56 protein-coding genes, 2 tRNA genes and 1 pseudogene are annotated in these 56,885 nt (G+C 46.2%); 27 read left to right on the top strand and 32 right to left on the bottom strand.

All coding sequences use genetic code 11. The annotated features are described in order from the left end of the window. The first annotated feature begins 259 nt into the window (after positions 1-259). Positions 260-1,981, top strand: coding sequence for a SulP family inorganic anion transporter (locus OGY13_RS05840; RefSeq protein ID WP_213752411.1), 1,722 nt, complete (start codon positions 260-262; stop codon positions 1,979-1,981). A gap of 198 nt (positions 1,982-2,179) precedes the next feature. Here the strand turns inward: OGY13_RS05840 and OGY13_RS05835 are convergent, their stop codons facing one another. Beyond that, positions 2,180-3,841, bottom strand: a complete 1,662-nt coding sequence (locus OGY13_RS05835) for a fatty acid--CoA ligase (protein WP_213752410.1) — start codon at positions 3,839-3,841, stop codon at positions 2,180-2,182. 754 nt (positions 3,842-4,595) lie between these two features. On the opposite strand from OGY13_RS05835, the gene OGY13_RS05830 reads away from it, so the two are divergent. From OGY13_RS05830 to OGY13_RS05800, 7 genes are all read left to right on the top strand, one after another. Beyond that, positions 4,596-5,456 (top strand): DUF6387 family protein, encoded by an 861-nt coding sequence (locus tag OGY13_RS05830; RefSeq protein WP_000158645.1) that lies wholly within the window; start codon positions 4,596-4,598, stop codon positions 5,454-5,456. Between the two features lie 215 nt (positions 5,457-5,671). Beyond that, a complete protein-coding gene (locus tag OGY13_RS05825; RefSeq protein ID WP_000616796.1) occupies positions 5,672-5,920 on the top strand; it encodes a helix-turn-helix transcriptional regulator in 249 nt (82 codons plus the stop codon). After that, a complete protein-coding gene (locus tag OGY13_RS05820) occupies positions 5,917-6,228 on the top strand; it encodes a hypothetical protein (RefSeq protein WP_000837631.1) in 312 nt (103 codons plus the stop codon). Before OGY13_RS05825 ends, OGY13_RS05820 begins: the two co-directional genes overlap by 4 nt. 14 nt (positions 6,229-6,242) lie before the next feature. Next, entirely contained in the window at positions 6,243-6,629 is a 387-nt protein-coding gene (locus OGY13_RS05815; protein ID WP_001545719.1) for a hypothetical protein, read from the top strand. Between the two features lie 16 nt (positions 6,630-6,645). Then, entirely contained in the window at positions 6,646-6,933 is a 288-nt protein-coding gene (locus OGY13_RS05810) for a hypothetical protein (protein WP_001291073.1), read from the top strand. A 94-nt stretch (positions 6,934-7,027) separates the two neighbouring features. After that, positions 7,028-7,318 carry a hypothetical protein gene (locus OGY13_RS05805; protein ID WP_000037622.1) on the top strand — a complete coding sequence of 97 codons (291 nt, stop codon included), beginning with the start codon at positions 7,028-7,030 and terminating at the stop codon, positions 7,316-7,318. 49 nt (positions 7,319-7,367) lie between these two features. Beyond that, positions 7,368-7,748 carry a hypothetical protein gene (locus OGY13_RS05800; RefSeq protein ID WP_000711006.1) on the top strand — a complete coding sequence of 127 codons (381 nt, stop codon included), beginning with the start codon at positions 7,368-7,370 and terminating at the stop codon, positions 7,746-7,748. Positions 7,749-8,663: 915 nt separating this feature from the next. On the opposite strand, the gene OGY13_RS05795 is transcribed toward OGY13_RS05800, so the two are convergent. The 3 genes from OGY13_RS05795 to OGY13_RS05785 form a co-directional block, all read right to left on the bottom strand. Beyond that, the gene (locus OGY13_RS05795; RefSeq protein ID WP_001287394.1) at positions 8,664-9,068 is read right to left on the bottom strand and encodes an H-NS family histone-like protein; all 405 of its coding nucleotides are present in this window, start codon (positions 9,066-9,068) and stop codon (positions 8,664-8,666) included. Positions 9,069-9,221: 153 nt separating this feature from the next. Continuing rightward, positions 9,222-9,689, bottom strand: a complete 468-nt coding sequence (locus OGY13_RS05790) for a DUF4756 family protein (protein WP_001233363.1) — start codon at positions 9,687-9,689, stop codon at positions 9,222-9,224. A gap of 101 nt (positions 9,690-9,790) precedes the next feature. Further along, positions 9,791-10,492 carry a hypothetical protein gene (locus OGY13_RS05785; protein WP_000020958.1) on the bottom strand — a complete coding sequence of 234 codons (702 nt, stop codon included), beginning with the start codon at positions 10,490-10,492 and terminating at the stop codon, positions 9,791-9,793. A gap of 881 nt (positions 10,493-11,373) precedes the next feature. On the opposite strand from OGY13_RS05785, the gene OGY13_RS05780 reads away from it, so the two are divergent. From OGY13_RS05780 to OGY13_RS05765, 4 genes are all read left to right on the top strand, one after another. After that, a complete protein-coding gene (locus OGY13_RS05780) occupies positions 11,374-11,565 on the top strand; it encodes a hypothetical protein (RefSeq protein ID WP_001059601.1) in 192 nt (63 codons plus the stop codon). A 646-nt stretch (positions 11,566-12,211) separates the two neighbouring features. Continuing rightward, entirely contained in the window at positions 12,212-12,778 is a 567-nt protein-coding gene (locus OGY13_RS05775) for a hypothetical protein (protein ID WP_001386505.1), read from the top strand. A gap of 15 nt (positions 12,779-12,793) precedes the next feature. Beyond that, entirely contained in the window at positions 12,794-13,345 is a 552-nt protein-coding gene (locus OGY13_RS05770; RefSeq protein WP_001224785.1) for an SEN1982 family lipoprotein, read from the top strand. A 10-nt stretch (positions 13,346-13,355) separates the two neighbouring features. Beyond that, positions 13,356-13,631: a membrane protein gene (locus tag OGY13_RS05765; protein ID WP_000430100.1), complete on the top strand. Its 276-nt coding sequence runs from the start codon at positions 13,356-13,358 to the stop codon at positions 13,629-13,631. Positions 13,632-13,675: 44 nt separating this feature from the next. Here the strand turns inward: OGY13_RS05765 and OGY13_RS05760 are convergent, their stop codons facing one another. Both OGY13_RS05760 and OGY13_RS05755 read right to left on the bottom strand, forming a co-directional pair. Further along, a complete protein-coding gene (locus tag OGY13_RS05760) occupies positions 13,676-14,095 on the bottom strand; it encodes a TIR domain-containing protein (protein WP_000208713.1) in 420 nt (139 codons plus the stop codon). A 1-nt stretch (position 14,096) separates the two neighbouring features. Next, the gene (locus OGY13_RS05755; RefSeq protein WP_000749528.1) at positions 14,097-15,362 is read right to left on the bottom strand and encodes a tetratricopeptide repeat protein; all 1,266 of its coding nucleotides are present in this window, start codon (positions 15,360-15,362) and stop codon (positions 14,097-14,099) included. A gap of 361 nt (positions 15,363-15,723) precedes the next feature. Here OGY13_RS05755 and OGY13_RS05750 point away from each other — a divergent pair. Further along, a pseudogene (locus OGY13_RS05750) lies at positions 15,724-15,963 on the top strand (hypothetical protein); the annotation flags it as partial. Positions 15,964-16,138: 175 nt separating this feature from the next. On the opposite strand, the gene OGY13_RS05745 reads toward OGY13_RS05750, so the two are convergent. After that, positions 16,139-16,354 carry a hypothetical protein gene (locus OGY13_RS05745; protein ID WP_000132147.1) on the bottom strand — a complete coding sequence of 72 codons (216 nt, stop codon included), beginning with the start codon at positions 16,352-16,354 and terminating at the stop codon, positions 16,139-16,141. Positions 16,355-16,447: 93 nt separating this feature from the next. Continuing rightward, positions 16,448-17,983, bottom strand: a complete 1,536-nt coding sequence (mobQ, locus tag OGY13_RS05740) for a MobQ family relaxase (RefSeq protein WP_000964086.1) — start codon at positions 17,981-17,983, stop codon at positions 16,448-16,450. A gap of 807 nt (positions 17,984-18,790) precedes the next feature. On the opposite strand from mobQ, the gene OGY13_RS05735 reads away from it, so the two are divergent. After that, positions 18,791-19,102 carry a conjugal transfer protein TraD gene (locus OGY13_RS05735; RefSeq protein ID WP_001278133.1) on the top strand — a complete coding sequence of 104 codons (312 nt, stop codon included), beginning with the start codon at positions 18,791-18,793 and terminating at the stop codon, positions 19,100-19,102. 128 nt (positions 19,103-19,230) lie between these two features. Here the strand turns inward: OGY13_RS05735 and OGY13_RS05730 are convergent, their stop codons facing one another. The 11 genes from OGY13_RS05730 to aspA form a co-directional block, all read right to left on the bottom strand. Further along, positions 19,231-20,202, bottom strand: coding sequence for a hypothetical protein (locus OGY13_RS05730; protein ID WP_001438070.1), 972 nt, complete (start codon positions 20,200-20,202; stop codon positions 19,231-19,233). Between the two features lies 1 nt (position 20,203). Beyond that, positions 20,204-21,373, bottom strand: a complete 1,170-nt coding sequence (locus OGY13_RS05725; protein WP_237426855.1) for an AAA family ATPase — start codon at positions 21,371-21,373, stop codon at positions 20,204-20,206. Beyond that, complete coding sequence (locus OGY13_RS05720) at positions 21,355-23,016, bottom strand: DUF262 domain-containing protein (protein ID WP_000395305.1); 1,662 nt, start codon at positions 23,014-23,016, stop codon at positions 21,355-21,357. Before OGY13_RS05720 ends, OGY13_RS05725 begins: the two co-directional genes overlap by 19 nt. A gap of 30 nt (positions 23,017-23,046) precedes the next feature. Next, positions 23,047-24,345, bottom strand: a complete 1,299-nt coding sequence (locus OGY13_RS05715; RefSeq protein WP_000676850.1) for a DNA cytosine methyltransferase — start codon at positions 24,343-24,345, stop codon at positions 23,047-23,049. Between the two features lie 156 nt (positions 24,346-24,501). Then, positions 24,502-25,752, bottom strand: coding sequence for a tyrosine-type recombinase/integrase (locus OGY13_RS05710; RefSeq protein WP_001219066.1), 1,251 nt, complete (start codon positions 25,750-25,752; stop codon positions 24,502-24,504). Positions 25,753-25,931: 179 nt separating this feature from the next. After that, a tRNA-Phe gene (locus tag OGY13_RS05705) sits at positions 25,932-26,007 on the bottom strand. Between the two features lie 152 nt (positions 26,008-26,159). Beyond that, positions 26,160-26,735: a transcriptional regulator gene (locus OGY13_RS05700; RefSeq protein WP_008785982.1), complete on the bottom strand. Its 576-nt coding sequence runs from the start codon at positions 26,733-26,735 to the stop codon at positions 26,160-26,162. Positions 26,736-26,771: 36 nt separating this feature from the next. Further along, the gene (locus OGY13_RS05695) at positions 26,772-28,481 is read right to left on the bottom strand and encodes a protein-disulfide reductase DsbD (protein WP_213752409.1); all 1,710 of its coding nucleotides are present in this window, start codon (positions 28,479-28,481) and stop codon (positions 26,772-26,774) included. Continuing rightward, entirely contained in the window at positions 28,457-28,804 is a 348-nt protein-coding gene (gene cutA, locus OGY13_RS05690) for a divalent cation tolerance protein CutA (RefSeq protein ID WP_003025447.1), read from the bottom strand. The genes OGY13_RS05695 and cutA overlap by 25 nt, the downstream gene beginning before the upstream one ends. 128 nt (positions 28,805-28,932) lie before the next feature. Continuing rightward, positions 28,933-30,234, bottom strand: coding sequence for an anaerobic C4-dicarboxylate transporter DcuA (dcuA, locus tag OGY13_RS05685; protein ID WP_003830670.1), 1,302 nt, complete (start codon positions 30,232-30,234; stop codon positions 28,933-28,935). Between the two features lie 115 nt (positions 30,235-30,349). Then, positions 30,350-31,786 carry an aspartate ammonia-lyase gene (gene aspA / locus OGY13_RS05680; RefSeq protein WP_003830668.1) on the bottom strand — a complete coding sequence of 479 codons (1,437 nt, stop codon included), beginning with the start codon at positions 31,784-31,786 and terminating at the stop codon, positions 30,350-30,352. 338 nt (positions 31,787-32,124) lie between these two features. Between aspA and OGY13_RS05675 the strand changes: the two genes are divergently transcribed. Then, complete coding sequence (locus tag OGY13_RS05675; RefSeq protein WP_003025457.1) at positions 32,125-32,601, top strand: FxsA family protein; 477 nt, start codon at positions 32,125-32,127, stop codon at positions 32,599-32,601. Positions 32,602-32,650: 49 nt separating this feature from the next. Here the strand turns inward: OGY13_RS05675 and yjeH are convergent, their stop codons facing one another. After that, on the bottom strand, positions 32,651-33,916 hold the full coding sequence (gene yjeH / locus OGY13_RS05670) for an L-methionine/branched-chain amino acid transporter (protein WP_213752407.1): 1,266 nt from the start codon (positions 33,914-33,916) through the stop codon (positions 32,651-32,653). A gap of 275 nt (positions 33,917-34,191) precedes the next feature. On the opposite strand from yjeH, the gene OGY13_RS05665 reads away from it, so the two are divergent. The 3 genes from OGY13_RS05665 to OGY13_RS05655 all read left to right on the top strand — a co-directional run bounded on the left by OGY13_RS05665 (position 34,192) and on the right by OGY13_RS05655 (position 36,778). Further along, complete coding sequence (locus tag OGY13_RS05665; RefSeq protein WP_000027827.1) at positions 34,192-34,485, top strand: co-chaperone GroES; 294 nt, start codon at positions 34,192-34,194, stop codon at positions 34,483-34,485. A 43-nt stretch (positions 34,486-34,528) separates the two neighbouring features. Next, positions 34,529-36,172: a chaperonin GroEL gene (gene groL, locus OGY13_RS05660; protein WP_003830576.1), complete on the top strand. Its 1,644-nt coding sequence runs from the start codon at positions 34,529-34,531 to the stop codon at positions 36,170-36,172. 252 nt (positions 36,173-36,424) lie between these two features. Continuing rightward, entirely contained in the window at positions 36,425-36,778 is a 354-nt protein-coding gene (locus OGY13_RS05655) for a DUF4156 domain-containing protein (RefSeq protein WP_003025468.1), read from the top strand. A gap of 88 nt (positions 36,779-36,866) precedes the next feature. Here the strand turns inward: OGY13_RS05655 and yjeJ are convergent, their stop codons facing one another. Both yjeJ and epmB read right to left on the bottom strand, forming a co-directional pair. Beyond that, positions 36,867-37,730 carry a YjeJ family protein gene (gene yjeJ, locus OGY13_RS05650; protein ID WP_213752406.1) on the bottom strand — a complete coding sequence of 288 codons (864 nt, stop codon included), beginning with the start codon at positions 37,728-37,730 and terminating at the stop codon, positions 36,867-36,869. A 183-nt stretch (positions 37,731-37,913) separates the two neighbouring features. After that, complete coding sequence (epmB, locus tag OGY13_RS05645) at positions 37,914-38,942, bottom strand: EF-P beta-lysylation protein EpmB (protein WP_213752405.1); 1,029 nt, start codon at positions 38,940-38,942, stop codon at positions 37,914-37,916. A 41-nt stretch (positions 38,943-38,983) separates the two neighbouring features. Here epmB and efp point away from each other — a divergent pair, with 41 nt between their 5' ends. The 3 genes from efp (at position 38,984) to ecnB (ending at position 39,996) form a co-directional block, all read left to right on the top strand. Further along, the gene (gene efp, locus OGY13_RS05640; protein WP_003025478.1) at positions 38,984-39,550 is read left to right on the top strand and encodes an elongation factor P; all 567 of its coding nucleotides are present in this window, start codon (positions 38,984-38,986) and stop codon (positions 39,548-39,550) included. Positions 39,551-39,607: 57 nt separating this feature from the next. Beyond that, positions 39,608-39,742, top strand: coding sequence for a lipoprotein antitoxin entericidin A (ecnA, locus tag OGY13_RS05635; protein WP_003830568.1), 135 nt, complete (start codon positions 39,608-39,610; stop codon positions 39,740-39,742). Positions 39,743-39,849: 107 nt separating this feature from the next. Continuing rightward, a complete protein-coding gene (ecnB, locus tag OGY13_RS05630) occupies positions 39,850-39,996 on the top strand; it encodes a lipoprotein toxin entericidin B (protein ID WP_003025482.1) in 147 nt (48 codons plus the stop codon). 36 nt (positions 39,997-40,032) lie between these two features. On the opposite strand, the gene OGY13_RS05625 is transcribed toward ecnB, so the two are convergent. After that, entirely contained in the window at positions 40,033-40,632 is a 600-nt protein-coding gene (locus OGY13_RS05625; RefSeq protein ID WP_048236298.1) for a LuxR C-terminal-related transcriptional regulator, read from the bottom strand. Positions 40,633-40,888: 256 nt separating this feature from the next. Between OGY13_RS05625 and sugE the strand changes: the two genes are divergently transcribed. Continuing rightward, positions 40,889-41,206: a quaternary ammonium compound efflux SMR transporter SugE gene (gene sugE, locus OGY13_RS05620; protein ID WP_000118520.1), complete on the top strand. Its 318-nt coding sequence runs from the start codon at positions 40,889-40,891 to the stop codon at positions 41,204-41,206. Here the strand turns inward: sugE and OGY13_RS05615 are convergent. Together OGY13_RS05615 and OGY13_RS05610 are read right to left on the bottom strand one after the other, a co-directional pair. Next, a complete protein-coding gene (locus tag OGY13_RS05615; RefSeq protein WP_001221666.1) occupies positions 41,203-41,736 on the bottom strand; it encodes a lipocalin family protein in 534 nt (177 codons plus the stop codon). The genes sugE and OGY13_RS05615 overlap by 4 nt on opposite strands. A gap of 93 nt (positions 41,737-41,829) precedes the next feature. Continuing rightward, on the bottom strand, positions 41,830-42,975 hold the full coding sequence (locus tag OGY13_RS05610; protein WP_063859844.1) for a class C beta-lactamase CMY-46: 1,146 nt from the start codon (positions 42,973-42,975) through the stop codon (positions 41,830-41,832). Between the two features lie 131 nt (positions 42,976-43,106). On the opposite strand from OGY13_RS05610, the gene ampR reads away from it, so the two are divergent. Next, positions 43,107-43,982, top strand: a complete 876-nt coding sequence (gene ampR, locus OGY13_RS05605) for a LysR family transcriptional regulator AmpR (RefSeq protein ID WP_032942161.1) — start codon at positions 43,107-43,109, stop codon at positions 43,980-43,982. Between the two features lie 41 nt (positions 43,983-44,023). Here the strand turns inward: ampR and frdD are convergent, their stop codons facing one another. From frdD to frdA, 4 genes are read right to left on the bottom strand one after another with little or no spacing between them, the layout of a single operon-like run. Further along, positions 44,024-44,380: a fumarate reductase subunit FrdD gene (gene frdD, locus OGY13_RS05600; RefSeq protein ID WP_003025535.1), complete on the bottom strand. Its 357-nt coding sequence runs from the start codon at positions 44,378-44,380 to the stop codon at positions 44,024-44,026. A gap of 10 nt (positions 44,381-44,390) precedes the next feature. Further along, positions 44,391-44,786, bottom strand: a complete 396-nt coding sequence (gene frdC / locus OGY13_RS05595) for a fumarate reductase subunit FrdC (RefSeq protein WP_003025537.1) — start codon at positions 44,784-44,786, stop codon at positions 44,391-44,393. Positions 44,787-44,796: 10 nt separating this feature from the next. Beyond that, positions 44,797-45,531, bottom strand: coding sequence for a fumarate reductase iron-sulfur protein (gene frdB / locus OGY13_RS05590; protein WP_003025540.1), 735 nt, complete (start codon positions 45,529-45,531; stop codon positions 44,797-44,799). Beyond that, positions 45,524-47,314 carry a fumarate reductase (quinol) flavoprotein subunit gene (frdA, locus tag OGY13_RS05585; RefSeq protein WP_003830519.1) on the bottom strand — a complete coding sequence of 597 codons (1,791 nt, stop codon included), beginning with the start codon at positions 47,312-47,314 and terminating at the stop codon, positions 45,524-45,526. Before frdA ends, frdB begins: the two co-directional genes overlap by 8 nt. A gap of 324 nt (positions 47,315-47,638) precedes the next feature. On the opposite strand from frdA, the gene epmA reads away from it, so the two are divergent. Together epmA and yjeM are read left to right on the top strand one after the other, a co-directional pair. Beyond that, positions 47,639-48,616 (top strand): elongation factor P--(R)-beta-lysine ligase, encoded by a 978-nt coding sequence (gene epmA, locus OGY13_RS05580; RefSeq protein ID WP_213752404.1) that lies wholly within the window; start codon positions 47,639-47,641, stop codon positions 48,614-48,616. Positions 48,617-48,829: 213 nt separating this feature from the next. Beyond that, positions 48,830-50,332, top strand: a complete 1,503-nt coding sequence (yjeM, locus tag OGY13_RS05575) for a glutamate/gamma-aminobutyrate family transporter YjeM (protein ID WP_008785995.1) — start codon at positions 48,830-48,832, stop codon at positions 50,330-50,332. A 181-nt stretch (positions 50,333-50,513) separates the two neighbouring features. Here the strand turns inward: yjeM and mscM are convergent, their stop codons facing one another. The 3 genes from mscM to rsgA all read right to left on the bottom strand — a co-directional run bounded on the left by mscM (position 50,514) and on the right by rsgA (position 55,959). Further along, positions 50,514-53,828, bottom strand: coding sequence for a miniconductance mechanosensitive channel MscM (gene mscM, locus OGY13_RS05570; RefSeq protein WP_286593710.1), 3,315 nt, complete (start codon positions 53,826-53,828; stop codon positions 50,514-50,516). Between the two features lie 17 nt (positions 53,829-53,845). Further along, positions 53,846-54,814 carry an archaetidylserine decarboxylase gene (gene asd / locus OGY13_RS05565; protein WP_008785997.1) on the bottom strand — a complete coding sequence of 323 codons (969 nt, stop codon included), beginning with the start codon at positions 54,812-54,814 and terminating at the stop codon, positions 53,846-53,848. 92 nt (positions 54,815-54,906) lie between these two features. Beyond that, positions 54,907-55,959: a small ribosomal subunit biogenesis GTPase RsgA gene (gene rsgA / locus OGY13_RS05560; protein WP_170974257.1), complete on the bottom strand. Its 1,053-nt coding sequence runs from the start codon at positions 55,957-55,959 to the stop codon at positions 54,907-54,909. 105 nt (positions 55,960-56,064) lie between these two features. Here rsgA and orn point away from each other — a divergent pair, with 105 nt between their 5' ends. Both orn and OGY13_RS05550 read left to right on the top strand, forming a co-directional pair. Continuing rightward, positions 56,065-56,610, top strand: coding sequence for an oligoribonuclease (orn, locus tag OGY13_RS05555; protein WP_020996267.1), 546 nt, complete (start codon positions 56,065-56,067; stop codon positions 56,608-56,610). Between the two features lie 196 nt (positions 56,611-56,806). Beyond that, positions 56,807-56,882 (top strand) — tRNA-Gly (locus OGY13_RS05550). Positions 56,883-56,885: the final 3 nt, after the last annotated feature.

The following is a 56,885-nucleotide window of genomic DNA, read 5'->3' as shown; positions in this document are numbered from 1 at the left end:
TGCGGCGTACCGCCTTATCCGGCCTACAGGGGCCGGGCTGAACGTATTTTGTAGGCCTGATAAGCGCAGCGCATCAGGCACATCGCAGTACCATCGGGAGCAAAGCAATATCCTGAGCCTCCATAACACAAGCCTTCCTGCGGTATATGCGGTAAACCCCCAATCTGAATTTTCTGTATTACCTCCCGAAAATATCAGGATCGCCTGCGATAGTTACGTGTACCTTTATCTATAAGTAAGGGTCTATCCGGAGAATAAAGTGTTCGGAAAAATGGTATTAAACTACATGCCGGGGCTAAAAAATTTATTAGCGTACGATAAAAGCTGGCTAAAACATGATGTTAAAGCCGGGTTATCCGTTGCTGCTGTTGCACTACCGGTTGCGATTGCTTACGCTGAGTTGGCGGGAGTCGGGGCTATCGTCGGGTTATATTCCTGCGTTTTGCCAATGCTAGCTTATGCGCTGTTTGGTTCTTCCCGCCAATTGATTGTTGGTCCTGATGCCACGACCTGCGCGGTGATTGCGGCCGTTGTGGTTCCTCTTTCTGCCGGAAACCCAGAACTTCACTGGCAGTTGACAATTGTCATGACTGTGATGATGGGGGGATGGTGCCTGCTTGCCAGTAAATTTCGCCTGGGCGCGCTTGCTGACTTGCTTTCGCACCCCATCCTAACGGGCTTGCTTAACGGGGTTGCCGTGACGATTATTGTCGGGCAACTCGGTAAGGTATTGGGGATTACGCTTGATGAAGAGCAAGTGATTGAGAAGATCATTGCCCTGCCTGGCCGACTCTCAGAAATTCATTTATTAACCTTAGGGATCTCCATCCTAACGTTAGCGATTTTAATAGCTATCAAGACGTTTCGTAGCCAATGGCCAGCACCGTTGATTGCTATTGTGATAACAACGGCGCTGGTATGGATTACATCTGCGCAGCAGTATGGGATTGCCACTATTGGGGGATCGGGCTTTCAGTCTGGTTTGCCTGTCGTTCACTGGGGATCGTTTCAGCCTGGTCTGGCGCGTGATTTATTGATCCCTGCGCTGAACCTGGCGTTAGTCAGTTTTGTTAGCCTGATGCTAACCGCTCGCAGTTTTGCCGCAAAAAACGGATACGAAATAAATGCTGATGCTGAGTTCAGGGCTTTGGGTGTCGCGAATCTAATGTCTGGCTTATCTCAGGGGTTTGCGATTAGCGGAGCCGATTCCCGGACTGCGGTAAATGATTCCTCTGGAGGGAAAAGCCAGCTTGTTTCCGTTGTTGCTGCCTTAATCATCGGAATCGTCGTGGTATTTTTCACGCAGCCATTACAATTTATTCCGGTATCTGCATTAGGCATTGTTCTAATTTATGCATCGTGGTCATTAATTGATTTACGCGGACTCTGGAACCTGAGGCGAAGAAATAAACCCGCATTTCGCCTGGCGTTCTTCACCTTTGGCTGTGTTCTGATTATTGGTGTTATTCAGGGGATTGGCCTTGCGGTATTGTTGGGTCTGTTGCAGTTCCTGCGCACAGTTTTCCGTCCTACTGAACACTTATTGGGAATTGACGAAAATGGGATGATTCACTCATTAGGTAATACAACCGATGTGAAAATGATCCCTGGCGTGTTGATGTACCGGTTTAACTCACCGCTGACCTATTTTAATGTGGCCTATTTTAAGCGCCGCGTTTTGAATTTAGTCGATGGTGCAGTACTACAACCTAAATGGGTGGTCATTGACGCCGTTTCTTGCTTTACCTATTCAGATATCAGCGTCCTGGCAACCATTAATGAGTTAAAACGGGACCTGAAAGGTCGACAGATTAAGTTAATTATTGCGGGCCGAAAAACGGAGTTAACACGCTGGTTTAAGGAGAGTCGACCGACAATGAAAGACGACGACATGATCCTGGCACCAGACCTTTATTTGGCGCTCCGGTTCATTCAAAGCAAAGAAAGCATGAGTGAGGGTGAATCTGGCGTTGTTGAATAATGCAGATTTAGGTAAGTGATCAGGCTGGATGGAAGGTCTGGGGGCGATGAACATGCCCAGGCACCCATTTTGCTAAAGGGCGATCAGCATCCGCGCGGGGACGGTGAGATCCCCGGCAGAGTATTGATACCGACATGCTACCTGAAATAGAGACAGCGTGACTGTTGTTAACCTTACGCTATGAATGCGACAAATCGCTTAAATGCTTTCCTTCCCATTGCTGGCTTCGAGCTCCCGAATCAGGCGCTTGTTGATCTTACCGACGCTGGTTTTGGGAATATCCGGGACTATCCTTATCTGTCGTGGGATCGCCCATTTAGTGATGTGGCCGCGGTCGACGAATCCTTGCAGATGTGCCGCTATGGCCTGCGGCTCCAGGTCTTCTCCTTCCTTGCAAACCACCAGAGCCAGGGGGCGTTCGCCCCACTGTTCATCAGGTATCCCGACGACGGCTACCGACCTGACCGCCGCGTGTGAGCTGATGAGGCTCTCCAGCTCCAGCGTGCTTATCCACTCACCGCCCGTCTTGATTACGTCTTTGATGCGATCCTTGATTTCCACTATCCCATGGGGATCGATGGAGGCAATGTCGCCGGTATGCAGCCAACTGCCATTCCATAGCTCAGCTCCTTTCTCGGGTTCCTTCAGGTAGCCCTGAGTCAGCCAAGGGGCTCGCACCACTATTTCACCCAGGGCTTCGCCGTCGTGCACTACCTCCCGACCTTCGCCATCGACGATACGCAGATCCACCAACGGAACAGGCAGGCCGGTCCGAATCCGCAGGGGTAGCTGCTCATCCATGGGAAGGGCCAGCTCGGCATCGCTTAAGTGGGTCATACAGAGCAGGGGACAGGTTTCAGACATACCATAGCCAGCGTGAATGCGTATGCCCTTATGATGGGCCTGTGTCGCCAGTCCAAGGGACAGTGAACTGCCACCCAGCAACATCTTCCATCCTGACAGATCGGTCCGTGTGCCTTCGTCGCACTCGAGGATCATTTGCAAGATGGTTGGCACACAGTGCGAGAAGGTTACACCCTCATCGTGATAGAACCGCACCAGCTTGTTGGGTTCGTAACGACCGGGGTAGACCTGCTTCACACCCAGCATTGTTGCGACATAGGGAGCGCCCCAGGCGTGCACGTGAAACATAGGAGTGATCGGCATATAGACATCGTTCGATCGTAGCAGCGACTGTCCCTCGTGGGCTGCCAGGAGGCCCAGCTCATTGAGCGTGTGCAGGACCAGCTGACGATGGCTGAAGTAGACCCCCTTGGGATTGCCCGTGGTTCCAGTGGTGTAGAACAAGGTCGCTACCGAGTTTTCATCGAAGTCGGGGAAGTCAAAGCGATTTCCCGCGGCGGCCAGAAGGGTCTCATATTCCCCCAGCACCGGCAGGCTGGTTGCCTTCGATTCTTCGTCGCTAAGCTGGATGTATCCCCGGACAGTGGTCAGTGTCTCTGCCAGTGACTCGACAACCGGCAAGAAGTCGTCGTGCACCAGTACCAGGTTGTCCTCGGCATGATTCATGGTGTAAGCGATTTGGTCCGCCGAGAAGCGGACGTTCACCGTGTGTAGCACGGCACCAATCATAGGCACCGCGAAGAAGCACTCGAGGGCGCGATGGCTGTCCCAATCTAGCAGGGCGACGGTGTCTCCAGGCATGACACCGGCCGCTGTCAGCATGTTTGCCAGGCGATGGATGCGCTGTTTGAGGGTGCGATAGTCGTAACGCAGCTTGTCGGCGTAGACGATTTCTCGCTCGGGATGAGAACGCCCACCCGACAGCAGCAAGCTCTTGATCAGCAGCGGATAGGCATGGGCTCCCTGCGCTGACTGTATGACTCTTGTTTTCACCATCCAGGTTCCTCGTTGACTCATTATTTGCTCGGTATGATGGCAATTGTAGATGAAGGTTGGTATTTACTCCCTGGCGTTTGCTTCAGATGTCGAGGCGGCGCACCAACTCCAGCCCCTGGGGATGAATGTGCGTACCCTACAACGCCATCTGGAAGAGGGGGGTGACCTTCAGCGAGCTTATCAATGAAGTGCGGCGCGACCTGGCGCTCCCGCAACAGTATTGTGCCCAAGGTTGTTCAGATAAATTACTCAAATCTGGCCTATGGATAAGCACGCCAGACAAAGAGGTGTGCCTGATACCGCTATATTTTTTGCAGTACCATCGTGGTTCCAGTGAAAGGTTTAAGTGTCGTGATGAGGTGGGGTAGGAGTTGCTGTGGTCAGAACGATAAGAAATCTCGCGGAGCCCTGAAAGCAAAAAACCCGCCATAGGCGGGTTCTTCTAAATAGTGGTGCCCGGACTCGGAATCGTAGTTTGTGTTAACTATATGAAATAAAGGTATAATAACCATAATAACCTTAACTGTACCAACAAATGTACCATCAATTTATAAGCGTGAATGCAAATAAAGTCAATTATATTCAATTGGTTATGACAACATGCCCTGCCAAACCTCACTGAACAATCTTCAAGTCTGGACTGATTGTTCCGCTGCTTTTCCCTGCTCTATTCAATAGATTACCGTCACCAAATCGGATATGTTTACTCATAACATATCAAAGCGATAAGTAAAGCCAGAAGGATAGATACCTCATGACCAAAGCGGAGATCGCCAGCGCTGTTAATGAGTGGTTCAACATTGAAAATTACAGCGTCCTGCAAAATTTGACAGTGGAACAGCTTTTCCAAGAGATAGAGAACAGGATTGTCGCGTATCGTATGGAACAAAACCGGGCTGAGTTGTCTCCCGAAAACCTTAGTAGGCATCAGAAATATTACGAAGAGTTGATTGAAGGTAAAGTCGTCTTTGGTGATGTTTTCGGTGGACCAGAGAAAAGACTATCTTCCAGCTATGCCATCAAGCCTGTAACACACCAAGGGCTATGGGAGGTGGCGGGTTATGTTGCTGCTTTCGATAAATACGTAAACCCGGAGGGAAAACCCCTGCCTCATATGGAAGTCTCGCACTATCTGAAGGAAGCCGAGGTAAACAACGAAGGGCTGATGCTGGTTCAAATTAATCTGGCAGAAACATCACCCGAAGAAATCATCAATCACCTGAAAGTCATGGTTCCTGAGTGGAAACAGCAGCTACAGGCTCCTGAGCCTCCAGCGAGAGATTTTCGCTTTGGGGTCAGCAACCTTAAAAAAATACTCGATTACAACATTATCCCCATCATGGACCTGCTGTACTGGGCGCAGGATGAAGAGGTCAGGATTGGTATGCCACAACTGACCAGCTTTTTATACCCTGATGAGTTTAAAGACGGTATCCGTGATGTAGATAAGGTGAAGTCAACAGATCATCCTCTGGCAGTTAAGTATCTGACAAACCTTGCTCACTATCGCTCTTTTGTCGATTTTACATATAGATACGACGACAGAAGACACTGGAATATTCAGGATCTAATCAGAGCGGAACTTGGTAAGGATGAGCAATCCGATCAGGACTGATCTTCCAAAAGGCGGTGTTTTGCGCAATGTAAATATCGCCTATATTCACTAAGGCTGAACATACCCTATTTTTCCCACTCCAAAAATCTGCGTAAAAAGCTTATCCCTGAACGTCCCTCCTAAATCACAAGAAAAATCCATACAATTATCTCATCGAACAACACACCATAAAACAAAAAAACATAGGTATTACGGGAAAAATAATGGAGGTAAATATGATTCAAACCAATAAAGAAAAACACCCGAAACTTATCCGGTTGCCGGAAGTAATAAGAAAAACTGGATTTGGCAGGACATGGATTTATGAGCTTATAAAGGCTGGAAGATTTCCAAAGCAAGTAAAGATAAGTGAAAGGTCTATTGCTTTTATTGAAAGTGAGATTGATGAGTGGATTGAAAAAATGATTGCGAAATCTCGCTGCGTATCTGAATGCAAACATTTTAAACAAAAGGGGAATATATGAAAAGTAAAAACGTACTGCCTTGTGTGGTGACTGTTACGAATGATGAGACAGAAGTATTTATGGAAATGGCAATAAATAACTTTAGAAAACATCTTCAGGTCATGATTGATTGTATGGGGAATGATTATGAGCGCCATTTTAAAAACAGACGTTATATTGAAGAAGTGATTGCTAAAGTGATTGAGCGAACAAAACAAGAGTTTGCTGAATCAATGAAAGATAATAAAGGAGAAGAATATTATCTGTTCTTGGATGAGGTGAGAAGGAATCTGAGAGTTATTTATTCTGCGTATCGTACTAACTATTAATGAGAGAGGTGAATATGAACGAAAAATGTTTAGGCTGGAATGAAATACCAGTAAAAATAACCGCGAGTAATCCTGAGACAGCAAACTTTACTACTGATGTTATAAATACCTATAACGAGTTAATACATTACTTATACTTTAATCTAAGTGAAGATGTATTTCTGAAGAAATTGATGGATGGGTTTTACAGGGAGATATTCATAATGGATATTATTAATCTCAAGCTACATGAATGGCTTGAAAGTTCTGAAGAGATAAAGATTAAATACATATCAGTCCCAGAGGTTAAAACAATACTAAGTAGCTATCATGAGTTTTTGATTAAATGCTTTAATGGTGATGGTTATGTTCGTTATTACAAAAAAGTAGAAATCAGCGCAAATAAACAGTCTGTGATGTGATATAAGAGGTAATGAGATGAGTGAAAAACTGATAAAAGAATCAAGAAAAGTATTCCTGCACCTTGCTGAGTTATTTTATGAAATGAGAATAAATACGCTGAAGGAAACACGGCCTAATGAAGCAGAGATGTTAATGGTAGATGATGCCTTCATGGAAGGTATTTATAAAGAGTGCATTAAAAATGCAAGTGCTACTTTTAAAAAAGCAGCCAGAGCTGAGTATTATGAGCAAGGGCATTCAGTAAAAATGGTTGATAAGGAGGTGGTATTGATAACACTGCGTGTTAATCATAAAAGAAGATGAGCATATAAGTTTCAAAAATATAGTCCTGTTTAGCCCCACGTATGGGGCTGGAAATAATAAATCAATAAATATCATTTTAAAATGAGGAATCATTATGTCTAAAAAGATTGAAATTAAAAATACATCTACTGAGCTGTTCTATGATCTGGCAAAGCGTTCTTTCGAAGCAAGCTGGAAAACAATGCAAAATATGTGTAGTGACAGCATTTCGCACCTTGTTGATGACGCTGATTTTATGAGCGCATTTATACGACTCACTATTAATCATATTTGTCATAACTTTGAGAAGTTTACTACACAAGAAGGAAATCAAGGAAACCTTACAGAGGTCAACTTTGAAGAGGTTGCAGAACGGCTTGTGCGTAATGCTTGGGTGTTTTGTTAATACTAACTGTTTTTTTATTGAATACTAAAAATCAAAAAAGAGGATATAGATGAAGAAAGATAATCTGAGTAAAAAAGATGAAACAATGATATTCGCCATTTCAGCAACGCTAATGTTGTATGTGGACAGGATATACAGCATGGCAAGCGTAAACAAAGATGATGCAATGATTTATGTTAATGATGAAGATGTTGTTGAGTTTGCACTACGAATCCACATGAAGGAAGTATTAACTGAGTTTGAGTATTACAAGGCTGCTTTTGGTACAGGAAAGGAAAAATATGAATATATAAATATAACAGAGCTATTAAAGAGGGTGATGTTTTTTCATGATTTATATATCAAGGATATGTTGACAAGAAATATAGAGTCAGGACGATCTTTTGATGACTATAGTGTGTTGGACTGGGATATGGACATAAATAGATAATATCATTAATGTTATTCAGAGGGATACATGAGTATATCTAAAATGTGTTGCCGGGATGGATTCCGGTAATACGTACTCTGACTATGTGAGGTGAAACTAGTTTCTGATGAAGTGACCTATTAGCGAATAAGCAAGTGAATTTTCGGAACACACTTAAAAGTTAATAGCCAGTTGATAAATTTTTTAATATTAAAAACCACTTGCATCGAAATTTTTGAAAGCTATTATCGATTTTTAACTTAATTGACATATTAATGAACAATGTTATATGTAAATAATAAAGTCTGATAAAAAATAAATGAGGTTCATATAAAAAAGACTTACTCTTTTTAGTAGAAGACTGAAGGGCGCTTATGAGAGGTTTTCAATTAGTAACTATATAAGAAAGGAGGTTTCAATGAAAAAAAGAACAGTAAGATTCTTGTCATCACTCAAAGATAATAAATTATATCGATACTTTGATGAACATTTTAACGTTATTACATGCATTAGTGTCATATTTGTCATTGTATGGAACATCTACTTTTATGCTTAAAACCTCCCTTGAGGGAGGTAGACTATTATTTAATAGTGTTATACTGAACATCACTGACTGGGTTTTTACTCTTGGAATAATCTACTACAGAAATACCAACCAGAATAAAGTAAATGACTCCAGCAACAATAAGAAAGAAAACTAGTGGTTTTTTGAGAGCATCATTTTCACCTTTTCTGTTTGGGTGCTTTTTGTTCCAACCCCATAGGATTAAATTTACTACTATGAAAAACAGAAAAAATTGCAGGTTTTGGGTGATCTGAATAGATTATATCGAATAGGTCAGTCATATCTTTCTCATATTCGTATCGTAAGAATTAAAGTGAAAAGCATAGCCGACAATATTACATTGGCGGCTTTTAATAAAAAATGTAATGAGATTAAATCTGGAAATCTTCCAGTGTTTTACCTGCCTCAATAGCAGCCACTATTGCTTTCGGAGTACGGCCCTGACCAGTCCAAGTCTGCTCATTACCGTTATCATCTGTATATTTATATTTAGCAGGGCGTGGAGTGCGTGTCGATTTGGTTTTAGGCTTAGTGGAACCTACCGCTGAAAGTAGCTCCGCAGGATCGATACCATCTTCTAACAGTTTCCGGCGGAAGGCTTCAAGCTTAGCCTGACGTTGTTCTTGTTCCTTAAGTACTGCATGTTCTTCCTCACGGCGCTCATCCACGATAACAGAGAGTTTTTCCAGCATCTCTTCCAGCGTTTCCAGATCAGTTTCACGAGCCTGTGCGCGAAGTATACGAATATTGTTCAGTACCTTTAATGCTTCACTCATACTATGCCATCCTGTGTTTGAAATGGGGGATCGAAGGGTGTCCAGTATTGTCTGATGATCGATTTAAAACACACCAACATATTAATAATATAGTAAATATTAGCATTAGAGCAATCTATTAGAACCATTTCAAACGAAAAGCGGAGGACTGATTTATAGGGCCATTTTTCGTCGTAGTTGACTTGATCGTTCGAACTCTGACGATATGTTAGAAAGTTGCTCAAGACTCTGTTCAACAGAACGTTGGAACTCAAGAGCAGCTTCTGTACGCTGTTTTATGACGAGAGCGAAGAGTTCATCAGGTGTTTTTCCCAATAAAGTTTTTCTGTAGAGTATGGATTCCTGAACCTTCTCAAGGCTCTTGGATGCAAGGGCTGATGCGTGACTGACAGGGTTGAGTTCTTCAATAAATTTTTCGAGTAGTGATTTTCTCTTCCTGTCTAATCTCAGAAGTTCGGTATGCGCCGATTTAAATTTCTTGGCTTCACTCAACGGTGAACCATCGGTTCTTAGCCTGCGATATTCCTCTTTGTATTCAGACATCGTTGGATATTGTTTTAATGTATTAATGGTGTTCAGATACTGAATTAAATCGTCGTTATTTAACTTTACTTTCCTCATATATACCTCGTAAATAAAATAGTGGATATATTTATATTACGAGATATAGTGTAAGTGTCAAATATAACCGGGAAATAAGAATGATAATATTCAGATGAAAACTATATTCTTTCTTCTTGATCAACATCTTCAGGATAATCAACAAAAATGTCATCTTCTGAAACAGAGTCCCAGTCAATATCTTCGTCGGGAGTAGAAAGTAAAGGTTTATCATCTCCTTTATCGATGGGTTTTTCTGCGCTGTTTGTAAGTACCGTATCTTTATAAACGGTGACGAATACGTCTTCTATGCCTTCACTGGTCGTTCTCAGCGACTTCTTAACATATTCTTTCCTTGTGGCATTTAATGTTCTGTACTGGCCTTTTAGGAAGAGATTTGCGTTTATCATGGTATGCTTCCCTTCTTTGACCAGAATGCCTTTATTTATTAGCTTGTTCCAGCATTTACACACGTTAGATTTGCTCATATTAAGCTCTTCTGCGAGTGCCGACTGAGATATACTGGCAATCAGGTTTCCATGCTGCATGAGTTTACATAAGCGGATCATTATTGTGTATTCTGCACCAGACATATTTTTTCCTAGTTTTTCCAGATTATCAAGGAAAGCATGAACATAGGCTATTCCCGGTTGTATATCAGAACTTCGCTCTTTTTTTACATTTACGGTTATTTTATCTTTTCTGTTTCTGTTGTAAAAACTGTAAATCTCCAGTTTCTGCTTGTCTGTAAAATGATTTCTGTTTATATATTCTTCCACTTCTTCACTGCTGGAGGTCATTATTGTATTGTAATCAATGCTCATCGGTTATCCTTTTATTGTTATTATGTTTATTCTATATAATGCAGGATATACTTTTGTCAAAAATAAATATGAAAAAAGGAAAAATAATACACTTTTGCGAAATAGTGTTCACTTCTTTCCGGGTGTTTTAACTATAAAAAAGTTTCCACAGAAGAAATTTTGGTTTCCGTACAGGAAACTTCGGTTTCCACAGAAGAAACTTAAATTTCCGTACAGGAAACTTTTTCCGTGAAATCTCTTTTAAATATAATGGCTTGCACCTCCTTAATACTATAATATGTTTAATAACCTTAACGGGGAGTGTGCCGGTTAAATGGCACCGTCTATTTTTCTACTTTGTTTTTACTTGATGTTATGGACAGCAAGTGATTGTTTTATACAATCACGAAGCGCTGCTGATTTTTTAGTAAATATACAATTGTTTTTCCTCTACGTTATAGCGGCTACGCCGCAATTCTTTATGGATAAATCCATCATTAACAGGGATGAACCCTGTTTCAGCAGTGTGATTGTCTTGAGCAATCACTAAGTGCTGCTTCTATGAATATAGTTTTCCTATGCGTTTAAGAGCAAATACTATATCTTTTAGTGCTAATGCTGTTATGAAATATAGGATCGAAAATATTTAATCATGAATAAAAGAATAGATGTTGATCCTTTTGGCTTTACCCTAAAACATAGCAAGGACCATTGTTAAATCGTTAAATATATTTTACAGAGTTAGGGCGTAGCCGTGCGTCAGCACATGAGCTTTAGCTCATAAGAGATATATCTTTTCAAAAGAATAAGAAAAAACAGGTAAAACGTTTATTAAATGAGTTAAATTTGATTTTTACCGATTCGATATGGTATTAAATAATAAAAAAGAAGGAAAATAAAGAATGAACAACATTAAGATTATTACGCTCTTTCATACAAATAAAAAAATACCATTTATGACTTGTATTGTTAAAGATGTTGAAGAGAATGAACAAGTAATAAAACTCACTTTGCAAAATGGTGATAATATTCATGTCAAAGATTATGACTATTTCTTCTTATCAGAATCAGCACATGAGTGTGATCAGGAATGAATGATTAATACATATAGAAGATTGATTTCTGAACTGAGCCAAGTTAGCGAAGAAACAATAGAGTCCTTAGTTCCGAAGATATCAAATAATATGAAAACCAATTTCCCGGCAAGCGGTGTGAGTGCTTTGGAAGATGATTGAAAAATCTGAATGGTAGCAACCATTCCATATGAAACAGCATATTAAAACATGCGTTGCATACAGGTTTTTGCAACACCATATCGGAAGATAGCTACGTTACCTGAGATCTAACAATCCCTGTCTGCGTAATGGTCGACAGGGTATTACCTGTTCTGACCTATACCTTTCTATCTCCATCAATGTGCAAACAGCTACTGACATGGCTCTTCGTGCACATTACACCACTTATCGATCGATATAAAAGATCAATAAATTGCTTTTGATAGGTTTAAGCTATTGAATGGGTGTCAATTGATCGGTGCTTTAATTGTTTGTATCGATCGATTGCGTATTTATGATAGTTTAAAGCTATCAAATGATTTGAATTCGATCGATACAAACGATATGACGAACAGAAAAATAAATTGAATCCTATCAATTGATTAATGCTTTTTTTCAGCCCAGAGAGACCAACCTATGGGTAGGGCTGTCTTTGACATAAAGTTTCCACACATTGGGGATAGATATGAAATTACGGATAGTGATGCCACTGGTACTGTCTGCTGCCGCACTAACAGGTTGCCAGCAGCTCAACGATGGCGTGAATACAGTTAATGGAGCAATCAGTTCTTCGTTGTCTTCAGTAGGTAAAGCGCTGGGGGGAACTGCCACCACTCAAAGCCTTGGCCCGGTATCGTCTGTATCTGGCCTTGGTGCTGTCTGCAAAGACTATGAAGAAAACGCAATGGCAGCAGAGAAAAAATGGACGGGAAAACGGATCTCAATCGCAAATGCGACTGTTCTTGAAGTTACGAAAGGCAGAAGTGCCAGCGATATGATGACGGGGATGCCTAAATCAGCCCCTAACTATTATCTGCTCTTTAAAACAACCGATACCAGCTACTGCGGCGGGATGGTCTGGCTGGATTACTACTCTGGTATTGATGATGCCGTTCTTACTTACAAGAAAGGCCAGAAAGTCAGCGTTACCGGAACGATAAACAATTTCGAAGTCCGTGGGTTCGCTACCGTCAACAACGCCGATATGCCAGTTCGTCTTGTTGTTCTGAGAAACGGCACAATCAACCATTAACTCTGGGATAACACTATGCGTAAATTTTTACTCGTGGCGGGTCTTGCTGCTCTTGTATCGGGATGCGGTGAAAAAGGGGATTTTGAGAAAGCGATCAACGCAAAAATATCACAATCAAAGCTGTGCTACTCCCTGCAGGACAACGACATTGTATTTAATAAAGGTTTTCCGATTAAGGTTAACCGTGGCTACCGTTCAGCGGGGTATAGTGCCAGTGATGAAATATTGAAAGGTCTGGCTAATCAGGGGCTGCTTGATGTTTCTCAACAAGCTAATGGTTTCAGTAGTGTCGATGTTCTGGAAGTAACAGACAAAGGCCAAGCGGTTGAGTTTTGGGATCGTAAAGATGGTGCCTGTGTTGGTCATCGTGCGGTTGCTGAGATAAAGGAATGGACTGAACCGGGAAACGGTAATCAGAAAATTGTTCGCGTGTCTTATACATGGACGTTGGCGGATGTTCCTGCATGGGTGGACAAAAAAGCGTTCTCCAGCGTCAAGGGTATGAATGAACCTGAAGAGAGCATGATTAATCTTGTTAAAACCAGCAATGGCTGGAAAGCGATCTAAGGGGTCTATCATGGAAAACAATACAATCCAGTGTCCGTTTTGCCTGAAAGAGAGCCAGCGCGGTGTGCATGTTTGTACTGGCTGCATGGCGACGGTTCTGTATGGAACCTTCCCCGGCTGGTATGCTTTCATTGTTATAGTATTGACCTTCGGCCTGTCTATTCTGATCGGAATGTCTACAGGCATGGCGGGAGCTACTATCAGCCTACCAATAATTGCGGCTGTAGGGTTTGTCGCAGGTAAGGCAATTTTCTCTGATAATGTTGTGTTTAGGCGAAGGATGTAGTGACAGTAGTTGGTTTGGGGCCAAAGGCCCCAAACTATAATAAGTTAAACTGAACTATTTTCAATTGCGGAGATAATATTATTTACAATTGAATTTGAGTTCCAGCCTACAATAACATCAGCATTCTCTTGAATTATTACAGGGATGCGTTCTGCCCCCCTAGGTTTCACAGCGATTACAGGAATGTTATTCTTTTTAGCTGTTTCAATTTCCCACTTCATCCAATCACTGTATGACGTATACATTCCAGCCATAACCAGAAAAACATCGGAAGAAATAATTCTTTTCTTCAGGACGCCTCGGATATAATCTCTTTGCTCTGAATTAATGCGATTATCTACAGTAACTTCAGAGTAATCGATAGTAATTGTACTATTTTTTTCAATGAGACTTTTCAAATTTTTCAATTGCTTATCATAATCCCATGAGTGACTAACAAATGCGGTGTAGTTTTTCGTTGTCATATTATTGTTTCCTTAATTTGTTTTTACAGAAGGTTTCAATATCCCATGAATTGTCACAGAATGCTTTAAATCTATCAAAGTAGGTTGAGGATTTATCTGAATCTCCAATATAGTTGGCGGCTTGACATGCTGATGCGAAGACCCATTTTTGGTCACTTCGCTCATCAAAATAATTGGAGTTAATTATTTCCTCTGTTATACCAAGCACTGAGTTGAAAATCATTTCAGCACTTACTTCGTGGTATGCAATTTCCTTGTTTAAATTAGCAGATGTTGCATTTAAGTTTTTGAGGTATTCCATCTTTTCATGATGGCAAATCGCAAGGTTCTCACCATTATAATAATCTTTTTTAATCGTATAACCACGTTCATATAAAAGAATGGCTTTATCTAAAAAAGAAATATCTTTGATTTCTCGCCAAATATTTTTGCTAATAGCTCCAGCTAAACCAGTAGTTTCAGGATCGTTACTGGTATCAGGAGAAAGAGCAGAAAGAATGGACATAGCATCGAAGCAAGCCATAACGGGGCTGATATTATCCGATACGTCCTTATAAGTACAAAGGGTCAGTCGTTGCAAGAGGTAATCATCATTTGGTCTTAATTCGATAGCCTGACTATAATATTTTTTTGCCTCAGTGAAATTACCTTCCTTTAAAAGTTTTTCTGCATTATTGAAAACATCAACCCACTCTTTTTCTGATTCATTCGATTCTTCAACAATTTCTTCTATTTCTTTTTCACTGAATGTTGGTGTTTTTAAATCAGGTAGAAATGTATAAATTGGGCTGTCCGTTTTGCTTTCTTGTAAAGCAGTAGATATCAATTTTTGTAGCTCTGACCTTTTCTTTCTTGCCTCAGAACAACCAATATCATCGCCTAAATGTTCATATATTAGGGTTGCGGTATGATTGAGATCGAAATGAAGAACCCCACTTTTTTCAGACATTATAATGGTTGTTCCCTTCTTGAGGGCATGTCGTACGCCAAGTTCATAGAGTGCATTTGCATTGTTGGTAGATATGTCGGCAATTACAACATCTGCAAGAAGCAATTTCCTGTACATCTCCCTGTCAATAGAACCAGAATGACAAACCTCATCGGCTCTTATGCACTCTATACCACACTCTTCTGCAGCTGGCTTAATAATTTCATAATAAGTTGCGTCTAAATTTAAGGTTTTACCTGATTTGTAATCTGTTTTTTTTCCAAATCCCATAATGACGAAGCATAATTTCTTTTTGGCTGAGGAAGGGGACTTTTTCATTTAATATCCGTGTCATTAAACGTTAAAGCGATAAATTTATCATATAGTAAGTTATTTCACAATGTTTTTTATATGGATCATTGGAGTGTATCATTTTTTGGCAGTTTAGCGTGTTCATTGACAATAATTTGGTGTTTTAATTCGTTTACTTGATTTAACCAAATCTAATCAGGAACGGCCAGAGTCATAGTCAGCCTACCAAATATGATGGTTTGGTTAAAGATAATATTTTGCATGATTTCTCGTTTAGGTGAGTTACATAAGACGAATGTTATGCATTTGTCCTAACGCCATTGTTTGTAACTTTGCATTTATTTGACATTGAGTCTTATTTTGTTAATTAATGATAAAAGGAGAAAATATGAAAGTATTAATTAAATTGAGTAATGACTGGCCTGAACATGTGAGTGGCAATCCAGTCCTTGATAAGTGGGTTCACAAGATTCCTTGGTCCGGCATCGAATGCTTTTTATTATGTGAAGATGGTAATGTTTATCAGTCATATATAAAAATGCCTTTTTCTGTAGAGATAAAAGAATTTCAACTTTTCAGGCATACACACATAGATGAAACTTCATTTATGATTGAAGAAATCAATGAATGGCCTGAAGGCGTTAACACAAGAAAAGGTTTTATATCAAAAATAGATAAAAGACATCCATATAATAAAAAAGAAAATGGCTGCTGGTATGTATCACCTGAAGGGAATGATGCAGTAATTATTTTTGATGCCCCTGAAATTCAGGAGCATAAAAATAGATATAAAGAGATGCCAATTATCTCATGCGAGGTCTTAAAGTAGACTTTAATTTTTCTTCAAGCTCGGCCTTTTTTAGCTGGGCTTCTTCTAAAGAACCATAAATCCCAACAATTTCCTGAGAAATAATATCGAACACGATATAAAGAGGGATTTCCTGAGTGATTTCCTCTCCTTCCCCGATTCTGTAAGTAAGTGTGGTGCTATGTGGAGTAATCAAGAAACGGTCTGTCATTTTTAAACCCTCTGATTTTATAAGACAAGGATTATGTCAGGGGGCATCTGTTTTTCAAGTTCAATGAACGAGGTCAGTGCGGTAAAAACCATCTTATTTTGGGGGGAACCCCGGCGGTCTTAATTTTGTCCCATTGCGCTTACCAGATGAGAGTGTAGGTATGTAGTCTGGTGTGTTACTGGGTTGTTCAGATTTTTTCACACGACTTGGGAAACGATAAATTTCACCTGCCGCTGGTTTCGTGGCGCAGATCTCAGTTTGTTTTTGTTTTTCATCATTATTGAATTTAGCACGTTGTTCATATTCATTACGTGAAACATGACGGCCTAATACCTCATCAAAGACATAGTTTTCAGCAATACGTTTATCATGTTCTTCACTGATAAGATCATTTTGGGATTTGTTTGCTTTAGCCCATACAAACTTCTGCTTGAAAAAATCAATTACAAGAGTTGTGAAGCGTTTAAAAATATTATCCTGACGTGGAATAGCCTGTTTTCTCTTAACACGTTCAGGGGCGCTTCTGGATGCCCTGTTTAGGGCTTGAGAGGAGGATGTTTTCAGAATAGTATTTTTTCCAGAATCAGAAATACTGACTGATGGTTTCTTACCAGCAACAACCTTACTGACTTTGGATTTATCACGATAGGATTTAACACGATAGGATTTAACACCTCGCATACGAGTATTAGGTGCCGGGACTACCAGTACAGGTCTTTGCGTTTCTTTGGTAGAAGAATCGGAACGCGTTTTTGCTAATACAATATCTTCTGGTTCAGCAAGATGTGTTATCGTAAAGCTTCTGATATCAACGACAATTTCAAGATCAAGTTCGCTGAATGTTTTGTAGACTTCAACGGCTTCTTGCTTGGTAGCATCACGAACAGCCTGTTCTGCGGCTCTTTGCTCTTGAGCTGCTTTACTACGCCATTTGGCACTGTGGATACGCTTCATTGGAGGACGGTTTGTTTCAGCGGCTTTAGCAAGCCATAGCGCTTTTTCTTCATTATCTAAAGCTACCGCCGCTTTTTCTAATGCCTCTTCATGCTGGGCCTGAAGAGAACGATGGTCAATACGTTCTGACGAGCCAGCGGCAGCAAGGTAGCTGTTAGCCATAGATGCCCATGATTCACGCCACAACACAGACATTTTTCTGTCATTCCAGCTTCTTTCTTTTTTACCAAACCCTTCCGGGCCAATGGTTTTTAACGTCAACATAACGTGAGCATGTGGGTTGTCGCTATCGAGATCATGGAAAGCGATATCGGCAATCATACCTTTATCAACGAAATTTTTCTGACAATACTCAAGGACAAGTTTTTTCTTGTCGTCATTGTTTAACTCGGTAGGAATGGAAACATCGAAATAACGGGCTGTTTGACCATTTTGCTGGCGCTCGACCCTTTCAACTTCATTCCACAATGCTGTAGAGTCTTTTACAATATGTTGAGGAGCATTAACGGGTGCTAATATGAAATGTCCGTATAAATCGGTACGGCGGCTATAATCATACGTATCGCCTGTTCTTTCATCTGTTATCCTTGTACGAGCATGATAAGCAGCTTTCGCAACGGAAGATTTGCCCTCACTTCGTTTCACAATTTTAAAATCAAGATGAAAAATAGCCATACAATAAAAAGAACCTCAATATAATTTTAAATAACAAACCAAAATATAAATCTCCAATGCGACTATGCTGGTTTTAGTTTTTCGCAAGAAAAACTTTGATGTTGACGTTGACCTTGTTTCCGAAGGAAACGGTGTTAGCCTGCGGCAGGCAACCGTCGGTAGACCCCACACACTGCGTAGCAGTGTATAGGTGGGCATTGCTTTATTTTTATATCTCCTAAAGGAGCTAAAAATAACGACAATGTAAAAAGTTTTCTTACTCTTAAATAATAACGCTAGTTTCAATGTCTGTGAAATTAACTGGGCTAGAATCGGATAAACGGTTGAGGTAGAGTAATAATATTGAATATTTGGGTTTTAGATAGCGCCTGTAAGGGCAAAAGTAGTTAAATTAGTCTCCCGCCGTAAGGCGGGAAAGTGAAATTTAGATAAAACAGTGAAAATAACAGATGCTTTTATGTGTTGCACATTTCACAGGTTAAGATAAAAAAACAGAATCAAAAGATAACAAATGAAATTGTTTTCATTGATTTAATAAAATAAGTAACGGGGAGAGTATTAGGTATTTTATGTTAGTGGTTGCACTCATTTGTGTTGCATGATTTTATTTTTAGCTTACTGACATTTCATTTTTAAAACCAAAATGCCATTTTTTCGGGATAAATCCCATCATTAACAGGGCAAACCTCTTCAGCAAATGATTGTCTGGAACAATCATCTAGCGCTGATCAACCTTCTGCCTATGATTTGACTTTTTCCTTTTTTAATTGTATTTCATGTTTTTAAGAACTAAAAGGAGGTGTAATTATGAGCGATGCTGATAACAGTAGAAAACCACGAACAGAAAAAACAATTAAGCAAAAAATAGCTTCGGCACAGATGCGTTTGAATAGTCTCAAGACCAAAGAGAAATATTTATCCAAAAGGGCTGAAACACGCCTGAAGATTATTCTTGGGGCAGAAGTGGCTAAAGCAATTGGCTGTAGAGTAGAAGATGTTGATAAAGAATTTATATTAGGACTGGTATTACAATCTTCAAATATTAATGCGAATGATAAAGCAAGACTTAAACTTCGTGGCAAAAGGTTTCTGGCTGATATAGTGGGTAGGCAACAATAGTCCCTATATCACGTCACTTTAATTACTAATTATAAAAATGAATGCATTAACGAAAGAAATAAAAGACCAAATAAAAAAAGAGCCAATCATCAACAAACACAGGGCTTTAATTAAAGCCCTGTGGCATTTTAATGCTTTGTTAATTTAGGACCAAAATAAACAACATCGATAACTTTATCACTATTTTTTATCGGGTAATTAAAATGCATTCTAAATACTCTAAAACTAATTTTACCATGCCATGAACATAGAACCTTAGTTCCATCGATAGTAAACGTCATATCACTTTTGAAAACATCTTTATTTGTTGATGATTCATCAGTGAACAATGCCCTACTCCCAGAAAAGTAATTCTTTAATATAACATTTGTCCTTTCCGAGTATGTTCCATCAGCATTTCTACTTTCTACAAATTCGTTAAGTATAGATGTCAAAAATATCCCTCTTTCACAAGCGACATTATTAAATTGCTGTTTATTCAAAATCTCTATTGCATTAGTTGAAAATCTAACGAATGGAAATTTCTCTGTGACATATTTCAGGAAACCATCCCAAGAATCTGGATAAACAAATGATTCCTGCTCATACTTTTCTGCTATTTTTTCTAAATCATTTACATCCCAGATATTTTCGACTTCCACACTATTTATTATGTCATTATAATAATATTGCATTATAAGTGGTGAATATGAGAAATCTGGTTCTGAAGCATCAAAACTATACACACTAACAGTATCTCTGAAATGTGTTAACTCAGTGACCGTAGCTAATGAAGTTCCAGTTATGTCCATACCATTCATTTCATGAATAAATGGATGTTCGGGATCTATATTTTCCGAATCGACAAATGGCCCATGGCGATCGAGCCAAAGAATCACTTTACGAACAAAATTTTTATCCCGAGTAGCTACAACTGCATCTCGGAATGATGATTCACCAGATACTTTTGCTTCAGGAAGCCCTCTTGGACAATAGAAATTCTTAAAGAAATTTGAATATTTATCTTTGATTGAAAGTATTTTTTTTAAATGCTCAATGAATAGCTCAGGTGAATTGAATTGTCCTGATAGTGATAATTCATTCAAATAACATTTCATCATATTACCATCCAATTAACTTACCTAAATCTTTATCGGATTGGTCAAAAAATCCGTCAGGCCATTCACTTAAATTACCGTGGCTGTCAATTTGCGGTGAAACAATTCTTGTTTTATTATCACTGTTATTCTTTTCGAAGAAATGTATCCCTACTTTGTCAGAGCTAATCACGCGATTATTTACAGATAACCTAACACCATTTAATATATGATCACTGTGAGTTTCAATGATTACTTTCACTCCCGAGTTTGCCATTTTAGATAAAAACTCACCAATCCTTGACTGTCCCAATGGATGCAAATGAGCTTCTGGGCTATCGATGACTAATATTTGACCTTCTTTAGCCAATAGTCCCGCTATTATTATAGGAAATACATAAGTAAGCCCATAACCAATATTTGCAGGTCTTCTCCACTCGCTGATGCCGTCATTCCTAAAAAATAACTGCACTAATGAAGCTTTATCTATATTTCTAGTATCTGCTTCTGCATTAGGTAAGATATATTTTAACCATGCATTTACTTGTCGTCTTAGTGTTAATGCAGAATCAGAGTCATGGCATCGAGATACTAAAATATCTTCGTCCTTATTCTGCTCCATTAACCATGCAGCATATTCACCTTGTACTCCTACGTTAGTATCAGAATATTTGAAATCTGAAGGTATTGGATAAATTTCAACTGCACCTAATCGGCAAGCACTAATGTAGACAAGACTATCAAACTCTTTTACTTTCTCTTTTATCTCTTCCGGAAGTAGTTTTTTTGCATCACCAATATTTATTATTTTATTTTCTATATCATTATATGATATTTCAGATAATACCAGAACCGGATAATTCTTTTTTTTTGGATATTTGAAATCCCATGCAACTTTAAAATCATCAAACTCAAAAGAAAAAGATATTTTAGCATCTTCTTCTTTGTCATTTTTTGATTGATGAAATACATCAGATGGCAATCCTAAATTAACAAGAGGACCATTCAATAATATTTCAGGAGCATTATTTCCATATTTTATTGCCTGCGCCATTAATAAAATAGATTGGATAAGAGATGACTTACCTGCAGCATTAAACCCCGTCAATAACGTTAAGTTGGATAGGGACAAAAATACTTCATCAAAACATTTGAAGCCATTTATTTTTATATAATTCATTTTTCCAACCCCCATAATATTTCATTCGCTAACTGAAAGCGCGTATTAACTTTACTTCTACTATTCGTACCAATAGTAACGGCATCATCAAAGGAAGAATCAGATAATAACTCTGTAAATTTATTTACCAAAATATTTTTATTTTCAACGACAAATTGCTCATCTAAGCCTGCCAAAATCACAGAAAAAACGTCAAATAAAGATATATTAATTACCGATCGGTTTACCGCTAGGCCTTTATTTGCTAACGATTTTCTAAAGGCGTGTTGTTGGAACAATGTATAGTTATTTTTTAATGTTTTAAAAAACACTTCTTTCAGTTCATTTAATTCAACAACATCCATTTTATTCATTATTAATAATGCTTTAGCTAGGAAATCATCCATATCACCATTATACGACTCATATCCCAGAAGATAAAAAGCATAAAATCTGTTAATAACTTCTCGATCACGCATTGTTTTCGAATCTAGCCCCTTCCCTGTTACTCGGATAAAATCCTCACTAGCAGCAATTTTTTTCAGCAGAATCGTTCCGGGCCCACTAAAAAGACAATTTCTCATTTGCTGACGACTTATAGGCTCGCCGCCATTAACCCGTTCAAAAATATCTAGTTTTGCCCGTTCAGGGGCTTTCTCATCTAGGATATAAAAAATTAGCTGAGTATCTTCAATTCGCTCTTGCAATTTAATAGGTAATTCACTGAATTTTTTACCTAAAAATGTTGCATGTTCATTAAGCCCATTTGAGTTTGAATAGCTTAAAGAAAACTTATCACTTAAATAGTTTTTGAAAGTTGTGAGCCTCTGCAAACCATCAACGACGATGATTTTCCCATCTTTATCCTCAGCAACATAAAAAACAGGCAGAGGAATCCGCATCAAGCATGACTCAATCAGTTTGGACTGTTTTTCCTCTGACCATATAAAATCCCTTTGAAAATCAGGATCCAATTTATATCTATTATTTTCAATACGTTTAATGACTTCTGCAATTGTTCTTATTTCGTTCCTAACCAAAACTGTATTTAAAGGGTAGTCTTCACCCCAGCCAACGCTTTTAGAGTTATCTCTGCTTTCATCGTCATATCCCTCCACAACATCATGTGATTCCTGATCAAAGAGATAAAGCAATTCAGGAGCATTTCTGACTACATCTAGCCTAAAATTGGGATATAACTCTAAAATCGCAGTAATTAAGGCACCTGTATTTTCCCTGTACCCTTCATGAACAAGTTGGACTGAGTTATTTCTTGAGCTATTAAGTCCAATAACTGGATAATTACTAAATTTTTTATATTGTTCCGGGCTATCTTCTAAAAATTTAAATTTATCATAGCTCTCCGGAAATACAGATAAAACCCTGAGCGTTAAGATACATTCCGACTGAAAATCATACCAGCCATCCAGCGCTTCAAGTTTTGCGATTGCCCTAATTCCCTTAACCCAAGTTGTCGCAATTCCTTTGTTGTTATCAGAGCCAAGATAAATAAAACAATATAAACTGATATTATTCTTGAATGAGGTAAAGATCTTCTCTTCAACTTGTTTGCATTTGAAGAAAAAAGAAAATGGTTGTTCTAACCCATTTTTTATGCTATCCAATTTTTTTATATCAGAAACACTATCTTTTCCAAGTCTGATAACTAAAAATTCCATCTCTAACTCCAGTTAATATTTGATCCACTCTTAAGCAACACTTTTCTTTTTACTTAGTTTCAAAAGAGCTTCATGTAATGGAGGGAATAACTTACGATTCTGACTGTCTACTCTACGCAATATACCCTCAGCGGCGTTTGCGCTAATAAAATATTTATCATCCACGCTCACCTTCTCAATTACTGAAATCAATTTTTCCAGCTTAGGCTTAGAGGGTGCATCAGGCACTTTGAAATCATAACAAATATTTCCGAAAGCAATTCCACCTGAAAGCCAGCGAAGTTTTTTGTTTTTGTCCAAAGTGTCAAAATGTAATTCTGATAGCGCTTGCTTTCTTCCATTCTCTACTTTTATATCAGGATGATTATTCATTACATTTTCAATGCTTTCGGATCTAGCCACTTCATTTTCGACAATATCGTTATTCTTCAATGCAGTGAATAGCCTTTTAGCTATCCACTCAACAACGGGAACTGCTACTGCATTACCTAATGCGTGATATCTTTCGCTATCAATATCTTCAGACTTGCTTGTAGAATATAAAGGTAGAGTCCAGTTGATAGGGAAACCTTGGACGCCTTCACACTCCTTTGGAGTCATCCTTCTCACAGAGGATTCATAGGATATATAAGTTCTACTCCAGTCAGTTCCTGTATGTCTACCAGATGTAGCAGCAAGGCAATATGCTACATCAGCGACTCTGGCACCGCTTACTTCACAGGCACTTATATTCAGGAAACCTTCTCTAATATTTTTTAAGTGTTTGCCTTTATCTTTTTCATATAAAGAACTAATCGCGACTGAACTATTGTTCAAGGCCGCACAAATAAAAACCCTTGGACGAGATTGTGGTGCACCAAAAAATCGACTATTCATCACCCGCCAACTGACTACATAGCCTAATGATGTTAGTCGCTCCAAAATAACACGAAAATCTTGCCCATTATGCGACGACAACAACCCCGTAACATTTTCTAGCAGAACAACTTGTGGCCTTTTAGCTTCAATCAGATTGATAAATGGGAAAAACAGTCCAGAGTTTTTCCCCTTGAGACCCAATCGCCCCTTTGAGCCTCTTGCGACGGATACATCTTGGCATGGAAAACCACCACACCAAACTGAGGCATCTGGTATATCCTTTGCATCAAGTGACTGGATATCACCGTAGCGAGGAACATCTGGCCAATGCTCTTCGAGTATGCGCACACAGAATTTATTCAACTCACACTGAAAATTGGTAGTAAAACCGGCATTTTCAAACGCTAAATCAAATCCTCCAATCCCTGCAAAGAAGGAGTTCATTGTAAACTTTTTGTTTTTACCTTTCATTTTCAGTGCCATTGCTTACTGATGCCTACTTTAAACTAGTCAAATGTTTTAGATGATACCATCGTTACGATTGCGTAGCTACAAACTGTATATAAAAACAGTATCGGTATCATTTAGAAGATGTGAAATCGATGGTCTGTTAGGAGGCATTCAACTTCACTGCCCATTTTTATATTCAAATGGTTTGATGCTTTTAATGATGTTTTGCTCTAAGAAATCAGCCCACCACTGAAGCATTAGCCTCCGCTCATCAAGATGCTCAGCAAGATGGATGTAAGCAGCGCGGACGTTGTTACGCTCCTGATGGCTCATTTGTCGCTCAACAGCATCCCTTGACCATAAGCCGGATTCGATTAAGGCACTACAGGCCATAGAGCGGAAACCATGCCCACAAACTTCTGTTTTGGTGTCATAGCCCATTTTACGAAGCGCGTTGTTGATGGTGTTTTCACTCATTGGTTTATAAGCATAGTGATCACCAATGAAGATGATTTCCTGATCTCCACTGAGCTTCTGAATTTCTCTCAGGGTTGCTATTGCCTGCTTGCTTAATGGGACAAGGTGAGGGGTTTTCATCTTAGAGCCACGGCTGGAGTGTTTCACTCCTTGTAGTTCTTCACGTTCTGCAGGTATCGTCCAGAGCGCATTTTTGAAATCAATTTCAGACCAACGGGCAAAACGCATCTCACTTGAACGAACAAAAGTTAGTAAAGTGAGTCGCACAGCGAGGCGGGTTAGCTGTCTTCCTCTATAGCTCTCAATACGGCTGAGAAGCTCTGTAATGCGTTCAAATGGAAGAGCCGGGCGATGGACTCGTTTTGCTGTTGCAATGGCACCTGCTAAGTCCTGTGCAGGATTACTATCGATAATACTGTTATGGACAGCATATCGCATGATAGCGGTGATACGTTGCTGGAGACGAGCAGCAATCTCAAGATGCCCGGACTTTTCAGCCGCCTTAATTGGTTGGAGTAGGTCACGGGTTTTGAGGTCGGTAATGTTTCGTTTACCAATAACAGGGAACACATGATTGGTCAGGCTGTTCATTACCCTTTCAGCATGTGTTTCTGACCATTTGATGTTGCTTGCATGCCAGTCTCTGGCAACGGACTCAAAAGCAAGAGCGCCGCTTTGCTCTACCTTTTCTGCTTTTTTCTTTTCGGAGGGGTCGATACCAGCAGCAATTAATCTTCTGGCATCATCTCTACGGTTACGGGCATCAGCAAGAGAGACTGCAGGGTAGACCCCAAGAGCCAGTAGCTTTTGTTTTCCTGCAAAGCGGTATTGTAGACGCCAGTATTTGGAGCCATTGGGATGAATAAGAAGATGCATGCCGTTGCCGTCAGTGAGCTTTACAGGCTTGTCGGCGGGCTTGGCATTTCTTACCTTGACATCAGTGAGAGCCATCGTTTACCCCTCCCTGTGATGGTACAAAACGTATCGAACTAACAATACCAACAGATATACCATCAAGGCAATGTGGATGTTGATGAATGTTAGTGAACGTCAGTGAGGGGGATAAAGTAGATAGTTTGTTGACTTTAAAAAGAAAAACGGACGTCAATGGACGTCCGTGTATGAATAAGTGGTGCCCGGACTCGGAATCGAACCAAGGACACGGGGATTTTCAATCCCCTGCTCTACCGACTGAGCTATCCGGGCAACGGGGCGCATTAAACCGTATTCACGTCTGTCAGTCAATCAAATTTCTGGAAACATTGTTCAACCGCTTAATATTGCGGCAATTCGCATGGTTATGCCTGAAGTTTGCACAAATATTTCCGACAGAGGCGACGAAAACAGATAATGCTCGCTTAGGTCAGCGCACCGCCCATTCGACACTGGGCAAAGCGCAGGATATCTTCAGCCAGGCGGTGTGCCGTTTCGACATCTGCATGGCTACGATTAACCAGCATGCGGCTCAGGCAGCCTTCCAGCACCAGTTCCATCTGTTTGGCGACCATTGCCGGGTCGTCAACTTCCAGCGTCGTCAGCAGCTCATGGGTGAAGTCATGTGCCGCCTTTTTTTGCTGATCGGCTAACTGATGGATCGGATGCCCGGGATCGGGGTAAAACGTACAGGCGGCGATGAACAGACAGCCGGGATAGCGATTATTGCTCACGCATTCGGAGAGCGCGGTGTAGCGCGCCAGTAATTTCTGCTCAGCGCTCAGTGTGTCATCCAGCAAAAGCTGACGCCTCCAGATATCCACCCGCTGGCTGAGGTAACGTAGCGCATCGTACAGAATGGCCTCTTTATCGGGCCAAAAGCGCTGCAGTTCATCCAGAGGATAATCGATGCGTTCGGCCACCATTTCCAGCGTGGTATTGGCTATCCCTTGCACCTCAAGTAATTTCAGGGCTTCTCCCAGGACATCTTCACGTTGCACGGTATTCTCCTCCGTATTTCCTGTTGCAAGTGTCGCTCACGGTTGGCGATCGCGCAAATGTGCGCTGAAGGTCGCGGCATCCATAAAGCCCGTAACACGAGCTTCCGGGTGCTCTTTCCCCTCGGCATCAAAGAACAAGATAGTCGGCAAACCTAAAATCTGTAGATGTTTCAGGAGAGCGACATCCTGGGCATTGTTTGCTGTCACATCCGCCTGCAATAGCACCGTGTTGCCTAGCGCTTGCTGAACCTGCGGATTACTGAACGTGTACTTTTCAAATTCCTTACAGGCTACACACCAGTCGGCATACAGATCCAGCATGACTGGCCTGCCTTTAGCTTGCGCCAGTGCTTGATTTAACGCATCTATCGATGCCACCGGCGTGAAGTTAAGATGTGCCTGGGTTTGAGCATGTGGCGCGCCGAACGCCCAGTCTTGCAATGGACGTACGCTTACCAGTGCTGCGGCTAACAGGACAATCTGCACGATACGCATCCAGGCGTGCTTTGCCTGTAGGCTGGTGATGAACGCCCAGCCAAAGAACGCGACGCCTAGCAGTGACCATAAGCGAACGCCCCACTCGTCGCCAACGATACGTTCGAGTAAGAAGACGGGAAGCGCCAGAATGACAAAGCCAAAAGCGGTTTTGACATGCTCCATCCATGGGCCACTTTTAGGCAGTAGGCGGTTGCCAAATACGGTAATCAGCATCAGGGGTAATCCCATCCCCAACGCATACAGATACAGTGTGCCGCCTCCCAGCCACATGTTCCCGCTCTGAGCGATATACAGCAAAATCGCGCTTAGCGGGGCCGTTGTGCAAGGAGAACAGATGAGGCCAGCAATCGCCCCCATCGCAAAGACGCTGCCGGGAGATCCGCCTTGCTGGCGGTTACTCATTAGCGTGAGGCGCGTTTGCAGCGATGAGGGCAGTTGCAGCGTGAACAGGCCAAACATCGACAGAGCCAGCAGCGTAAAGATGACGGCAAGGCCAATCAGGACGTAGGGATGCTGAAGCGCAGCCTGGAACTGCAAACCGGCGGCTGCAACAACCAAACCCAGCGCGGTATAGGTGAGCGCCATCCCTTGAACGTAGATAAACGTCAGCAGCAGTGCCCGTCCGGTTGATAAGCGTTGCTTGCCACCCAGTACGATACCGGAAATCAACGGATACATCGGCAGTACGCAAGGCGTAAACGCGATACCAATTCCGATCAGCAATGCCCACAGTGCGGAGAAGGGGAGTTGGGCCGTGGGCTGCGGTTTCTCTTGCGGATCTGCAGTGGCTGGGGCTGGCGCAGAGGCGGCCGCGGAACCAGCAGACACTTCACTTAATGGCACCGTTTTTGTTTCTGGCGGATAGCAAAATCCAGCGTCGGCGCAGCCCTGATATGTGACCGTTAATGTTGCGCCAGACTTAGCCTGATTGACCGTGATCGGGACAGTCAGCTGTTTACGGTAAATCTCACTTTTGCCGTAAAACTCATCTTCATGCCAGACGCCTGGCGGCAATTTTACCTCAGCAATATCGGCCTGAGATGGCGTAATGCTTATCTGTTTGCGATACAGATAGTAGCCATCTTTAACCTGCCATGTGAGGTTCAGATCGTGTTGGTTTTGCTGAAAATCAAAAACAAACGCCCGATCGGCAGGAACAAACTGCGAGCGGCCAGGCGCGTCAAATAATCCGGCAAAGGTAGATGTGCTGCACAGCAGCAGGATCAGCGTAAGGATGCGTTGAGCCATGAGCGGTAATCAAAGTCTCCGTGAGTGACGGGTAAAACCAGAAGTTCAGGCGTTTGATATGGATGATGTGACTTCAGGCAATCGAGAAGGGCTTGCTGGTGTGTGACGGTGGTTTTTAAAATCATTTGGACTTCATATTCCTGTTCCAGTTTGCCTTCCCAATAGTAGAGGGAGGTCGCACCGGGTAGCAGGGTCACGCAAGCAGCCAGCTTTTCCGCCAGCACTTTGGCGGCGAGATCCTGGGCGGTTGCTTCATCTGGGGCGGTACAGAGCACCACAACGGTATCGGGGATGGAAATATCCTGACTCTTTACATCAAGCATAAACACCTCGAAAGAACAGAGTAACCAGCAAAAGAGTGGTCACTATACAACGGACGAGGGAAGGATGTTAGTTAAAGCGGGGTGGGGAGGAGGAACTGCAGGGCGCCCAGGCACCCTGCAGGAAAAACTTACAGCATGAAGCTGCCCAGCAAGAAGCCGAAGCAGACAGCCAGAACCACACCCAGAGTACCCGGGATGAAGAACGGATGGTTAAAGACGAATTTACCGATGCGAGTTGTACCGGTGTCATCCATCTGAACTGCCGCAACCAGAGTTGGGTAGGTTGGCAGAATGAACAGGCCAGAAACCGCGGCGAAAGACGCAACAGCAGTCAGTGGGGAAACGTTCAGAGCCAGAGCCATCGGCATCAGTGCTTTAGCGGTTGCAGCCTGAGAGTACAGCAGTGCAGAAGCAAAGAAGAAGATGACAGCCAGCAGCCACGGATGACCCTGAATTACGCTACCTGCAGTATCTTTGATCCAGTCAATGTTGTGAGATACGAAGGTATCACCCAGCCATGCAACACCCAGGATACAAATACAGGCGCTCATACCGGCTTTGAAAGTGCTGGAGTTCAGGATGGAGTCAGTTTCAACGCGGCAGATGATCGTGGTCAGCGTCGCGATGCTCAGCATGATGATCAGGATTGCGTTGGTGGTGTTCATCAGCGGCTTAGCGACCAGACCAAGGCTTGGGCTGTTGACGATCGCATATACGACGACACAAACCACGCCCAGCAGGAACAACCAAACAGAAGTTTTTGCGCCCGCTTTGATTTCAACTTGTCTTTCACCACGCAGTTCAACCAGGCCTTCTTCCAGACGCTTACGATAAATCGGATCGTCAGACAGTTTGGAGTTGAACAGTGCAGTTACCAGGAAGGACATGACCAGAACAGCCAGCAGGGTGGATGGAATGACCACGGACAGCAGGTGAATGTAGCTGATGCCATGACCTTCCATTACGGAAGACATGTAAACCACGGCTGCGGAGATTGGAGACGCCGTAATCGCAATCTGTGCAGAAACCACTGCAGTAGAGAGCGGACGGCAAGGTTTGATCCCTTGTTCTTTCGCAACTTCAGCGATAACTGGCAGCGTTGCCAGAGAGATGTTGCCGGTACCTGCGAAGATAGTCAGGAAATAGGTCACGATAGGTGCAAGGATCGTGATGTATTTCGGGTTTTTACGCAGCAGTTTTTCAGTTTGATGAACCAGATAGTCCAGACCACCTGCAATCTGCATAGCTGAAATGGCAGCGATAACCGCCATGATGATGGAAATAACATCGAACGGGATATTACCGGGTTTTACGCCGATAGCGGCGAGAACCAGAACACCCAGCCCACCTGCAAATCCAATACCGATACCCCCAAGTCTGGCACCTAAAAAGATTGCCAGCAAAACGATGATAAGTTCTAAAACTATCATATTAGCCTTCCTTGTTGTTTAACAAGTTGATATTAAATTGTTGTTTTTAAGTAACTTCGAGTAAGAAAAAAGGCACGTCATCATGACGTGCCTTCTCCGGTACTACCCTACACGATTACTGTTCGCTTTCATCAGTATAACGTTTTGCTTTATAAGCAGGGTGCATCAGGTTCTGTGCAGAGAAGATATCGTCCAGTTCAGACTCGGTCAACAGACCGCGCTCCAGGACAACTTCACGTACGCTCTTACCGGTTTCGGCACAAATTTTACCGACGATGTCGCCGTTGTGGTGACCAATGAACGGGTTGAGGTAAGTAACGATGCCGATGGAGTTGAATACAAACGCTTCACAGACTTCTTTGTTAGCAGTGATACCACTAACGCATTTTTCCAGCAGGTTGTAGCAAGCATTGCTCAGAATGTGAATGGATTCAAACATTGCCTGACCAATGACCGGCTCCATTACGTTCAGCTGCAGCTGACCAGCTTCAGATGCCATGGTTACAGTGATGTCGTTACCGATGACTTTGAAGCACACCTGGTTTACGACTTCCGGAACAACGGGGTTCACTTTAGCTGGCATGATAGAAGAACCAGCCTGCAGTTCCGGCAGGTTGATCTCGTTCAGACCCGCACGCGGACCAGAGGAGAGCAAACGCAGGTCGTTACAGATTTTGGACATCTTCACAGCCAGACGTTTCAGTGCGCCGTGCACCATAACGTATGCGCCACAGTCAGAAGTTGCTTCAATCAGGTCTTCTGCCGGAACACAGGCGAAGCCGGTGACTTCAGCCAGTTTCTGTACTGCCAGCGGAGAGTACTCTTTCGGCGTGTTCAGACCAGTACCGATTGCTGTCGCGCCGAGGTTAACTTCCAGCAGCAGCTCAGCGGTACGGCTAATGTTTTTCACTTCTTCTTTCAACAGTACGCTAAAAGCATGGAATTCCTGACCGAGGGTCATCGGTACAGCATCCTGCAGCTGGGTACGACCCATTTTCAGGATGTCCTGGAATTCAACAGCTTTTTTCTCGAAGCCTTCGCGCAGCTGGTTCAGTGCATCAACCAGTTTGATGATGGATGCGTATACAGCGATACGGAAGCCAGTTGGGTATGCGTCGTTGGTAGACTGACATTTGTTAACGTGGTCGTTCGGGTTCAGGTACTGATATTCACCTTTCTGGTGACCCATCAGTTCCAGACCGATATTGGCCAGAACTTCGTTGGTGTTCATGTTGACGGAGGTACCCGCACCACCCTGGTAAACGTCTACCGGGAACTGATCCATGCATTTTCCGTTATTCAGGACTTCATCACACGCCGCGATGATGGCATTTGCCACACTCTTAGGAATGGTTTGCAGCTCTTTGTTGGCCATAGCCGCTGCCTTTTTAACCATTACCATACCGCGAACAAATTCAGGAATATCGCTGATTTTGTTGTTGCTAATGTAGAAGTTTTCAATCGCTCTCAGAGTATGGACACCGTAGTAGGCGTCCGCTGGAACTTCCCTGGTACCCAACAAGTCTTCTTCGATACGAATGTTGTTTAACATGTGAACCTTCTTTTTCAAGCTGCCAATGATTTGACTAAACACACAGGATATATGTGATTTCGATTGTTTCTCGACCGACGATTATCCCCTGCATCGGTCTGATACCCGAGATCATATGCTGGTTCAGGATTTCTACCGTAATCTGGATCACTTAAAGCGTGGAATTTACCCCTTATTTATTATTCTGTGAAATGGATCACCCCTTTGTGATTAACCCCAAATATTAGTGTACAAGCCACTTGAAATTTTGCTAACCACCACAATATCAAATCGATGCGATTAACATAATTTTTCGAACAGAAGTTGAACAAAACGGCTGTTATTAACAGGAGATCCCTTTGCGCTGGATACCATTACTTGCCATTTTTCTCTATGTTTACATAGAGATATCTATCTTTATTCAGGTTGCCCATGTGATGGGCGTCCTGATGACGCTGATTTTGGTTATTTTTACATCGGTTATCGGTATGTCTCTGGTTCGTAATCAGGGATTTAAGAACTTTTTACTGATGCAACAGAAAATGGCGGCAGGTGAAAGTCCGGCTGCAGAAATGATCAAAAGCGTATCGCTGATTATTGCCGGTCTGCTGTTGGTGCTGCCCGGATTTTTCACCGATTTCCTCGGTCTTCTTCTTTTATTACCCCCGGTGCAAAAACATCTGACGATGAAACTGCTGCCACATTTGCGTTTTTCGCGTATGCCTGGCGGTGGTTTTAGCGCCGGAACGGGTGGCGGTGAGACTTTTGATGGTGAATTTCAGCGCAAGGATGACAAGCGCGACAGCATCGAACATAAAGACGATCGTCGGGATTAAGCATCAGTATGTAGGCCGGATAAGCGTCAGCGTCATCCGGCAAAAGTGTTTATAGGCCGGATGGTGGCGTCAACGTTGCCTTATCCGGCCTGCGGGGTAAAAACAGCCACAGTCCTGCCAGCATAATCAACGCGTACAGACTCTTCCAGCCGACCATCGCCAGTAGCAGTAGGCACAGCAGACCGCCAATGACCGCCAGTGCGCGATAATGCCCTTTCAGTAATCGACACCCCGCCAACATGCACAGCAAGTAAATCATAATAAAGATGCCGTTGGCGTAGACGATTAACGCATCGAGATTGATTTGTAGCATATAGATGCACAGAGTACTGATTACGCAGCAGCCCAATACGGCGTTTAGCGCATTGCGCGGAAGGTGTCGGGGGGACAGACGAGCCAGATAACTCTCCGGCTTATACTGCGCTTGCGACCAGACCAGCCGGGCGAAGCTTTGTATATAAATGTTGAGGCTGGCAAAACAGGCCAGATAACCAATGATGCAGGCGACCCACAGAGCTTGTACGCCAAACAGTTGCACGACGATCTCTGGCAGCGACGCTGCGGCCGCCATTTGCTCGCCGTAGGCACCAAAATGGAGAACGACAACGGTGCATGCCCAATAAACAGACCCTGCCAGCAGCAGGCCGATCATCAGTGCGCGTGGGAAGTCTCGCTCCGGATTTTTGAATTCAGACGCCAGGTGAGCAAACGCTTCAAGGCCGACAAAGCACCAGAACATGACCGACAACGCGGCGAACAGGCCGGGAAGCTCAATATCGGTAATCGCAGGGAAGGGGATTTCGCCAGGTGTCAGATCGCCCGCCCACCAGATAGCAACAATCAGGGCAACAATCAGTCCTGCAATGACCGTTTGTAGATTCGCGCTGGAGCTTGCGCCGCGAGAGCCGATGTACCAAACCAATGCCAGCGTACCGAGCTCAGCCAGCAAAAGCTGCTCGTCATGCCAGCCAAACATCGCCTGACCGAATCCGGCGGCGATATGCAATGCCGCAGGCAAACCGACAGGAATGACCGACAAAAATAGCCATCCGGTGACGCGCTCCAGGCGTGAACCAAAGGCCATGCCGACAAAATGCGCCACACCGCCTGCGCTGGGAAAATGACGACCCAGTACGGCGAAGACAATCGCCACAGGAAAGACCAAAACAATCAGCACCGGCCATGCCCACAGGCTGTTGTTGCCCGCAACCAGTGCGGCCAGCGCGGGGACGGCAAAAACGCCTGTACCTAACAATGATGTCGACAACAGGCCAACGCCCTGAGCCAGTCCCAGCTCTTGTTTCAGTCCGCTCATAAGTTGTTATCCGGTTATGCCCATTGACCGGGCTACAGCGCAGATTTTTGATGGTATCACAATCAGATTTGCTTATGACGACGTGACTGAAATCGTTATGAAATGTGAGGTGCGTCGGCGTTTTGACGGGATTTTCTGCTGATAAAAATTTTTTTTCGCTTGCCCCCTTGAAGGCACAAAACCCCATCCCCATCTCTCTGGTCACTAGCCGGGAAACCGTTTACGGGCCGGCGTCACCCATAACTGATAAAGACTTTCTCAAAGGAGAGCTATCAATGAGTATTCGTCCGTTACATGATCGTGTGATCGTCAAACGTAAAGAAGTTGAATCCAAATCTGCTGGCGGCATCGTACTGACTGGTTCTGCAGCAGGTAAATCAACTCGTGGCGAAATCATCGCTGTCGGTAAGGGTCGCATCCTGGACAACGGTACCGTACAGCCGCTGGACGTGAAAGTCGGCGATATCGTTATTTTCAACGATGGCTACGGTGTTAAATCTGAGAAGATCGACAATGAAGAAGTGTTGATCATGTCTGAAAGCGACATCCTGGCGATTGTTGAAGCCTAATCCGCGAACGACACTGAACATACGAATTTAAGGGAAAGAGAAAATGGCAGCTAAAGACGTAAAATTCGGTAACGACGCTCGTGTGAAAATGCTGCGCGGCGTAAACGTACTGGCAGATGCAGTGAAAGTTACCCTCGGTCCAAAAGGCCGTAACGTAGTTCTGGATAAATCTTTCGGTGCACCGACCATCACTAAAGATGGTGTTTCCGTAGCACGTGAAATCGAACTGGAAGACAAGTTCGAAAACATGGGTGCGCAGATGGTGAAAGAAGTTGCCTCTAAAGCGAACGACGCTGCAGGTGACGGTACCACCACCGCAACCGTACTGGCTCAGTCCATCATCACTGAAGGTCTGAAAGCCGTTGCTGCGGGCATGAACCCGATGGATCTGAAACGTGGTATCGACAAAGCTGTCGCTGCTGCTGTTGAAGAACTGAAAGCACTGTCCGTACCGTGCTCCGACTCTAAAGCTATTGCTCAGGTTGGTACCATCTCCGCTAACTCCGACGAAACCGTAGGTAAACTGATCGCTGAAGCGATGGACAAAGTCGGTAAAGAAGGCGTGATCACCGTTGAAGACGGTACTGGTCTGCAGGACGAACTGGACGTGGTTGAAGGTATGCAGTTCGACCGTGGCTACCTGTCTCCTTACTTCATCAACAAGCCGGAAACTGGCGCAGTAGAGCTGGAAAGCCCGTTCATCCTGCTGGCTGACAAGAAAATCTCCAACATCCGCGAAATGCTGCCGGTTCTGGAAGCTGTAGCGAAAGCAGGCAAACCGCTGCTGATCATCGCTGAAGATGTTGAAGGCGAAGCGCTGGCAACTCTGGTTGTTAACACCATGCGCGGTATCGTGAAAGTCGCTGCGGTTAAAGCACCTGGCTTCGGCGATCGTCGTAAAGCAATGCTGCAGGATATCGCTACCCTGACCGGTGGTACCGTTATCTCTGAAGAGATCGGTATGGAGCTGGAAAAAGCAACTCTGGAAGATCTGGGTCAGGCGAAACGCGTTGTTATCAACAAAGATACCACCACCATCATTGATGGCGTGGGCGACGAAGCTGCAATCCAGGGTCGCGTGACTCAGATTCGTCAGCAGATCGAAGAAGCAACTTCCGACTATGACCGTGAAAAACTGCAGGAGCGCGTAGCGAAACTGGCAGGCGGCGTTGCGGTTATCAAAGTTGGTGCTGCGACTGAAGTTGAAATGAAAGAGAAGAAAGCCCGCGTTGAAGATGCCCTGCACGCTACCCGTGCTGCGGTAGAAGAAGGCGTGGTTGCTGGTGGTGGTGTTGCGTTGATTCGCGTAGCGTCTAAAATTGCCGGCCTGAAAGGTCAGAACGAAGACCAAAACGTAGGTATCAAAGTTGCGCTGCGCGCAATGGAATCCCCACTGCGTCAAATCGTACTGAACTGCGGCGAAGAGCCGTCTGTAGTGGCTAACACCGTAAAAGCGGGTGACGGTAACTACGGTTACAACGCTGCAACTGAAGAATACGGCAACATGATCGACATGGGTATCCTGGATCCAACCAAAGTAACTCGTTCTGCTCTGCAGTACGCGGCTTCTGTTGCGGGTCTGATGATCACCACCGAGTGCATGGTTACCGACCTGCCGAAAGGCGATGCGCCTGACTTAGGTGCTGCCGGTATGGGTGGCATGGGTGGAATGGGCGGCATGATGTAATTGCCTACACCCTGCATCCTTCAGGCCGCAGATGCGTTGGCTGCGTTTGCTAACCCCAGTCACTTACTTGAGTAAGCTCCTGGGGATTAACAAACTGGCCGCCTTCCTGCAACCAGAATGATTTGGGTGCTCATCTCCCAGAATTGAGAAACCCTCGGGCAGAAATGTCTGGGGGTTTTTCTTTTGGTCATCTTTTTAGTATATGATTCAGCTACGGACATAAGGTCCAACTAATTGAATATGGGGAATGACATGCACGTGAAATATTTAGCAGGGATCGTTGGTGCCGCGCTACTGATGGCGGGTTGTAGCTCCAGCAATGAACTGAGTTCAGCCGGGCAAAGCGTACGCTTCGTCGAAGACAAGCCTGGCGCAGAGTGCCAACTGATAGGCACCGCAACCGGTAAGCAAAGCAACTGGCTTTCAGGCCAGCACGGCGAAGAGGGCGGCTCAATGCGTGGCGCAGCAAACGATCTGCGTAATCAGGCTGCGGCAATGGGCGGTAACGTGATTTATGGCGTCAGCAGCCCATCGCAGGGAATGCTGTCCAGCTTTGTTCCTACCGCCAGCGAGATGATTGGACAGGTTTATAAGTGCCCTAATTGAGAACTGCTGCTGATGCCGGATGGCGACGCTAAAGCGTCTTATCCGGCCTACGGTACGAATGATCGTAGGCCTGATAAGCGCAGCGCCATCAGGCATTCTGAGTCTTATGCGCAGACTGAACGCGTAAATGATGCAATGCGCGCAGGCACTGATCCTGATTGAGCTTTTGCGTCTTATCACCCGTCAACGTTCTGACAAACACCTGGCACGGTACACCGGCAAGTTTTTTCAGCCGCGGGCTGAAGTCGAGAAGGCGGCGAGTAATGGCTTCGGCTTCTTTGCTACCGGAAAGGGCGCGAGTTTTCACTACCGAACCACAGAACTGGGCTTTTCCTTTATCATCTGTATAGCGGTAAATAATCGCCAGATAATGATTAAACAGGTTATGTTTCCATTCGGGTTGTGTATAAGAGTCGTATTCCAGATTGTCGTTTTGCTGACAATCAACATCGTACAGCGGCAGGAAATCCAGCAGCGATGTTATTCGTAGCGCGAGTTCTCTCATGCCAGCATTATTTATTGCGTGAATAATTGCATGCGCCAGCACCTGAATCTGTAATTCATTAACCAGTAATTCGCATGTTTGTCCGTCATGCAACGTCAGAGAAAATGTTAAATTCTCGCCTTTGTCATCCACTAACATCAGCGAATTTATGCGACGGTTAATATCCGCATTTTTTAGTTCATCTTCCTGAATTGATGGGGTATTTTCGTGCATTTTTTTGCTGGCTTTATCGCATATCTTTTCATATTGCATACGCTCGTCTTTGTTTAGCTGAGAAATGGCGAACAGCCGGCTCTCCAGCGCGATAAGCAGATCTCTAAGTCCAAGTGGAGAGAGAAAAAAGAGTGATTCTTTGTTTCTTGGTTCTTTTATTTTTAATGCCATGGCAACAAATTCATTCTTTTGGCGAATAATGCCAGTATTAACGCCCTTAATACTTATAGCCATAAAAGGTTCTCCCTAACCATATATTTATTAATATTCTGCATTTGAAACTATTGATAAAATTTACGAATGAATAATTGAACTGCGCTAATTAAAATAGCACAGATTAAAAGCGAGGCTCCACTTGTGGGTATTTAAATAATAAGTAATCGTGGTGAGTGTCCGGAATCGGACACTCAGTAATAGCTATTGTTGACGTAACTGCAGATCCAGCGGTGTTTTACTTGGCTCTCCACCAATTTCACGCGCCAGTTTGGGGACCATATAGCCGGAAACTAGCGTCAGAAGCTCACGCATAATGCGTCGCGCTTCATCGTCGCCGACCATAAAGTGTGCGGCACCCTGCACTTTATCCAGCACGTGCAGGTAATAGGGCATCACACCGGCATCAAACAGTGCGTTGCTAAGGTTAGCCAGGGTTTGTGCGTTATCGTTCACGCCACGCAGCAATACGCTTTGGTTGAGTAACGTAACGCCCGCGGCGCGCAGACTGCTCATCGCCTGGCGAAACGTCTGATCAATTTCATTGGCATGGTTAATGTGATTGACCAGCAGAATCTGCAAGGAGGAGTGCGCAAAACGCTCGACCAGTCCTTCTGTAATGCGCGCCGGGATCACTATTGGTAAACGGCTGTGAATACGCAGACGCTTAATGTGCGGGATAGCTTCCAGTTGCGTGAGCAACCAGTCCAGTTCGTGGTCCTTGGCCATTAACGGATCGCCACCAGAGAAGATGATTTCATCCAGCTCAGGGTGCGCGTTAATGTAGTCGAGGGCGACCTGCCAGTTGCGCTTATTGCCCTGATTTTCGGCGTATGGGAAATGCCGGCGGAAGCAATAGCGACAATTTACCGCGCAACCGCCTTTAACCAGCAGCAGTGCCCGATTGCGATATTTATGCAGCAGACCGGGAACCACGCTGTGCTGTTCTTCCAGTGGGTCGGTTGAGTAGCCTGGCGCGGCCACAAACTCTTCCTGGGCAGTCAGTACCTGACGTAAAAGCGGATCGTCCGGGTTGCCTTTCTCCATGCGGGCAATAAACGCACGCGGTACGCGCAGGGCGAAAAGCCGTCTCGCGTCGCGTCCGGCCAACAGTTTTTCATCTGCATCTATGTTCAAAAGATGCAGAAGTTCATCGGGATCGGTCACAACATCGGCAAGTTGCGATAACCAATCTTCTCTGGATGGGGTATTTAGGGTTACAATATGCGCCATTTTGTGGCTTAGCTACCAGTTAACAATTTTCAGAGGGCCTTATGGCAACGTACTATAGCAACGATTTTCGTGCTGGTCTTAAAATCATGTTGGACGGCGAACCTTATGCGGTTGAAGCCAGCGAATTCGTTAAACCAGGTAAAGGCCAGGCGTTTGCGCGCGTTAAGCTGCGTCGCCTGCTGACCGGTACTCGCGTAGAGAAAACCTTCAAGTCTACTGACTCCGCTGAAGGCGCAGACGTAGCCGACATGAACCTGACCTTCCTGTATAGCGACGGTGAGTTCTGGCACTTTATGAATAACACCACTTTCGAACAGCTGGCTGCAGACGAGAAAGCGGTAGGCGATAACGCTAAATGGCTGCTGGACCAGGCTGAATGCATCGTGACCCTGTGGAACGGTCAGCCGATCTCCGTAACTCCGCCGAACTTCGTTGAGCTGGAAGTTGTTGAAACCGACCCAGGTCTGAAAGGCGATACCGCTGGTACTGGCGGCAAACCGGCTACCCTGTCTACCGGCGCAGTCGTTAAAGTTCCGCTGTTCGTACAGATCGGCGAAGTGATCAAAGTGGATACCCGCTCCGGCGAATACGTTTCTCGCGTAAAATAAGTCTTCCATTTGATCTTATGGCGCAGGTTGCTGCGCCATACTTTTTCCAGGGCAGGAATGATGAAACGTCTTCTCGGTCTTGTAATGCTACTCCTTTTCACCAGCACCCTTCTGACAGGATGCAATACCGCGCGCGGCTTCGGTGAAGACATCAAACATCTTGGCAACTCAATATCACACGCCGCCAGCTAATCCTTTCATATAGTCTTAAAAACGGTTGTTTATCCATCACACTCCCGGATCTTGTCTATTATTAAGTAGCTATACACAAACAATATTGGCTAGAAAAGGAAGACGTTATGGTTAAGAAGACAATTGCTGCGATCTTTTCTGTGTTGGTACTTTCTTCCGTTTTAACCGCGTGTAATACCACACGAGGCGTAGGACAGGATATCTCTGAAGGCGGTAGCGCAATCTCTGGTGCAGCGACAAAAGCTCAGCAATAGCAATAATGAAGAACGGTACGACGTCGTGTCGTACCGTTAATCACCCTTCCTTGGGAGTGACAGGAACGGCGAGAAGCGGTTCCCCAGGTGCAGTTTCATACGGATATTCCGCTTATAGGTGTAGACCGTTTTGCCATGAATGCTGAGCGCGGCGGCAATGGCATTGTTACTCACACCATCCATCCACATTGATAATACTTTCTCCTCTTGCGGCGTAAGCAAAGGCGTGGCGTTTTTGGCTATTTCTAATGCGGGGCGAACCTGAAGCGCTTCCTGAATTGTGTGGGAGAGTGTGTTCAGCGTGGTGTGCTTGGTCAAGACCGAATGGGCTACGGATTGAGAGGGCACGATGGGGGCATGCTGTCTGTCTGCTGATTGCAGTAAAATCAGTGGGATGACGCCACAACTCATAAAAAAAGGTTTAATTGGCGGACTGGAGTGCGTCTCGCTAATAAAACTGTATAAATCCGCGATCACCAGATGCGGTTTCCATTGCAAAATATGCTCTTTTGCTAACAGGAGATTATTGATTCCTGATACCAGAAATGAGGAGCTGAACCTGCCAGAATGATTAAGCAAGGCCTCTATCCCTGTGCGGGTAAAGTGGCACCGGTCAATCACTAAAATTTTAAGCATAAACGTTTCGCATTCAGAAGAGGGGCAATCGACTTTCTGGTTTCAGAAAGCCCTTCATCATAGAGAACTCCGATGAGTGCCAAATGCGGGAACTACGCCGCTAATTATGCTTAATTCTTGCTTTTAGCAGGCAGTGAATAAAAAGGTTGAAATTCATTTTCTTCCGGGCAAAAATGCCATTTCACACATCAGCTTTGCAGGACGACCTGCAAACGCTTCATTCACCGGGGACGGCCCCATAGTTCTGGAGCCTGATATGTCCTGGATCGTTTTATTAATTGCAGGTTTGCTCGAAGTCGTATGGGCGATTGGCCTGAAATACACCCACGGTTTTACGCGTCTTACGCCAAGCATTATCACTATTGCGGCGATGATCGTCAGCATCGCCATGCTCTCCTGGGCAATGCGCACGTTGCCTGTTGGAACAGCTTATGCGGTCTGGACCGGTATTGGCGCTGTTGGGGCGGCCATTACAGGGATTTTACTGCTGGGTGAGTCTGCCAGCCCGGCACGTTTGCTGAGCCTTGGGCTGATCGTTGCTGGTATTATTGGTCTGAAGCTGAGCACTCACTAAGCGCCAGGCTGTTTCACCCAAATCAGTTTATTCACTTCAAACCCTTCCCGGGTCGCGATGGCTAACATTTGCTGTTTCATTTCATCTGAAATAGTAGGGGTCCGTGAAAGGATCCACAGGTAGTCGCGATCCGGACCACAAACCAGCGCGTGACGATATTCCCGGTCGAGTGCAATTACGTTATACCCGCCATAGAAGGGGCCGAAAAAAGAAACCTTAAGCGCGGCTCTGCTTGGGTCGCCGGTGAAATAGGCTTTCCCTTCCGTTTTCTGCCACATCTCCCTGTCAGGGTTATAGCCCTTGTTAATAACGTTGATGCCGCCGTCGTCGCGCAAGCTGTATGTTGCGGTCACTTTATCCAACCCGCGCTCGAAACGATGGTCGAAGCGCGCAATTTCATACCAGGTTCCCAGATAGCGTTTGGCATCAAAATTATTTACCACGGTAACGCCTTTCGGCGGTGTCGGGGAGCTACACGCGACAACCAGGAATGCAGCCGTAACTGCAGCAACGACGGGCAAAATGCGCATGGGATTTTCCTTGCTGTATTTTTGTTAAGTGTAGATGACAACAGGAAAAAAAGAGAAAGAAAGGAGGCCCAATATCCTGGGCCTCATCGTCAGTTATTGCAGCTTTTCAAGAATGCGCCAGGCCGCCTCGACACGGACAGGGTTAGGATAGCTTTTGTTTGCCAGCATCACGATGCCAAGGTTTTTTTCTGGAACGAAGGCTACGTAGCTGCCAAATCCTCCAGTGGATCCCGTTTTATGCACCCATGAGGCTTTCACTGCGGGGGCGGGCGGGTTTACCTCAACGGCGGGAAGCGCTGCCAATGCCACTTTGCTGTCGCTACCGTTGATGATCGAATCAGCTTTCAGCGGCCAGTTCAGCATCTCCCAGCCTAATCCCTGGTACATATCGCCAATACGCCAGTAGCGAGACTGCGCAAGCGCAATGCCCTGCTGGAGTGTTTTCTCCTGAACGCGGCTGGCGTCCATGTTGACCTGAACCCAGCGGGCCATATCAATAACGCTGGATTTCACGCCATAGGCTTCGGCGTCAAGTTGTCCCGGAGAAACGTGTACAGCCTTCCCTTCGCGATAGCCCCAGGCATAATCTTTTTGTTCGTTCTTCGGAACTGTAATCCAGGTATGCGCCAGTTTTAATGGTTGCAGGACGCGTCTGGTCATTGCCTCTTCGTAACTCATTCCTGAGGGTTTCACCGCCAGCGCGCCAAACAGACCAATGCTGGAGTTAGCGTAAAGACGCTTAGCGCCCGGGGCCCATTGCGGCTGCCAGTTTTGATAAAAACGCAGTAATGCGGCTTTATCCGTAACGTCATCGGGGATCTGCAGCGGCAGGCCGCCTGCCGTGTAGGTGGCTAAGTGCAGCAGGCTGATACCCTGCCACTGTTTGCCTGTCAGTTCTGGCCAGTATTTCGTGACCGGATCGCTGAGCTTAATTTCGCCGCGGGCGATAGCATCGCCGCCCAACACGCCGTTAAACGTCTTACTGACCGACCCTAGCTCAAACAGAGTTTGCTGCGTGACTGGGTGGTTATTGGTGATATCGGCTTTACCCCAGGTGAAATAATAGGGTTTTCCCTGGTAGATAACGGCAACAGCCATACCCGGAATAGCCTGCTCCTGCATCAACGGGGTGATGGTGCGATTAACGATATCGGCAATCTGTTGTTCTGTTTTGGCGGCGGCAAACGTGGAGAATGAGGCTGTCAGCAGCAGAGCGCAGCATAATGATTTTTTCATCATGAAATCAGTTCCGTAATTAAAAGCAAAAGGGTGTCCGGGCCCGTCAGACGCAATCAGTGTGTTTGATTTGCACCGTGTTGACAAACGGTTAAATTTAGCAGCAGATATAAGTTTTTCTAACAGGCCGGATGATGACGCGTAGCTATATCCCTCTTAACTCGCTGCGGGCTTTTGAAGCCGCGGCCAGACATCTCAGTTTTACCCGCGCCGCGATTGAGCTCAACGTGACGCATTCTGCCATCAGCCAGCATGTAAAATCGCTGGAGCAGCAGCTAAATTGTCAGCTTTTTGTGCGCGGTTCTCGTGGATTAATGTTGACGACTGAAGGGGAAAGTCTGTTACCTGTACTTAATGACTCTTTCGATCGTATGGCGGGGATGCTGGATCGTTTTGCCACCAAACAGACCCAGGAAAAACTTAAAATTGGCGTGGTGGGGACCTTTGCGGTTGGGTGTCTGTTTCCTCTACTGGGCGATTTTAAGCGCAGTTACCCGCATATTGATTTGCATATTTCTACCCATAATAACCGCGTGGATCCCGCTGCCGAAGGGCTGGATTATACCATTCGCTACGGAGGGGGAGCCTGGCACGATACCGACGCGCAATATTTATGTAGCGCGTTGATGTCTCCACTGTGTTCGCCAACATTGGCTTCGCAGATTCAAACGCCTGCGGACATCCTGAAATTTCCGTTATTACGATCGTATCGGCGGGATGAATGGACGCTTTGGATGCAGGCCGCCGGAGAGGCGCCCCCGTCACCGACGCACAACGTGGTGGTGTTTGATTCGTCCGTCACCATGCTGGAAGCCGCGCAGGCGGGGATCGGTGTGGCAATTGCACCAGTCAGAATGTTCACGCATTTACTCAGTAGGGAACGAATCGTTCAACCGTTTTTAACGCAGATTGATTTGGGAAGTTACTGGATAACGCGTTTGCAATCGCGTCCGGAGACACCCGCGATGCGTGAATTTTCCCGTTGGTTGACAGGAATGCTGCACAAATAAAAAGGCCCGCCAATGGCGGGCCTGATAATTAACGCATGTACTTAGATGGTCAGAATACCAATAGCCGTTACAACGGTCAGGATTGCTGCCAGTCCATAGAATACCCATTTGCCAGCAGGCACGTGGATTTTCAGGTCATGCATCGCGTGGTGCATACGGTGTAAACCACACCACAGCGGCAGAACGATCATCAGGAACAGAAACGCACGTCCGATGAAGCTCTGAGCGAATGCCAGTACGCGTTCATAGCTGAAAGCATCAGGAACAAAGCCCAGCGGCAGCATAATGCCTACCAGCAGGATCATTACCGGCGCAATGATTGCGCTCCACATACCGCCTGCACCAAACAGGCCCCAGAATACGGGTTCGTCAGAGCGTTTTGGATTTGGATTAATCATTCCGGACTCCTTACCAGAACAGGGCAACAAACAGTATGACTACTGTCGCAACCACAGTAACTGCCCAGAGACCTTTGATGATCGGCTCTGGCCCCATTTTTTCGTCTTTTACGATGATGTTGGCTGCTTTTGGCGCCAGCTCAAACCAGGTTTTGGTATGCAGCAGCGCTGCTGCCAGGGCGATAATGTTAAGGATTACCACCACCGGGTTTTGCAAAAAGGCGACAAAGCCCATCCAGGACTCTGCACCATGCTTGAGTGCAAACAGGCCGATAATCAGTTCAATGCTGAACCAGACTGCCGGAACTGCCGTGCCTTCACGCAGCATGTAAAAACGATAAAATGGCAGCTTTTTCCACCAGGTGGACGTCATTGGCCGCACATAGGCTTTACGTTTAGTCGTCATCGTGCACTCCTTAGCGTGGTTTCAGGGTAGCGATAAGAAAGTCTTTTGAACTTTCAACTTTACCCTGCTGAATGGCCGCAGCCGGATCGACGTGTTTCGGGCAGACTTCGGAGCAGTAGCCCACGAAAGTACAGGTCCAGACGCCGTTCGGGCTGTTCAACTGAGCCATACGCTCCTTCTTACCGTGGTCGCGGCTATCTTCGTTGTAACGATGCGCCAACGTAATCGCAGCCGGTCCAATGAACTCAGGGTTCAGGCCGAACTGCGGACACGCGGCATAGCACAGACCACAGTTGATGCAACCGGAGAACTGATGATACTTCGCCATCTGCGCCGGAGTCTGGGTGTTTGGACCCTGATCCGGTGTACGCGGGTTACCGATAATGTACGGTTTGATCGCTTCCAGGCTTTCGATAAAGTGCGTCATGTCGACGACCAGATCGCGCTCAATCGGGAAGTTGCCCAGCGCTTCAACCTTCATGCCGTTGGTGTAATCACGCAGGAAGGTTTTGCACGCCAGTTTCGGTACATTGTTGACCATCATGCCGCAGGAGCCGCAGATCGCCATACGGCAGGACCAGCGGTAGCTCAGGTCCGGTGCCAGGTTATCCTTGATGTAGCCCAGCGCATCCAGCAGTGACGTGGTTTCATCATAAGGAACTTCGTAGAAAGCACTGTGCGGCGCGGTATCGGTTTCCGGGTTATAGCGCACCACCTCAACTTTCAGGTTTTTCATCTCAGCCATTCGCCTTCTCCTTCTTATCGGCTGCTTCCGCTTCGCCACCGTAAACACGTTTAGCTGGTGGCAGAGTGGTGATTTTCACGTCGCTGTATTCCAGGCGAGTCGTGCCGTCAGCATCGCGGAAGGCGAGGGTGTGTTTGAGGAAGTTCACATCGTCACGCTCGGTGCAGCCTTCATCCAGACGCTGGTGCGCGCCGCGGGATTCTTTACGCGCCAGAGCAGAGTGCGCCATACATTCAGCAACGTTCAGACCGTGACCCAGTTCGATGGTATACAGCAGGTCGGTGTTGAAGACGCTGGAGGTATCAGTGATACGTACGCGCTTGAAGCGTTCCTGCAGTTCCGCCAGCTTATCAACGGTTTTCTGCATGAGTTCCGGCGTACGGTAGATACCGCAACCTTCTTCCATGGACAGGCCCATTTCGTCACGGATCTTAGACCAGTTTTCGTTACCTTCCTGATTAACCAGATCTTTTAGACGTTTTTCAACGCCAGCAACCTGTGCATCAAGAGCGGCACTGTTTGCAGCGCCAGCCGTTGCAGCGCGTTCTGCTGCCTGCTCACCGGCCATACGACCGAAGACCACCAGTTCTGCCAGGGAGTTAGAGCCCAGACGGTTAGCGCCATGCAGACCAACAGAGGAACATTCGCCGACAGCGAACAGACCTTTAATGCGGGTTTCACAGTGCTGATCGGTTTCGATACCGCCCATGGTGTAGTGCGCGGTCGGACGTACCGGGATCGGTTCTTTAACCGGATCGACACCCACGTAAGCTTTCGCCAGTTCGCAGATGAACGGTAAACGTTCGAGCAGTTTTTTCTCGCCGAGGTGACGCAGGTCGAGGTGAACCACATCGCCACGCGGAGTGGAAATGGTGTTGCCTTTGCGCCATTCGTGCCAGAACGCCTGAGAAACTTTGTCGCGCGGACCGAGTTCCATGTATTTGTTTTTTGGCTCGCCCAGCGGGGTTTCCGGACCCATGCCGTAGTCTTGCAGATAACGGTAGCCGTTTTTGTTGACCAGAATACCGCCTTCACCACGGCAGCCTTCAGTCATCAGGATACCGGAGCCTGGCAGACCTGTTGGGTGATACTGAACGAATTCCATATCACGCAACGGAACACCGTGGCTCAGCGCCATGCCCATACCGTCGCCGGTTACGATGCCGCCGTTGGTGTTGTAACGGTAAACACGACCTGCGCCGCCCGTTGCCATAACAACAGCGTTAGCACGGATTTGCACCAGCGTGCCTTCCATCATGTTCATGGCAACCAGGCCGCGAGCATGACCGTCGTCAACCAGGATATCCAGAACGAAGTGTTCGTCAAAGCGCTGAATCTGCGGGAACTGCAAAGATGTTTGGAACAGCGTATGCAGCATGTGGAAGCCGGTCTTATCCGCGGCAAACCAGGTACGCTCGATTTTCATGCCGCCGAAGCGACGTACGTTGACGCTACCGTCTTCACGACGGCTCCATGGGCAGCCCCATTGTTCCAGTTGCGTCATTTCAGTTGGGCAGTGGTGGACAAAGTAATCCACGACATCCTGCTCACACAGCCAGTCTCCGCCTGCTACCGTATCGTGAAAATGGTAGTCAAAGCTGTCATGATCCTGCGCGACAGCAGCAGAGCCGCCTTCGGCAGCAACGGTATGGCTGCGCATTGGGTACACTTTTGAGATCAGTGCGATTTTAGCGTTGGGATTTGCTTGTGCGGCAGCAATTGCAGCACGTAATCCCGCGCCACCGGCGCCTATAATGGCAAGATCGGCTTGAAAGGTTTGCACGACATTCCTCCAGATTGTTGTTATTTCATCCCTGCCTGAAATCAGATGCTTCATCGGCTTCAAACAGGTTATGAACGCGTTTCCACTGCTCCTTTATAGGTACAATAGTATAGTCTTAGGGATGTGCGGGAAATTTGACGTGTTCGATTTTTTTAGCGTGTCATAGGGGGGAATTATCATTGAATTTGATTAATTTAATTACTAAACCACCCTAAGTCGCTTTTTTTATCCAATTGCCAGTGATGATTAGTGCTGCCTGAAATTTGTCTCGCTAGCGCGATACGAGTAGACTTCGTGCCCTTGTCATAAATCGGAGAAACAACCATGAGCGAAACGGCAAGCTGGCAGCCGAGCGCGTCCATCCCCAATCTGTTGAAACGTGCAGCAATTATAGCGGAGATTCGCCGCTTTTTTGCCGATCGTGGCGTGCTTGAGGTTGAGACCCCTTGTATGAGTCAGGCAACGGTAACGGACATCCACCTGTTCCCGTTCGAAACGCGTTTCGTTGGCCCTGGACACTCCCAGGGAATGAATCTCTATTTAATGACCAGCCCTGAATACCATATGAAGCGCCTGCTGGTGGCAGGATGCGGCCCGGTGTATCAACTGTGCCGCAGCTTCCGTAATGAAGAGATGGGGCGCCATCATAACCCTGAATTCACCATGCTTGAGTGGTATCGTCCGCACTACGATATGTATCGCCTGATGAATGAAGTGGATGATTTGCTCCAGCAGGTGCTGGACTGCTCACCTGCGGAAAGCCTTTCTTACCAGCAGGCCTTCCAGCGCCATCTGGAGATTGACCCGCTGTCTGCGGATAAAACCCAACTGCGGGAAGTGGCGGCGAAATTGGATCTCAGCAATATCGCTGATACCGAAGAAGACCGGGATACCTTACTGCAACTGCTGTTTACGATGGGTGTTGAACCGCATATTGGTAAAGACAAGCCGACGTTTGTGTATCATTTCCCGGCCAGCCAGGCATCACTGGCGCAAATCAGTACCGAAGATCACCGCGTGGCTGAACGTTTCGAGGTTTATTACAAAGGTATTGAGCTGGCGAATGGTTTCCATGAATTGACCGACGCGCGCGAACAGCAGCAGCGGTTTGAACAGGATAACCGCAAACGTGCCGCACGAGGCTTACCACAGCAACCTATCGATACCAACCTGCTGGAAGCGCTGAAAGTCGGCATGCCGGATTGCTCAGGCGTGGCGCTGGGCGTTGACCGTCTGGTGATGCTGGCGCTGGGCGCAGAGAGACTGGCCGAGGTAATCGCATTTACCGTCGATCGCGCATAACTTACTCTTCTGCAATACAAAGTGGTGGCTTAATCGCCACTTTGTAGCATATTTTTTCATTTCCCCTCTAATAGCCACAATTTACACCTGGATATTTGATATCGTTTAGGTATCAATTCTGTGTTGTTTTTTTATCGCTGAACTCTGCAAAGAGAGCAGTGCCAACCGGTGAGCGGCGTTTGTTAAACGCTTGCCAGAGTAAGGGATGGTTTAATGACCCAAACAATAAAAAAGATGAGCCTGATAGGTCTCATTCTCATGATATTTACGTCAGTTTTCGGTTTTGCTAATAGCCCCTCCGCGTTCTATTTAATGGGGTATAGTGCAATACCGTGGTATATATTTTCTGCATTATTATTCTTTATTCCATTTGCTTTAATGATGGCGGAAATGGGTTCTGCCTATCGGAAAGAAGAAGGGGGAATCTATTCGTGGATGAATAATAGCGTTGGACCACGCTATGCGTTTATCGGCACGTTTATGTGGTTTTCTTCTTATGTGATATGGATGGTTAGTACTGCGGCGAAAGTCTGGGTACCTTTTTCAACCTTCTTGTTTGGCGCAGACATGACGCAGCACTGGCGTATCGCAGGGCTTGAGCCTACGCAGGTTGTCGGACTGCTCGCAGTCGGTTGGATGATCCTGGTGACCTGCGTGGCATCCCGGGGTATTAATAAGATTGCGCGTATTACGGCTGTAGGTGGAATTGCCGTAATGTGTCTTAATTTAGTTCTGTTGTTAGTGAGTGTCGCTATTTTGTTATTAACTGGTGGCCACTTTGCACAGGATATTAATTTCATCTCTTCGCCTAATCCCGGATATCAGTCTGGACTGGCAATGTTGTCATTTGTTGTGTTTGCCATTTTTGCTTACGGCGGAATTGAAGCTGTAGGGGGACTGGTTGATAAAACAGAAAAACCAGAAAAGAACTTTGCTAAAGGCATTGTCTTTGCCGCTATTGTCATTTCTGTTGGTTATTCACTGGCCATCTTTTTATGGGGCGTTAGCACTAACTGGCAGCAGGTATTAAGTAATAGCTCAGTTAACCTCGGGAATATTACCTATATCCTGATGAAAAGCCTCGGAATGACGTTGGGTAATGCGCTACATCTTTCCCCTGATGCCGCAATGGTGATGGGCGTATGGTTTGCACGTATTACCGGGCTTTCCATGTTCCTTGCCTACACCGGCGCTTTTTTCACCCTCAGCTACTCACCGCTGAAAGCGATTATTCAGGGCACGCCGAAGGCGTTGTGGCCCGCGCCGATGACCAAACTGAATGCCGTAGGGATGCCGACGACGGCAATGTGGTTACAGTGCCTGCTGGTGAGCCTGTTTATCCTGTTGGTTTCATTTGGTGGCGATACGGCTTCGGCGTTCTATAACAAACTGACGCTGATGGCGAACGTCTCGATGACGCTGCCGTATCTGTTCCTGGCGCTGGCGTTTCCGTTCTTTAAATCCCGTCCGGGTCTGGAAAGGCCGTTTGTTGTCTTTAAAACCCGAGCGGCGACGCTGCTGGCAACGGGAGTGGTCGTGCTGGTGGTGACGTTTGCTAACGTGTTCACCATCATCCAGCCGGTAATTGAAGCCGGAGACTGGAACAGCGCACTGTGGATGACCGGCGGTCCGATCTTCTTCTCACTGCTGGCGATGGCGATTTATCAGAACTACAGCCGTCGCACGACCAACGAGCCTGAGTGGGCGGTGGAATAAAGGCCATCTGGCGTTTATTGCCTGTTGCCGATCCGGACGCATATTAAGCTCGAAAATGTCTGTAATCGGCGATGAAATGCCCGATGGCGCAAGCTTATCGAGCCTACAGGTTAATTGCAGACCCGTAGGCCGGATAAGACCCCACGGGTCGCCATCCGGTATTTCTTGCCTGCATTGTGCGTTACAAACTCCCTGCCGGGCGACTGCCTCTTCCTGCAGAACTTAATGTTCTCCCTGTTTGCTTACCGCCGAGGCTCTCCAGACGCATCTGGAACGGAGGGAACGGCATATCAATACCGTGCTCGCGGAAGCCTGCCAGAATCAGTTGGTGGATTTCATGGCGCAGCGGCATGCGATGCCCCATCTCGGCGGCATAAATACGCAGTTCGAAGATTTGAATGCCTTGTTGCAGGTCAACCAGGAAGACTTCTGGCGCCGGGTTATCGATAACTAGCGAACAGCGCTGCGCGGCAGTCAGCAGGATCTGCGTAACCTCCTCGCTGTTCGCCTCCGACTGTGCCGGGATGGTTAACACCACACGGGTAACGGAATCGGATAACGACCAGTTGATAAACTGTTCGGTGATAAAGGCTTTGTTGGGCACGATGATCTCTTTACGGTCCCAGTCGCTGATAGTGGTGGCGCGGGTATTAATTTTCGTCACGCTACCGGTAAGGTCGCGAATCGTCACCGTGTCGCCAATGCGGATTGGTTTTTCAAACAGGATAATCAGACCGGAAATAAAGTTGGCGAAGATCTCCTGCAAACCAAAGCCCAGACCGACACCGAGAGCCGCCACCAGCCATTGCAGTTTGGACCATTCAATACCGATCATCGAGAAGCCAACCAGACCGCCAATCAGCATCAGCAGATACTTGGTGATGGTGGTGATGGCATAACCGGTGCCGGGGGTTAAATCCAGATGTTGCAGTAGTGCCAGCTCCAGCAGTGCGGGTAGGTTGCGCACTAACTGGGTGGTGATGATAAATACCAGAATCGCGATAAGCACCGCGCCCAGCGTTATCGGTTCTAAGCTTTCCACGCCCTGAACCGTGGAGGTGACATCCCACAACGAGATGTTTTCCAGGAAGCCGAAAGCGGAATGAATTTCTGACCACAGTACAATGACCGAGAGCAGGGCGATAAGCATCAGGATAGAACGCACCAGGCGCAGCGATTGCGCGCTGATAGCATCCAGATCCACTTCGCTTTCATCAACGTCAATCGCGCCTTCAAGGCTGGTGGAATGCGGTGGTTCTTCTTCGCCCCGCGCGCGCTGCGCCAGCATTTCAGCACGTCGATGCTTGGCGCGGTCGAACGCCAGGCGGCGGCGCTGGATCAGCATCCAACGGCGGATAACGTGATACACCACCAGTAATAAGAACCAAATCGCTACGGACGTTTCCAGACGTGCCAGCAGGGCTTGTGACGTGGCGAGGTAGCCTACTGCCGCGGCGAGAATGGCAATCAGCGGCGCACCCATCAGCATATTCCACAGCATGCTGTTGACCATGTTATCGCTGTTGCCCTCTTTATCGAGGTACAGCGGTATCCCGGCGCGTTTCAGGCTCAGGGTTACGACAGCCAGCGCACCGCAAATCAGAATAAAGCACAGACGCCCCAGTGAGGCGGAGAATTCCCGGTCATTGAGGTTATCAAACATAATCACCGCCATGATCAACGGGACAATCAGCCCGATGCTCATCAGGTAATAGTGCATGGCTTTCGCGACGCGGTTCCGCGGCCAGCCAAAGTGGGCAATGAACAGACCGTTGGGGCGTGCAAAGGTGGCGCAGATCATTACCGCCCACAGCATGGGCACCGTGGCGGTAACGCCATCGCCGATCGCGACAGCCAACGGATAAGGCCAGGCTTCCTGCAATCCGTAACCGAGCGTTGCCCACAACACTGGCAATGGTGAAGCGACGAGTATTGACCAGAATACCGTGCGTATTGTCAGCCAGAAGTGGTCCTGGGTGACTTTCCCGACCCGCGCGGACGAGCGTTCAAGGAAACGGGTGAAGTGCTTGCGCGAAGAGAGGCTAAAGCCAACTAACACCAACGCCGCGAACAGCGGTAGCAGCGTTTCTTTGCTGGTCAGCATCATGATGCTGGCTTTGCCCAACTGATTAAACGTATCTAATGAGATCAGACGCCGCAGATCCTGAACGATGTCGACAGGCCAGGAGAGCGAGATAGGGCTAACGTCTGACGTCCAGAACAGGTAGCGGTGTGTCGCTTCATTGACCTCTTTTAGCGCATCTTCCAGTTGGCTGTTGGAAACTTTGAGCTTGGTCAGCTCAAGGATCAGCGTATCGCCGCCCTGTAACAATGAGTTCAGCAACTCACGCTGGGTGCGTAGCTGGGCGTTGAGGATGCTGCTCTGTTCAGCGGTCAGCGGTTGTCCATCGGCCTGATGAATTTGACGCAGCTGCGGCTGTTTGTTGAGGAGGTCCTCATAGCGCATGCGGTGTACGCGAAGCTGCGCCATTTCGGTATCCAACTGCTGAGGTTTGGGCATTTCCGGCAGACGGGATACCTGCGCTCGCAGCGCTTCTCCCAGCATATTTGAAACCCCAAGCCACTGAGACTGCTCTCGCAGCGTATTCAATGCCTGACGCACCTGCAGCGTTTGGCTGGCGGCCTGACGCTGCTGCGAAGCGACCAGGTCCATACGCTGTGCTTGCTGGTTTAAGGCCTGAGACAGCTCGCGGTTTACCTTGAACTGGTCGACAATACCCTCCGGCAGTCCCGCGCTGTTTTCCGCCAGCAGTTCGGTGCTTTCCAGCGCTCGCTCAGCTTCACGCTGACGTTGACTGTTGAGTTGATTGCGCAAAGCCTGCAGGTAAGCGTCGAGTTGTTGACTCTGTTTTTCCGCCAGTTCGGAGCGCATACGCGCCAGTTCCTGACGGTTATTGGCGGAAAGCTGCGCCAGCTCCAGTTCATCGACCTGGGCTTTAAGTTTGGCGGATTCAGCCTGCATCGCCTGATTCTGCGCGGAATTGCCGTTGGCCGTACCAATGCGTCGCTCAAGCTCATTGAGCTGGCGGCGGGCATCGGTTTGCTGTTGAGGAAGCTGGCTTAACGAGTCGGCGATTTCCCGGGCGCGATCCTGCTCCTGCTGGGCTTGACGACTCTTTTCCAGCAGTTGGCTGCTAACCTGGAGGATCTCCTGGTTTAACGCATCGGTAGTGAGTCCGGTTGGCACATTGCGCGGTTCATCACGCAGGTTGCTAAGCTGCGCGCGTAACGTTGCGGACAGCTTGGGGAAGTTATCAATAACCTGCTGATATTGCTGGGCACGCTCGAGAGAGCCTTTACGCTCCTCAAGGGCATTCAGCGCGGACTGGAGCGCCTCAACGGTTTCTGGCTGAGCGGGTTTTGCCGCTTTTGCCTGCTCCAGTTCCTGGGTGAGTTGTTTGGCATCGGGGGCCGTCGCAGCGTACGCCCCCAGGCTGAGGCACCAGGCCATCAGAAAAGTGATAATCAGGCGCACAGCAGCGATTCCTATGTTTAACTTTCGTCTTTTTTGTCGTCAACCAGCGGGCTGGCATCGTGTTCTGCTTCGATCTCTTCTTTCGCCAGCGGGGCCGGTTCTGCCTCTGGCGTCACGAAAGTCTCGGTCGAGATGGCCATTGGCTGGCCGATTTTGGTCACGGAAAGATCCTGCAACTGCTCAACCAGGTTAACTTTGCCAGGTGCGAACAGGTTGATGACGGTGGAACCGAGCTTAAAGCGGCCCATTTCCTGACCTTTCAGCAGCGCCACCGACCCTTCGCTTTCGCCTTCCGGCCAGGTCCAGCGCTTGATGACGCCTTCACGCGGTGGAGTAATGGTGCCAGCCCATGCGGTTTCAATACTGCCGACGATGGTCGCGCCGACCAGAATCTGCACCATCGGGCCAAATTCGGTATCAAACAGACAGATTACACGTTCGTTGCGGGCAAACAGGTTCGGTACGTTTTGCGCAGTCAGGATGTTTACAGAGAAGAGATCGCCCGGCACATACATCATTTCACGCAGGATACCGTTACACGGCATGTGTACACGGTGGTAATCGCGTGGAGACAAGTAAGTGGTTACAAACGTACCGTTGCGGAATTTGTCCGCCATCTGATAGTTGCCTGCCAGCAGCGCTTCAAGGGTATAGCTGTGCCCTTTAGCCTGCAGCAGTTTGTCTTCCTCGATGTTGCCTAACTGGTTAATCACACCGTCAGCGGGCATGACCAGTACGTTTGGATCGGTATTAATCGGGCGAGCATCATCGCGCAGCGGGCGAACAAAGAAGTCGTTGAAGGTGCGATAGCTGGCGGTGTCCGGCTTTTGCGCCTCTTTCATATCGACCTTGTAATATTTCACGAACAGATCGATAACCAGTTTGGTCAGCCATCCCGCTCGTTTGCTCGCACCCCAACCCGCCAGGCGAGTGAGCCATAGTTTCGGCAGAATGTATTGTAGCGAAAGCTTAAATGAGTTTAACAAGGTAGCCTCCAGGCCATAATTTGTTCCCGATCCGGCATACGGGCCGGATCCTGAAAAAAGGGGGACGATTCTAGCGATGCTTAGCTTAGTTGTCAGTTGTCTGTATCAGAAAAGTTTTTACGCGTTTTTACCTGCGCCATGCTTTCCAGGATGCGGTGATAATTTTCAAACCGGGTTTCGGCTATGGCCCCTTTTTCTACAGCCTCACGGATAGCGCAGCCTGGATCGGTATCATGCTTGCAGTCGCGGTATTTGCAATGGCCCAGGTAGTCATGAAATTCGACAAAGCCATGCGTGATTTGTTCCGGCTCCAGATGCCACAGTCCAAACTCACGTACACCAGGGGAGTCGATAACGTCGCCGCCGTGCGGGAAGTGATACAGGCGAGAGGCCGTGGTGGTGTGCTGTCCAAGGCCGGAGTTGTCAGAGACATCATTGGTCAGGATCTCTTCCTGCAGGCCGAGGAGGTTATTGAGCAGGCTGGATTTACCTACGCCCGATTGACCGGCAAAAATGCTGATGCGATCGGTTAATGCTTCTTCAAGCGGTTTCAGGCCGTCTTTTGTGCGGCTTGATACCATCAACACCCGATAGCCAATGTTGCGATAGATATCCATCTGTTCGTTAACGAAGGCCATGCCTTCATCATCCAGCAGATCGATCTTATTCAGCACGATAATCGGTTCAACGTGTAGCGTTTCGCAGGCTACCAGATACCGGTCGATAATATTGAGTGACAGCTCGGGTAAGATGGCTGAGACAATAACGATCTGGTCGATGTTGGCGGCAATAGGCTTTACCCCGTCGTAAAAGTCGGGGCGTGTCAGTACCGAGGTACGATCGTGTACCGCTTCAACGATACCTTTGACATTCACACCTTCAGCTGCCGCTTTACCCGGGCGCCAGACTACGCGATCGCCAGTAACCAGCGAGCGAATTGTACGGCGGATGTTGCAACGGTGAATTTCACCGTCAGCAGACTCTACGTCGGCATGCATGCCAAAACGGCTGATAACGATGCCTTCGGCGGTTTCGCCAAACAGGTTGTCGTCGTAGTCGGGCTTCTCCGTGGACGTTTTAAGACGACGCTGGTGATTGGCGTTCACACGGCGCTGTTGGCCTTTGGAGAGTTTATTCTTACTCAATCGGACTGGCTCCTGGTCGCCCATGATGGGCAAAACATTTATGATACACACAATTTTAGATCAATGTAGTCACACTGAATGTGACGCTGAAGGGTGGAAAATAGCATGAGTGCCAATGAAAACAACCTGATTTGGATCGATCTGGAGATGACAGGTCTGGATCCCGAGCGCGATCGCATTATTGAGATCGCCACGCTGGTGACGGATGCCAACCTGAATATTCTGGCTGAAGGACCGACAATTGCGGTGCACCAGTCCGACGAACAGCTGGCATTAATGGATGACTGGAACGTACGTACGCATACCGGTAGCGGGCTGGTGGAGCGCGTGAAGGCGAGCACCATGGGCGATCGTGAAGCTGAACTGGCCACGCTGGCTTTTTTGAAAGAGTGGGTTCCGGAAGGGAAATCACCTATCTGCGGCAACAGCATCGGGCAGGATCGTCGTTTCCTGTTTAAATACATGCCGGAGCTGGAGGCGTATTTCCATTATCGCTATCTGGACGTCAGTACGCTCAAAGAACTGGCGCGTCGTTGGAAGCCGGAAATCCTTGCGGGCTTCACCAAGCAGGGAACACATCAGGCGATGGACGACATTCGTGAATCTGTTGCTGAGCTTGCTTACTATCGCGAACATTTTATTAATCTTTGATTTTGTTCTCCGGTGGCTTGCGCCACCGGTTTTTTGACGCTAAATTGTTCAGCTTGATTGCAAATTAATCACTTGAACGAATTTTCGAAAAAAACGCTTTCAGGGGGGTTGCAGCTAAACGGATTTCTCGTATAATGCGCCTCCCGTAACGACGCAGAAATGCGAATTACGACAGCAACAAAAGCAGTACAGATTTGCGGGAATAGCTCAGTTGGTAGAGCACGACCTTGCCAAGGTCGGGGTCGCGAGTTCGAGTCTCGTTTCCCGCTCCAAAA

The organism is Citrobacter sp. Cpo045 (genome assembly GCF_030332875.1).
In the GTDB taxonomy this organism is placed as follows: Bacteria; Pseudomonadota; Gammaproteobacteria; order Enterobacterales; family Enterobacteriaceae; genus Citrobacter; species Citrobacter portucalensis.
This window is presented reverse-complemented; position numbering and strand designations above follow the sequence as displayed.

What these genes read in the sequence shown, in the direction of transcription:
- groL (WP_003830576.1), top strand. Translation starts at nt 34,529, where the DNA reads ATGGCAGCTAAAGACGTAAAATTCGGTAACGACGCTCGTGTGAAAATG.
- frdC (WP_003025537.1), bottom strand. Translation starts at nt 44,786, where the DNA reads ATGACGACTAAACGTAAAGCCTATGTGCGGCCAATGACGTCCACCTGG.
- OGY13_RS05695 (WP_213752409.1), bottom strand. Translation starts at nt 28,481, where the DNA reads ATGGCTCAACGCATCCTTACGCTGATCCTGCTGCTGTGCAGCACATCT.
- epmA (WP_213752404.1), top strand. Translation starts at nt 47,639, where the DNA reads ATGAGCGAAACGGCAAGCTGGCAGCCGAGCGCGTCCATCCCCAATCTG.
- OGY13_RS05730 (WP_001438070.1), bottom strand. Translation starts at nt 20,202, where the DNA reads ATGATGAAATGTTATTTGAATGAATTATCACTATCAGGACAATTCAAT.
- yjeH (WP_213752407.1), bottom strand. Translation starts at nt 33,916, where the DNA reads ATGAGCGGACTGAAACAAGAGCTGGGACTGGCTCAGGGCGTTGGCCTG.
- dcuA (WP_003830670.1), bottom strand. Translation starts at nt 30,234, where the DNA reads ATGATAGTTTTAGAACTTATCATCGTTTTGCTGGCAATCTTTTTAGGT.
- efp (WP_003025478.1), top strand. Translation starts at nt 38,984, where the DNA reads ATGGCAACGTACTATAGCAACGATTTTCGTGCTGGTCTTAAAATCATG.
- OGY13_RS05755 (WP_000749528.1), bottom strand. Translation starts at nt 15,362, where the DNA reads ATGAAAAAGTCCCCTTCCTCAGCCAAAAAGAAATTATGCTTCGTCATT.
- sugE (WP_000118520.1), top strand. Translation starts at nt 40,889, where the DNA reads ATGTCCTGGATCGTTTTATTAATTGCAGGTTTGCTCGAAGTCGTATGG.
- frdB (WP_003025540.1), bottom strand. Translation starts at nt 45,531, where the DNA reads ATGGCTGAGATGAAAAACCTGAAAGTTGAGGTGGTGCGCTATAACCCG.
- OGY13_RS05720 (WP_000395305.1), bottom strand. Translation starts at nt 23,016, where the DNA reads ATGGAATTTTTAGTTATCAGACTTGGAAAAGATAGTGTTTCTGATATA.
- OGY13_RS05800 (WP_000711006.1), top strand. Translation starts at nt 7,368, where the DNA reads ATGAAGAAAGATAATCTGAGTAAAAAAGATGAAACAATGATATTCGCC.
- yjeM (WP_008785995.1), top strand. Translation starts at nt 48,830, where the DNA reads ATGACCCAAACAATAAAAAAGATGAGCCTGATAGGTCTCATTCTCATG.
- OGY13_RS05770 (WP_001224785.1), top strand. Translation starts at nt 12,794, where the DNA reads ATGCGTAAATTTTTACTCGTGGCGGGTCTTGCTGCTCTTGTATCGGGA.
- OGY13_RS05765 (WP_000430100.1), top strand. Translation starts at nt 13,356, where the DNA reads ATGGAAAACAATACAATCCAGTGTCCGTTTTGCCTGAAAGAGAGCCAG.
- OGY13_RS05655 (WP_003025468.1), top strand. Translation starts at nt 36,425, where the DNA reads ATGCACGTGAAATATTTAGCAGGGATCGTTGGTGCCGCGCTACTGATG.
- OGY13_RS05805 (WP_000037622.1), top strand. Translation starts at nt 7,028, where the DNA reads ATGTCTAAAAAGATTGAAATTAAAAATACATCTACTGAGCTGTTCTAT.
- OGY13_RS05785 (WP_000020958.1), bottom strand. Translation starts at nt 10,492, where the DNA reads ATGAGCATTGATTACAATACAATAATGACCTCCAGCAGTGAAGAAGTG.
- OGY13_RS05610 (WP_063859844.1), bottom strand. Translation starts at nt 42,975, where the DNA reads ATGATGAAAAAATCATTATGCTGCGCTCTGCTGCTGACAGCCTCATTC.
- OGY13_RS05745 (WP_000132147.1), bottom strand. Translation starts at nt 16,354, where the DNA reads ATGACAGACCGTTTCTTGATTACTCCACATAGCACCACACTTACTTAC.
- ecnA (WP_003830568.1), top strand. Translation starts at nt 39,608, where the DNA reads ATGATGAAACGTCTTCTCGGTCTTGTAATGCTACTCCTTTTCACCAGC.
- OGY13_RS05810 (WP_001291073.1), top strand. Translation starts at nt 6,646, where the DNA reads ATGAGTGAAAAACTGATAAAAGAATCAAGAAAAGTATTCCTGCACCTT.
- ecnB (WP_003025482.1), top strand. Translation starts at nt 39,850, where the DNA reads ATGGTTAAGAAGACAATTGCTGCGATCTTTTCTGTGTTGGTACTTTCT.
- yjeJ (WP_213752406.1), bottom strand. Translation starts at nt 37,730, where the DNA reads ATGGCTATAAGTATTAAGGGCGTTAATACTGGCATTATTCGCCAAAAG.
- OGY13_RS05760 (WP_000208713.1), bottom strand. Translation starts at nt 14,095, where the DNA reads ATGACAACGAAAAACTACACCGCATTTGTTAGTCACTCATGGGATTAT.
- aspA (WP_003830668.1), bottom strand. Translation starts at nt 31,786, where the DNA reads ATGTTAAACAACATTCGTATCGAAGAAGACTTGTTGGGTACCAGGGAA.
- frdD (WP_003025535.1), bottom strand. Translation starts at nt 44,380, where the DNA reads ATGATTAATCCAAATCCAAAACGCTCTGACGAACCCGTATTCTGGGGC.
- OGY13_RS05830 (WP_000158645.1), top strand. Translation starts at nt 4,596, where the DNA reads ATGACCAAAGCGGAGATCGCCAGCGCTGTTAATGAGTGGTTCAACATT.
- OGY13_RS05735 (WP_001278133.1), top strand. Translation starts at nt 18,791, where the DNA reads ATGAGCGATGCTGATAACAGTAGAAAACCACGAACAGAAAAAACAATT.
- OGY13_RS05725 (WP_237426855.1), bottom strand. Translation starts at nt 21,373, where the DNA reads ATGGGGGTTGGAAAAATGAATTATATAAAAATAAATGGCTTCAAATGT.
- mobQ (WP_000964086.1), bottom strand. Translation starts at nt 17,983, where the DNA reads ATGGCTATTTTTCATCTTGATTTTAAAATTGTGAAACGAAGTGAGGGC.
- OGY13_RS05780 (WP_001059601.1), top strand. Translation starts at nt 11,374, where the DNA reads ATGAACAACATTAAGATTATTACGCTCTTTCATACAAATAAAAAAATA.
- OGY13_RS05710 (WP_001219066.1), bottom strand. Translation starts at nt 25,752, where the DNA reads ATGGCTCTCACTGATGTCAAGGTAAGAAATGCCAAGCCCGCCGACAAG.
- OGY13_RS05665 (WP_000027827.1), top strand. Translation starts at nt 34,192, where the DNA reads ATGAGTATTCGTCCGTTACATGATCGTGTGATCGTCAAACGTAAAGAA.
- OGY13_RS05795 (WP_001287394.1), bottom strand. Translation starts at nt 9,068, where the DNA reads ATGAGTGAAGCATTAAAGGTACTGAACAATATTCGTATACTTCGCGCA.
- OGY13_RS05625 (WP_048236298.1), bottom strand. Translation starts at nt 40,632, where the DNA reads ATGCTTAAAATTTTAGTGATTGACCGGTGCCACTTTACCCGCACAGGG.
- OGY13_RS05825 (WP_000616796.1), top strand. Translation starts at nt 5,672, where the DNA reads ATGATTCAAACCAATAAAGAAAAACACCCGAAACTTATCCGGTTGCCG.
- ampR (WP_032942161.1), top strand. Translation starts at nt 43,107, where the DNA reads ATGACGCGTAGCTATATCCCTCTTAACTCGCTGCGGGCTTTTGAAGCC.
- epmB (WP_213752405.1), bottom strand. Translation starts at nt 38,942, where the DNA reads ATGGCGCATATTGTAACCCTAAATACCCCATCCAGAGAAGATTGGTTA.
- OGY13_RS05775 (WP_001386505.1), top strand. Translation starts at nt 12,212, where the DNA reads ATGAAATTACGGATAGTGATGCCACTGGTACTGTCTGCTGCCGCACTA.
- OGY13_RS05715 (WP_000676850.1), bottom strand. Translation starts at nt 24,345, where the DNA reads ATGAAAGGTAAAAACAAAAAGTTTACAATGAACTCCTTCTTTGCAGGG.
- cutA (WP_003025447.1), bottom strand. Translation starts at nt 28,804, where the DNA reads ATGCTTGATGTAAAGAGTCAGGATATTTCCATCCCCGATACCGTTGTG.
- orn (WP_020996267.1), top strand. Translation starts at nt 56,065, where the DNA reads ATGAGTGCCAATGAAAACAACCTGATTTGGATCGATCTGGAGATGACA.
- OGY13_RS05815 (WP_001545719.1), top strand. Translation starts at nt 6,243, where the DNA reads ATGAACGAAAAATGTTTAGGCTGGAATGAAATACCAGTAAAAATAACC.
- OGY13_RS05835 (WP_213752410.1), bottom strand. Translation starts at nt 3,841, where the DNA reads ATGGTGAAAACAAGAGTCATACAGTCAGCGCAGGGAGCCCATGCCTAT.
- OGY13_RS05820 (WP_000837631.1), top strand. Translation starts at nt 5,917, where the DNA reads ATGAAAAGTAAAAACGTACTGCCTTGTGTGGTGACTGTTACGAATGAT.
- OGY13_RS05615 (WP_001221666.1), bottom strand. Translation starts at nt 41,736, where the DNA reads ATGCGCATTTTGCCCGTCGTTGCTGCAGTTACGGCTGCATTCCTGGTT.
- OGY13_RS05790 (WP_001233363.1), bottom strand. Translation starts at nt 9,689, where the DNA reads ATGAGGAAAGTAAAGTTAAATAACGACGATTTAATTCAGTATCTGAAC.